The following is a 56789-nucleotide window of genomic DNA, read 5'->3' as shown; positions in this document are numbered from 1 at the left end:
CTCCAGGCCCTGGAGTCGAAAGCGATCGCGGAGAGAGAGACCGCATTTCTGCGCGACGAAGAATCCCGCGTGAAGGCCTTGCTAATGGACGAGCTGTCCCCGTTCGAGATAGAACCCAAAACACTCTCGGAAAAGCCGCTGCGTGTCGTTGTCGAGCTGGCAGCCGATATCCAGCGGCAGCACATTGCCAAAGCCGACGCCCGGCGAAAATTGGAAGACGCGCTTAAGAAGGCCACCTCGGATGCAGCGCGCAAGCGCAAAGGCCTCCAGGAATCCGAGCAGTCTCTTTCCGGTTGGAGGGAGCAATGGTCGGAGGCCATCGCCGCGCTTGGCTTGGACGCTAAAGCGACCGTTGAAACGCTTGAGACCCAGATCGATGTCATCGAAAGGATGCGCGACATGGCTGGCCATATCGCCAAACTCAAGCGTGAACGTATCGAGAAGATTGAACGTGACATTGCGCGCTTCGAAAAAGAAGCATCGGAAATCGTAGCGGCGATTTATCCGCAACTCGCCGAAAATAACGCCGATAGCGCGGCACTGGAACTCGAACGCCTCCTGAAGGAGGCCACACAGGCGCAGGAAACCGCCGCTCAAATAGATGCACGGATTACGGCTGAACAGAAAAAGGCTGATGAATGCGAGCAAGCGCGAAGGGAATCGAAGGAAGCCATCGCGCGCTTGCAGGCACTTGCCGGCGTCACCTCCACGGAAGAACTTCGCATCGCAATCCATCGCTCCGATGAATCCCGCACGCTCCGTTCCGAGATGCAAATCGTTGCGACGACCCTTTCTCAGGACGGTGATGGTTTGTCCCTGTCCGAATTGGCCGCCGAATGCAAAGGCGCCGATATCGACCAAGTCACGGCGCGTGAAGAGACGGTCAATCGGGAGCTGGCCGACCTCCGTAACCGTCAGTTGGAAGCGACTGAAACCCGATCGGTTGCGCGGCGTGCCTTTGAAGCTGTTGGCGGTGATGACCGCGCGGCACGCGCTGCCGCCGATAGGCAGGCAGCACTTGCAGAAATGAAAGCCATAGCTGAAGAGTACATGCGCCTGCGTTCAGCCGAACTTCTGTTGCAATGGGCGATCGAGCGCTATCGTCGCGAGAAACAAGCCCCGCTTCTCAAGCGTGCAGGAGAGTTATTCGCGATTCTAACCGGCGGCTCCTTCGTTGATTTGCAGCTCGACTTTGATGACAGCGACAAAGCGCAGCTTGCCGGCGCCGACAGGACGGAAACAAGGGTGACGGTTTCAGGCATGAGCACTGGCAGTGCCGACCAGCTCTACCTCGCATTGCGCGTGGCCGCCGTAGAGGACTTCCTGGAGCATGCACCATCATTGCCTTTCATCGCCGACGACCTATTTATCAATTTCGACGACGAACGGGCGAGCGCCGGAATCAAGGTTCTGGCTCAGTTGGCAAAAAGGACCCAGGTTCTTTTCTTCACCCATCATCAGCATCTTCTCGACATTGCGCGCGCCGCCATTGGCGTCAATGTCTCGATCATCTCCCTGCCGTCCAGGACCGTTCCGTCGACGGCCGGCACGGCTCCCCTCGCAACGGCATGACTTTTTTGATGCCCCTGGGGCAATGCCCAGCCCAGACGCTTTCATGTAGAATGCCTTAGCACGCACCGGGGTTTTCAGGCAGCTTTGGCGGTCTGGTCGTGGCCGGAAAGTCCACACCGGAGACGTAAAACGACACCTTGTCGCCATCGACGAAGATGAAGTCCGCTTCGTTGGAAATCATGCCCCGCGGATCGTATGCACCCCGAATGCGCCCGTGCGCCGTGTTGAACGCGATTCTCTCGCCGATGAGATAGCCGTAGCGGTCAATGCCGGTGCCGTACAGGCCGTCGGATCCTTTCGGATAATTGCCGTACTTGATGATGTTATATTGTGGCTTCAGCAAGCTCACGAATGCCTTCTCGACATCCGCCAGCACGCGCTTCTCGTCCGGCTGTCTCATGAAATCTTCTTCTGTGAAATCATGGTCCGGATCGAAGGTTTGCAGCAAGAGCGGCTCGACGCGGAAGGCGAAGAGGAAGGTTTCATCAGTCACGCGCGCGCCGGGATAGCGCTGAGGCTCGTGTGCTAGGATGCTCACGCGAGCCTTATGGCCGCGCTTGAAGAGTCTTTCGAACGTATCATTTTTCTTCGCGATTCCGACGTACAGCAAGTCGTACGTCATTAAATCGCTCACGCGGTCGAGACCTTCAATGCCGGGAAGACCCCGGCTCTTGTCCCAGAGTAGCTTGTCGGTCGTGAACCAGTTTAGAACGTTTGAGCCATCGGCACGGACGGGCCCGTCCCATGCCCGGAACATCTTCTCGCCCGCTTCCAAATAATACTCGTCATGCCCCCTGATTCCGGGAATGTCCGAAAGACGCAGTGCAGCAGGTTCGCTCTGGAGATCTCCCACGCACACATTGAACCGAACGGTGTGCGTTTCGTCGTCCAGTTCGATGTCTGTGAACCTTGCCTCGGGTCGCCCGCCAATCATGTAGAGGTTGCTAGCGCGCAGTCTTTCCTGGACCTCGGGATCGTCTTCTAACCACACCGCCTCTTGGTTGGAGATCGGCGGATAGACGAGATCCAGGCGTGAGACCTGACCACGGGAAACTGTTTTTTTGCGCATAACTCTTACCCCTGCGCGCCTAATCCGTCACTGAGAAGTGGTTCCGCAGGCGTGCCGGCTTTGCTGTCAGGCTCTACTTGCTTACGCTCTCTGAGCCGCGTGAGTCCCTCCGTGCGATCGAGTTCGCTGACAGATCATCAAGGTTCGCGCGAGACGTTTGCCGAAATTTGGAATGAGCATTCCGGTAACCAATCTTCGCGCCAAAGACGCGCTTTGTCGAAATGCTTTTCCATCGGTGAGCTGCGGATCCGAGCGGTAGCTATATGGTAGCTATCCACTCAATGTTCTCATTAGGTTTCGCGAGTCAAAATTCATAAGTATTTGATTTTATTGGTGACCCCGGCAGGATTCGAACCTGCGACCCTCAGATTAGGAATCTGATGCTCTATCCTGCTGAGCTACGGGGCCGTTGATCTTCACTTGCTACACCGCGGCCTCGGTTTTCGCCACCCTGTTGGGGACGAAACCGGCCGATCCGGAAGACAACATGACGCGGTTCGCGGCTGCGCGTGCGGCATGGAAATGTCCGTCGCGCGCGCGTAGGCTGTCCCTTAGATCACTGATAACATTGGAAATATTCTAATGAAAAGGCACGGTGAGATCGATCGCCGGACGTTTCTCGGACTGGCTGGCGGCGGCGCTGCCGGCCTTGCCATGCCCACGGGCTTCGCCGCGCTTGCCAAGTCCGCCGGAGCCGAGCCATCCGAACTGCGCATCCAGTCAGCACGGTACCGTCTGCGCGATGCGGTCACGGAAGACATGGTCAGCGTGTTTCCCGATGGGCCGCCTCCGGTCTTGCGCATGAGGCAAGGTGTCCCGTTTTCCATCGACGTCACCAATCTGCTCGACGAGGCGACCACGATGCATTGGCATGGCTTGCGCGTGCCGAACAAGATGGACGGCGTTCCCTATCTCACCCAGTTTCCGATCCAGAAGGACGAGACGTGGCACTACAGCTACACGCCCGAAGACGCGGGCGTCTATTGGTACCATCCGCATTGCCGGACCATGGACCAGATCGCGCGCGGCCTGACCGGCATCATCGTCGTCGCCGAGAAGGACGACCCGGGCTTCGACGCGAGACGGTTCTGAACCTGCACGATTTCCGGATCGGCAAGGACGACCAGTTCATGAAGCTGTACTCGGCGCGGGCGGCGGCGCGGGCAGGAACGCTCGGCACGGTGATGACCGCGAACTGGCGGCAAAATCCGGTCTACGAGCACCGGGCCGGCTCGCTCGTCCGTCTTCGCCTCGGCGCGACGGACACGACGCGATTCTACAGGCTGACCTTCGACGGGGTGGAAAAAGACGGCGCGGCAGGACGCATCATCGGGGCCGACGGCCATCCTTTGCGCGAGGCGCTGCCCTGGCCGACGCCGGACGCGCCCATCACGGTTGCGCCGGGGCAAAGGCTCGACATCGCGATCAGGATGCCGGACACGGAAGGTAGCGACGTGGTGGTGACGTATAGAACGGCCCAGCGGATCCGCCCCTTGGCAACGCTCCGCGCCACCGGATCGAGCCTCGGCCGGTCGCTCGCCGAGCTCTCGCCGCTACCGCCCAACGACGTGCCGGATTTCGATCCGAATGGTCTCGAGGTGGTGGAGATGGTCTTCGGCTGGTCGCCCGACGGCTTGAAGCCCGATAACGGCTTTTGCGGGTCGCTCGGCTATACGTTCTGGTCGATCGACCGGCAGCCCTGGCAAGGAGACGCGGCCAAGGGCATCGCGCCGGTCGCGGATCTGAAGCTGGGGCGTCCCTACGTGCTTCGCTTGCGCAACGAAAGTCCGAACGACCATCCGATCCACCTGCACGGGCAGGTGTTCCGCCCGCTCCGGTCCAACAAGCGGACGCTCCCCTCCAATTGGACCGACACGATCGTTCTGAACCGGCGGGAGACGATCGATATCGGTCTCGTCGCCGACAATCCTGGCGACTGGGCCTTTCATTGTCACGTGATCGAGCACCAGAAGACGGGGCTCGCCGGCTTCGTCCGCGTGAGCTGACGGCATCGCGGTCTGCGTTTGCCAACAAGTCTTTGGCATCTTGCAGCGTTGGCATCCTGCCGTACCGGCATCTTGCGGCGTCGCGGCGCGACGTACACACCACGTTAAGAGCTGTTCTGTCACTAGTTATGCGAGGCGCGATACACAATCAAAAAACCACGGCAAGATGTTCAAAGACGGCTCGTTTGTGTTTCAGATTGTCCTGCTGTGCGCACTGACGTTCGGTTTGGCGTACTGGCTCATGGATGGCGCGCCTGTCCCGACGATCGGCGTGAGGCCGCTGCAGCCCGACCCGGACGCCCAGCCACTGTTCGAACGGATTGCGAAGCGCATCGAGGCTAGCCGGTCGGGCAATCTCTCGCCGGAAGAGGCGGCGCGCGAGCGCTTTGCCAAGGCATGGTCAACGCTCACCGTGGAAGCCAGGTGGTATGAAGACCGCGAGTGCGATGGCGAGCAGCGGACCAAGGTGGTCACCGAGATCGTCACGTACAGAACAGAATTCCTTCCGATGCATGCGAACTATACGGGGGAGCCGCGGCGCTACCTCGATGGCACGCTGAAGAAGATCGTCGGAGGTCTCTTTCAAAAGGGCCTGCTGACGCCGAAAGACTTCCCCTCCGAAACCCGAGCCTGGCTCGCGACCTTCGTGCACCCCGCCGACGAGAAGACGGTGCGCGATCTGAAGCGCTGTCAGATCTGGGGACACAAATAGGAGCGCGGGACGTGCTTAGACACACGCCGTTCGCCTTGCAGGTCGTCCTGATCTTCGCGCTGACGTTTCTTGTCGCGACCTGGGTCATGACCCGAACCCAAGCGCCGACAAAGAATTCGGGACCCGCGCCTCGGGCCCTGGGGGCGCACGCCCTGAGATGCGGGACACGACGGATGCGTCCCCTCGCGAGGTCGGTACGGAGGATAAGATCGGGGGCGTTTCCCCTGAGGACCGGCGGCGGCGCTATGGCTCGCACATGCTGAAAATGACGGCGGATTCGATCGTATTTTCAAGTCGCGGCTATCGGCGGAATGAGTGCGGGGCTAGTGGCCGCAGGCAAATGATTCACACCATTGGGCTGTATGATCGGGACCGCCGGCGCTTTCCAGACGCCAAGTTGCCGAACGCCTATTCCCATGAGCTCAAGGGTCCTTTGACCGAGTACGCGTTGAAGGCTGAAATCAGCGCGCTCTTCGCCGAAGGTCTCCTCACGCTCGATGATTTCAAGCAAGCGCCGCGTGCGTGGCTGGAGACGTTCGTCCGTCCCGGCGGCAGCGCCAGAGCAAGGCAGCTCAAACAATGCCAGGCCGAAGGCTAGACTCTCCGGACGACATCCCGATTGGACCGCGTCGGCCAGGGTATGACGGCTTTCGCCTGGCATTGATCGTTCTGACCGTCATCGCTCTCGTCTACAGGGTCTTCGCTCTCAGCCCAAGCCTTACGGCCGCGCCCCAGAAGCTGACGCCAGACTTCGTCGGGCTCTCCATCATCGCCTTGCCGGTGGTCGCCGTATTGGTCGCCGTCTTCAGTCAGCTCTGCTTCGCGACGTTTTGGGCGCGGGTCGGAGCGACGTTCTTTGGCTTGCTTGCGGTTCTGTACGTCCTCGCTCTTCCCGAACTCGCGGTCGTGGTCAACATGTCCAGCGCGCTCTGCGCCGAGAAGGTCGCGGCCGGTGAGACTGTGCCCATGGCCTGCGAGGCCCCGGTGCGATCGTTGGTGGAGGTGCTGGCCTTATGGCTGTTCGCCTGGAGTGTCGGGATCGTGGTGCCGATTGTCGCCGCGGTGACGTTTGTCCACGCGTGGGTGCTCCTGCTCGGCGCCGTCGTCCATGGCTTCATCCAGAGACTTCACCGCGCACGGGCCGGCTGAACGGCGGCGCGAAAGAGATGCGGTGCCCGCCGCCGGCAGGGAGGCGCACTGAGTGCGGTGAGCCGGTGCCGTCCCGTCAGAAGATCTTCGGGACGTACAGCTCCGGCGGCAGCGTCTTGCGATCGTAGTCCGGGTTGAAGACCCGGTCCGGGAGCTCGATCTTTTCGTAGGGCTCCTCCTGATAGGGAATCTTCGACAGGATGTGCTCGATGCAATTGAGCCGTTCGCGCTTCTTGTCGTTCCCTTCGACGATGTACCAAGGCGCTTCGGAAATGCTCGTGCGCGCGAACATCTCCTCCTTGGCCTTCGTGTACTGCTCCCAGCGGACGCGCGACTGCAGGTCCATCGGCGAGAGCTTCCACTGTTTCATGGGATCGTGGATGCGGATCATGAAACGGAGCTGCTGTTCCTCGTCGGTGATGGAGAGCCAGTACTTCAGGACAATGATGCCGTTCCGGACGAGCATGCGTTCGAATTCCGGGACGTCCTGGAAGAACCGCTCCACTTGGCCCTCGTTGGCAAAGCCCATGACGCGTTCGACGCCGGCCCGGTTGTACCAGGACCGGTCGAACAGCACGATTTCGCCGCCGGAAGGCAAGTGCGGGACATAGCGCTGGAAATACCACTGGGTCCGTTCCTTTTCCGACGGCTTCTGCAGGGCGACGACCCGGGCCGTGCGCGGATTGAGCCGCTGCGTGATGCGCTTGATCACGCCGCCCTTGCCGGCGGAGTCGCGGCCCTCGAAGATGATCAGGACTTTCGCGCCGGTCGCCTCGACCCAGCTCTGCATCTTGATGAGCTCGGCCTGAAGCCGGAGGAGGTTGGTGAGATAGACGCGCCGGTCGAGCGAGTCCGGATGCGCTTCCTTGTAGATCTGGCGCAGTTCCTCGCTCAGCATGGGTTCGGAAAGTTCGGCCTCGAGCGTTTCGTCGAGAGTCTCTTCGAGTTCGGCTTCCAGCCACGCCTTCATGTCTTTTCTGCCAGTCTCGTTGGTGTCGTCGGTCATCGGAGATCTCTCATCGTTCGTCAGTGCAAAAACGCCGCCACGCAACGCGCCAGGACCGGCGCCAGGTCGGCACCGAGTCTCGCGAGGGACAATAAAAGTTTTGTGTCGGTCGTGACACTTTCCAGGAACAAGAACCCGATAAAGACAACCGTCCGATGACACCGCGAGGAGACAGATCGTGGACGTTGCCCGGGCTTGGGCGCGAGCCGCCGGCGCGCGGCTTGTTTCGCGACGGGCCGCGTTCCTAGAATGGCCGGATGCGCAACTGGGCACTTCGAATAAGCGTCGGCCTTGTTCTTTGCGGGGGCGCACCTGTCGCGTCCGCCGAGATTTGCGCCCTGCCGCCGGGAGAGCGCGCGGTCGTGTCCTCGGCCGTCGATGGCGAAACGCTGGCGCTTGACGACGGACGGGAGGTGCGGCTGCTCGGGGTCCAGGCACCTGCGCCGCCGCCGGACTGGGAAGGGCCGGACCCGTGGCCGTTCGCGGCTCAGGCCAAGCAGGCGCTTGCCGCGCAGGTAGAGGGCGCAACGGTGGAACTGCGGTTCGACACCCGCAGGCAAGACCGGCACGGCCACGTGCTCGCGCACGTCTTTCTCGACCGGGACGGCAAGCAGGTCTGGGTTCAGGAGGCGCTCGTCGCCAAGGGGCTGGCGCGGGTTGCGGCGCTGCCGGACCTTGGTGCGTGTCTCGGCCACCTGCTTGCGGTCGAGGCGCGCGCACGGACGGACCGGCGCGGGCTCTGGCACTCCCTGACGTATCAAGTGCGCGATGCCCACGACCCCAAGCGGCTCGGTCATCTGCGCCACACCTACCAGCTCGTCGAAGGAACCGTGCATGGCATCGGCGAGGGGCGGAAGCTGGTCTACGTCAATTTCGCGGAGGATTGGCGCAGCGACTTCACGGTGACAATCACGCGCAAGCGGCTGCCCGTCATGGAGGCGGCGGGGCTCGATCTTGCGAGCTTGCCGGGGAAGCGCATCCGCGTGCGCGGCTGGGTCGAGTGGTGGAACGGCCCCATGATCGCGATCTCGCACCCCGAGGAGATCGAGGTCCTGGATGCGCCCTCCAGCTCGTCGCTGGACGCAGGCTGAGGCCCGTTCTGCGCTGCGCACAAAGAAAAGGCCGGGCATGACGCCCGGCCTTTCGAAACATAGCCGCGTGGCGATCCGATCCTAGGCCGCGGCGGCCTTTCCGGCTGCCTCGGCGGCTTCCGCGGCAGCTTGGTGCTGCGGGCCGACTTGGCAAGGATGTCGTCGATCTTGGCGATCGCGCTGTCCTCGTCCAGTTTCTCCACGGCGGCCAACTCACGCGCCATGCGGTCGAGCGCGGCTTCGTAGAGCTGGCGCTCCGAGTACGACTGCTCGGGCTGTGCCTCGGACCGGTACAGGTCGCGGACCACCTCGGCGATGGAAATCAGGTCGCCGGAGTTGATCTTGGCTTCGTATTCCTGGGCACGGCGCGACCACATGGTCCGCTTCACACGGGCCTTGCCCTTCAGCGTGGTCAGGGCCTTCTTCACGATCTTGTCCTCGGACAGCTTGCGCATGCCGACGCTTTCGAGCTTCGTGGTCGGCACCCGAAGGGTCATCTTGTCCTTGTCGAAATTGATTACGAACAGCTCGAGTTTCGCACCGGCGATCTCCTGCTCTTCGATGCACATGATGCGGCCCACGCCGTGCGCGGGGTACACGATGTACTCATTCGTCCGAAAACCGTTTCTCTGCTGGGGTCTCTTCTTTTCCGCCATATGCTCCGCCTCGCTGTTGATCGTCATGGGGCGCATCAGGGCCAAGGGCGCGTGAACTTGTCTGCGTCGAAACCGGTCAGCGATGGGATCGCTGGTGCCGCCCGGCGGGGCGGCGAACGCTGACAATAAAGATGTGTTCGATCAGGGGGCCTGATCGCCAACTTCTCCTAGAAGCTCAGAAAAAAAGCGCGCCAATCGGCTCGCCTCTCTTGGTGCCTCACGCGCGGGCAGTCTGCGCCATTTCAAAGAGACCATATCACAAAAATCGTAAATTCGGAAGCCGGGCGCCTTGAAGGCATGGCCGTTTTTGGGGCAGCACCTGTGGCATTTTGACCAAAAGGTTAACAGGCGGACCGTTTTTCCGGTGTTTCCCGCGCCAAATCCGCCCTTAGTCGCCTTCGCCGGGCTCCGCCGAGAAGTACTTCTCGAACTTGTCTGGCTCGGCCTGAAAGTTATCGGCATCCTCGGGCGCGGGCTTCTTGACCGTGATGTTCGGCCACACTTCCGAATATTCCCGGTTCACGTCGAGCCATTTGTCCAGGTCCGGCTCGGTGTCCGGCTTGATGGCGTCCGCAGGGCATTCCGGCTCGCAGACGCCGCAGTCGATGCACTCGTCCGGATGAATGACGAGCATATTCTCACCCTCGTAGAAACAATCCACGGGGCACACCTCGACGCAGTCGGTGTACTTGCACTTAATGCATAATTCAGTGACGACGTATGTCATCGATTCCACATGCCATGGGGCTGTCCCAGCCCGGTTGTCAAAGCCCAGTTCGGGCTCTCAGCCAAACCCGGGACGAAGGAGCCCTGCCTATAACAATAGCGTCGGCAGCACAAGGCGTGCGGCCTCCCGGCAAACCCCGATCTTTAGGATGGTTTTGCGGCGTAGCGCCCCACGGTGGGGCGGAATTTCCGCGGTGGGCGCGCGCGCGGGGCGCACGCCCATGTCTAGCTCCAGAGGGCCCGGAATGTGTCGATGCGCCGCCGGTCGCGCTTCGTGGGCCGTTTGCCGACACGCGCCTCGCTTCCGGCATCGCCTTCCGTTTCGTCGAGGGGCGGCGTCAGGTCGTCATAGAGGGTTTGGGCCAGGGGCGCCGGACCGCGCCGCTCGGCGGCGTCGAGGACGCGCCAAACCACCAGCCTCCCGGGCGGCGTTGCGGTGACGACGTCGCCATGCTGCACCAGCCGGCTGGGTTTGCGCACCCGCTCGCCGTTGATCCGCACCTTGCCGTCCGCGATCAGGCGTGTGGCGGCCGAGCGGGTCTTCGCCAGACGGGCGCACCAGAGCCATTTATCGAGACGCTGGCCCGTCACGCGTCGCGGCCCTAGCTCCGTCCGGAGCGCCCACGCGCCGCCAGACTGTCGCGCAAGTCCTTGAGGGCTGCAAAGGGCGAGTTCTCGGGATTCACCGGCTCCCGCTTGGGCTGGCGATTGCCGTCCGGATTGCGGTCCTTGCCCTTGCCGCCGTAACGGTCGCCCTTACCCGCCTTCCGGTGGGCCTTCCCTTGCGGATGGTCCTTCTTGGGCCGTTTGGCGTGCTGTTCGTCGGGCCGCCGCTTGTGCTCGGTCTCGCCGACGGCCTGATTACCATGGGCCCGGCTTGCGGTCCGGCCGCGGCCGCGCTGCTGCTGCCGTGGCGGGGCGGCGCTTGGCCGGCCGCCAAATCTCGTCGAGACCGGCGCGGGCTCCGCCGACGCTCGGTGACAGCGCCGTCTGCCACATGGCCGGGCGCCGGTGCATCGCCGGCTGTGGCGCTTGCCTCCGCCGCGACCGGCGTCGCTTCGGAGGGCGTTTCCGGCTTGGTTGGCTCTGCCGACGATTGCGGCTCTGCCGGCGTGTCGATCTTCCGCCGCTCCAGGCGGAAGCCGAGCCCGCGCAGGATCGAGGCGAACTCCTCGCCCGAGCAGCCGACCATCGACATGAGTTCCGGCACGACGCGGAAGCCACCGTCGCCCGTGGCGCCCGATGGCGGTTTGGGCGCATCGGCCGCTGGCGCGGCCTCGCGGGTTTCTGCCGACGGTGCGGCCGCGCGCGCAGTTCCGGTCTCCGCCGCCAGCGTCTCGCCCGCCTCTTGGGTCTCGACGACCGGTGTTTCCGTCGCGGTCGCCTCGGCCACCGTTGGCGTCTCGGCCGCCGTCTCCTCGACAGTCATCGCTTCGACCGGCTTGGCCGCTTTTTCCGGGCGCCAGGTTACGCGGGCGCGGATCAAGTCCGACAGCCGTTCCAGCATGTCGATGCGGACCGCGCGACTGCCCGCCACATGGAAGCCCGCTGCGCGCCAATAGGGCTCGGGCAGCGCCGCATCCGCCGGCACGGAGGTCAGGCCCTGTTGGGGGCGTTCCGGCATGGCGTCGATATCAATGCCGTAGTCCTGGCCCCCGTGCAGTGCCCAGAGTTGCAGCAGGAGTTCCGCCGCGGCGGGTTTCAGGAGTGCGGGGAAGTACAGATTGAACGCGCCGAACCGGACGCCGTATTTGCGCAGCTGTCCGCGATCGGACTGGTCCAGCGCCTTGATGTCATCGGCGGCCCCTTCGCGCCGAAGGACGCCGAGATTTTCGGTCAGGCGGAAACCGAGCCCGCGCGCGAGCCCCGTCAGGTCCTCGGCGTTGCTGAGGGCCATGAGCGGCTTCAGCTTCGCGTCGAGATAGGCGGCCAGCCAGGCATCGAGGCGGGCGGTGACGCGCTCCCGGTCGGGCCCGCTCAGATATTCGTCCGCGAACACCTCGATACGGGGCTTCAGCGCCGTTTCGCCCCGAACCAGCCGGCCGATCTCGCAGCCCTGCCACAGGATCCGGCCATTGCTCGACAGCGTGATGGCATCGTCGGCGGCGGCGGCAAGGGCGTCGGCGCGGGCGGCCAGCTCGCTCGCCAGAACCTGTGTCGCCGCGTTGCGTGCGGCCTTGCCGTGAATGCCGTCGCCCGACGAATCCGGCGTGAAGCGGAATCCGTCGAGCCGGCCCACGAAATGGTCTTCGACCAGGATCTGTCCGTCGTCGCCGATCTCGGCCATCATCTCCTCCTTGTCGCGCAGCCGCCGCATCAGCACGCTTGTCCGCCGGTCGACGAAGCGTTGCGTGAGGCGTTCGTGAAGCGCGTCGGACAGTTTGTCCTCAATCGATCGGGTGCGCTCTTGCCAGTGCTCCGGATCGTGCAGCCATTGAGCGCGGTGGGACACAAATGTCCAGGTGCGAATTTGGGCCAGGCGATTGGAAAGCGTATCGAGGTCGCCTTCGGTGCGGTCGGCCTGCGCCACCTGACGGGCAAACCAGTCCTCGGGGATCTTGCCCTCGTCGCTCATGACGTAGCCGAACAGCGTCCCGACCAGGTCCGCGTGATCGGCCGGAGAAACGCGCTGATAGTCGGGGATCTGGCACATGTCCCAGAGCAGGCCCACCGCGGCCGGCGACTTGGCCATGGCGCAGATGGTCTCGTCGCGCGTCACGTTCTCCAGCGCGATGACATCGTCGACCATGCGAGAGCGGGTGAGGCGCGGATGGACCGGCATCTCTCGCAGGCTTTCCTTCAGGGACTCGATCGAGGCGATGTCCAGCGTCCGGCTGCGCCATTGCAGGACGCCCACCTGATCGAAGGCGTGGGTCTCGAGCCGCTCGATCTGTTCGGCGTCGAAGGGCTGAGCCTGGCCCGTCACGCCGAAGGTGCCGTCGTTCATGTGCCGCCCGGCGCGCCCGGCGATCTGTCCGATCTCGGACGGCGTCAGGTTCCGGTGGGTATGCCCGTCGAATTTGCGGACGCCGGCGAAGGCGACATGATCGAGGTCGAGATTGAGCCCCATGCCGATGGCGTCGGTCGCCACCAGAAAATCGACGTCGCCATTCTGATAGAGCGCGACCTGCGCATTGCGGGTGCGGGGAGAGAGCGCGCCGAGCACCACGGCCGCCCCGCCGCGCTGGCGGCGGACGAGTTCGGCGATGGCGTAGACGTCGTTGGCGGAGAAGGCGACGATCGCGGACCTGCGGGGCAGGCGCGTGATCTTCTTCTCGCCTGCGTAAGTGAGGTTCGACATGCGCGGCCTCGAGACGAGATTTGCGCCGGGCAGAAGCTCCCGGATCGCATCGCGCATGGTCGCCGCGCGAGAAGCAAGGTCTCGGACGTGCCCCGGGCATGGAACAGGCGGTTGGTGAACACATGCCCGCGCTCCCCGTCGGCGGCGATTTGGATTTCGTCGACGGCGACGAAATCGGCCTCCAGCTCGCGCGGCATGGCCTCCACCGTGCAGACGAAGAAGCGCGCGCGCGGCGGCTTGATCTTCTCCTCGCCCGTGATGAGCGCAACCTCGCCCGGTCCGGCTTTGGCGACGACCTTCTCGTAGACCTCGCGCGCGAGCAGCCGCAACGGCAGACCGATGACCCCCACCTCGTGGGCAAGCATGCGCTCGATGGCGAGATGCGTCTTGCCGGTATTGGTGGGGCCGAGCACGGCCGTCACGCCACGCCCGCGATTGGGCGGGCCATGTGCCCCGGTTGTTTGCGCACCGATCGTCCGGGTGCCTGTGGATTGTGTGGATAAGACTTTGGGCATTGAGAGAAATTCTTAACGCGATCCGGTGTGAGCCGCGAACGGGGGGAGAACGAATCCCGTCCGAATCGCTGACTCCAGCGTATTCGACTTATGTTCCGTTCCAAACTGGAACAAGGACGCAGGCTTTTCCCCTGCGCACGACATGTAAGCGGCTTCGGGGGCGCGCGCTACATCTAGCATTCCCGTCGTGCACGGGTTCCCCTGGCGCAAGATCGCAAGGGGAACAGAGCAGGGGCGAATCAGGGGTTCGTAAATCTTCCGCGCCTGTTCCCTACGACATGTTGTGGTTTGGGGCTGCCGCGTTAACCAAGATCTCTAGGCGCCGGCGCACCATCCCATTTCTCCGGGTCATCGCCGGGCTTGACTTGAGCCTGCGCCCGGGCCGGCAAGGCCGGACCCGGGTGGCCATCCATGTCTTTGCGCGGCTCCCTTAGATTTGTGGATGCCCGGATCAAGTCCGGGCATGACGAGGTTGGACGTGCGGTGCCTACGGGATGTCTACCTTCGCGGGCATGACACCGTCTAGATCTTGTCCTTGAGCCGTCGCCAGGCCGCGCCCAGCCAAGCCCACACCGTGAACAGACCGGCGACGAATCAGGGGTTCGTAAATTTTCGCAGGCCGTTCCCTACGACATGTTGTGGTTTGGGGTTGCCGCGTTAACTAAGGTCGGAGGCTGATGCCTCCGCCGTCGTTCTTCTTGCGTCATCGCCCGGCTTGACCGGGCGATCCAGTAACCAACGCCGTTCCGATTCACGACGGGCGGTGAATACGGGATGCCCGCCTTCGCGGGCACGACGAATTTAGGTTGGGGAGAAGGCGTGCCCTAGCGCGCCTCGGCCCGGCCCGCGCGGCCTGCGCGCATGGACGTGGCCACGGCGACCGCGGTGTAGCCCCCGAAGGCCGGGATCACGATCTGGTAGGGCACATACATCCCCGTGCCCCGCAAGGGCACGAGCCAGGCTTCGATGCCGTTCGCCTGCTGCAACTCCGCAATGCCCGGGTCGCCGCGCGGGTAGCCGGAGATGGGAACGAATTTCACCTTGCAGACGGCTGCGGGCCCCGAGTAGTTGCCGTTGCCCCGGTTCTGCACCATCACGCGCCTTTTCGGCTTCAAGACGAGATCGTAGCGGGAGCGTCCATCGAACACCGGGATCACCTGGTTGCAGACGCTGAGATCGGCGTGGAGGCTGTCGGAGCGCGCGGTGAGGAAGGCGCCGCTCAACGGATCCACCACGTTCTGGACCTGCTCCTTCGTGACCTTGATCTCGCCGGGATAGGGCTGGGGCCTCGGCCAGATGGTGACCGACTTCACGAACCCATCGCCAAAGTCGATCTTGAGGCGCTCGTTGTATTTTCCGTCCGACTGGCTGAAGGAATAGGATTTCGGGTTCGGGCCGTCCGTGGTCGCTTTTCCCGCCCCGCCAATCGAGCCCTGCCAGTTGAAGACCCAGCCCTTCAGCACCGAAAACGTGCCATTGCCACGCAAGGCGTATTGGCCGTTCTGCACCGTGCCGGAAATGCTGAAATTGCCCAGGTTGAACCGGCCGAGACTGATGTTGTAGACCGCGACGAACCGGGCCGAGGTGTCGACGGGAGAGGCTACTGGCGGGGCCGGATCGGCCGTTGGCGGCGCCTCGCTCGCGCCCTGCTCGTCTTTATCGCCGTAAAGGCCTTCGATCGGGAAAGGCGCGCGGTCGTCTAGGATCGGGCCGCGCGTGCTACCGTCGAGTTCGGCGTCGTCCCCCGCCATGTCGGGCCGGCTCTCGGCGTGCGCTTGCCCCGCGTCGCGTGCAGGCGAAAAGTCTAGCGAAATCAATGCCAAGCCTGTCAGGCCCAGCACCGCCACCGCCATGGCCGCAAAGCTCAAGAGATTTCGCGCGACCCGCATCTATCGCAGCCCCTCCCGGGTACCCCCAAAGTCCGTGTCCTGCTTGGCCACTGAGCAGGATTAGTCGGATTCGTCAATTGGGCCAACCTAGGCCGAATTTCCTGTCCTATCTTGACCGAATTCGGTCATCCCCGTATATGTCCCGGCCTTGAGCCTCGCGCTTGTGATGCGTCACGAGCTGCGTCAGGTAATCACACGATTTTCGCAAGAAGGATATGGACCATGGCCCGTCGCTGCGAGCTGTCCGGCAAAGCCGTGCTCACCGGCAACAATGTGAGCCATGCAAAGCGCCGCACGCGGCGCCGTTTCCTGCCCAATCTGAGCAATGTCACCCTTCAGAGCGACGTTCTGAAGAAGGCTGTCCGCCTCACCGTGTCCGCGAGCGCGCTTCGCTCGGTGGAGCACCGGGGTGGGCTGGACGCCTATCTGCTCAAGGCCGGCAATGACGAGCTCTCCTTGAAGGCGCCGCGCTTGAAGCGGGAGATCGCCAAGGCGTCCGAGGCGCAGGCGTCCGAGGCGCAAGCAGCGTCCTAGAGTTGCCCGCCACGCGCCTTAAGGCAGCGTGAACTGCATGATCAGCGTGCGCTGAAAAGCGCTGAAATTGTCGTCCGACATGAGCGTCAGGACGGTTTGTCCGTCGCGCGCGCTGTGCACCGCGATCGCTTCCATATTGTCGATGTTCAAGATGTCGGAGGCCTCGAGCAGGACTTCGCCGGCGATGAGCTTGCCGCGCCGCAAGTCCGACGCCTTGATCCGGCGGATGCGCATCTTGACGCCCTCGCTATAGCGGAAGCGGCGCTCCAAAAGCAGAAGCCCGCCATCGGGCAGCCCCGCCGCGCCCGTGAGATCGAACCCGCCGAGCCGCCGGACCGTGACGGTGCCGGGCGCCGGGCCGCCGATCAGAAAACCCATCAGATTGCCGTTGCGGTCCTTGAGCCGTTCGGGGAAGGCGACGATCGTTCCTTCCATCCGGCCGGCCCGGATGGTGGCGAGCGCCTCCAGTCCCAGATTGTCGCTCATGCCGCGTGCCGCCTTCGGCAAGGAGACCTCCCCGGTCGGAGGGCCGAAGCGCTCGGGCGTGAAGGGGTAGCGCATGATGCGGTGATCCCGCTCGAACGAGACGAGGGCGGTGCCGCTCCGCGTGTCGCCGGACAGGAGCGTCATGCCCTCCGCGTCCTGCCGCGCCACGGACCGCAACGGTTTGCCGTCCCGGTCGAGGATTGGGCCGAGCGTCACGTCGGACAGGCCTTTCAGCCGCCGCCCGTCATAGTCGAGGCTCGCCCGCATCCACGAGCCCGCGTCGGAGAGGGCGAGCAGGCTCGTGCCCGACGCGTTCAGGGCGAGCGCGGAATAGCCGCCGAAATGCGCCGACCGCGCGAAGACGTTGAGGCCGCCGCGAAAGGTGAGTTTGCCGAATTTCGTCTTCTGCGCCTGATCGCGGTCGAACGCGATCGGGATGACGGAGACGCGGGTCGCCACCGGCCCCGGCAGGGGCGCCGCGGGTTTGGCGATGAGCGCTGACGCACTCAGGTAGAGAGCAACGCCGGCGCGCCGCGAGCACGGCCATGCCCTTGCGAGAGACCATGCCCCGGCGCGGTGCCAGGCGCACCTAGTGCAGCACCTTGCGTTTGGCACGCGCGGCGGCAGGATTGGCGCGCATGAGGGCGCGGGCGGCCGCGTCCTCGTCGAACAGCTCGGCAAGCTTGTCGGTCATTGCGCCGGCAAGTTCCTCCGCGTCGGTGATCGTGACGGCGCGGCGGTAGTAGCGCGTCACGTCGTGGCCGATGCCGATGGCCAGGAGTTCGACCGGCGAGCGCGTCTCGATCTCGTGGATCACCTGGCGCAGATGTTTTTCCAGATAGGCTCCGGAGTTGACCGACAACGTGGAATCGTCCACCGGCGCGCCGTCGGAGATCATCATCAGGATGCGCCGCTGCTCGGGCCGGCCCAAGAGCCGGTTGTGGGCCCAGGCCAGCGCCTCGCCGTCGATATTCTCCTTCAAAAGGCCCTCGCGCATCATCAGGCCGAGATTGCGCCGGGCCCGCCGCCAGGGCATGTCCGCGGCCTTGTAGACGATATGGCGCAAATCGTTGAGCCGCCCGGGGAAGGGGGGCTTCATGGCGTTGAGCCAGGCCTCGCGTGCGTGGCCGCCCTTCCAGGCCCGCGTTGTGAACCCCAGGATCTCCACCTTCACGCCGCAGCGCTCCAAGGTGCGCGCCAGAATGTCCGCGCAGCAGGCGGCGACCATGATGGGCCGTCCGCGCATGGAGCCGGAATTGTCGAGCAGCAGGGTTACCACCGTGTCGCGGAATTCGGTGTCGCGTTCCTGCTTGAAGGTCAGCGGATGCATGGGGTCGATGATGATCCGCGTCAGCCGGCCCGCATCGAGCGTGCCCTCGTCGAGGTCGAAGTCCCAGCCGCGATCCTGTTGCGCGAGCAGGCGGCGCTGCAGCCGGTTGGCCAGGCGCGCGACCGCGCCCTGAAGCGAAACGAGCTGCTTGTCGAGGAACGACCGGAGCCGGTCGAGTTCCTCGGGGTCGCACAGATCCTCTGCCGTGACGATCTCGTCGAACGCTTCGGTGAAGATCTTGTAGCCGAAGGCCGACGGGTCATCGAGAACAGAGACGTTGGGACGCCAAGGATCGGAGCGCCGCGGCAGGTCGGCGGAGTCCGCGTCCTCGTCGAGCTGATCCGTAGCCCCGTCCTCCTGGTCCTCCATCGTCTCTTCGGAGGTGTCGTCGGGCTCGGCCTGCGCGTCCTGGGCGAGTTCGGTTCCCTCTTGGCTCTGCGCCTCGTCGCCTTGATCGTCGGCCGCATCGGACTCGGATTTGCCGTCGTCGGAGGCCTCGTCATCCTCTTCGCCCTGGTCGAGCTGATCGGCCATGTTCAGGGCGGCCAGGAGATCGCGTGCGAGCTCGCCGAAGGCCTCCTGGTCGAACAAGGTGCCCTGCATCCGGTCGAGCTGGACCTTGGCGCGTTCCTCGACCCAGGGGCGCCACAGATTGACGAGCGGCCGCGCGCGGGCCGGCGGCGCTTCGCCCGTGAGCCGTTCGCGGACCATCAAGGCCAGCGCGTCGGGGAGCGGCGCCTCGGAGCGTTCCGTCTCCTCGGTGATGCGGCTGCGCGCGTAGCGCTCCTCCGTGCGTGCGGTCAGGTTCTGGGCGACGCCCTCCATGCGCGTCGCGCCGATGGCCTCGACGCGGGCTTGTTCGAGCGCTTCGAAGACGGCCCGGGCTTCGCCGCCCGATGGCGCCAGGCGCCGATGAAGGGCTTCGTCCCGGCATGAGACCGTGAGCGCGGCCGCGTCCGCATGGCCGCGAATGGCCGCCAGCTCTTCGCGCGTGGGAACGCGCGGCGGCTCGGGGATGCGCGCCGTTTTGCCGGCAAGGCCGGGCGGTTCGTTGGAAAACACGACCTCGACGCCGCTATCGGCGGCAATGGCCCGTGTCGCCAGCGTCACCGCGCGCTTGAACGGATCGAGGGGCGCCTCTTTCCGTTTCGGTCCAGCCATGGGGATATCCTTGGACGGGGTGATCGCGCGTTGCGCCTGCAGGCGTCGCGTCAGCTCAACGCGACATTGGCGGTGGAGTCGGGCAAGTCCTCGCCGAAGCAGCGCTGATAGAACTCGGCGATCAGGCCACGCTCCAGCTCGTCGCACTTGTTGAGGAACGACAGGGAGAAGGCGGTTCCGACGTCGCCGAAGATCTCCGCGTTCTCGGCCCAGGTGATCACCGTGCGCGGGCTCATGACCGTGGACAGATCGCCGTTCATGAAGGCGTTGCGGGTCAGCTCGGCCACGCGGACCATGTTCGAGACGATCTTGCGGCCCTCTTCGGTGTTGTAGGACTTCACCTTCGCCACCACGATTTCGAGTTCGTCGTCATGAGGCAGATAGTTCAAGGTGGCGACGATCGACCAGCGGTCCATCTGCCCCTGGTTGATCTGCTGCGTGCCGTGATAGAGGCCACTGGTGTCGCCGAGGCCGATCGTGTTCGTGGTCGCGAACAGGCGGAAGGCGGGATGCGGCCGGATGACCTTCGACTGGTCGAGCAGTGTCAGCTTGCCGGAGACCTCCAGCACGCGCTGGATCACGAACATCACGTCGGGACGGCCCGCGTCGTACTCATCGAAGCAGAGCGCCGTATTGGTCTGCAGCGCGTAAGGCAGGATGCCCTCTCGGAACTCGGTCACCTGCTGACCGTCCTTGATGACGATCGCGTCCTTGCCCACGAGGTCGATCCGGCTCACATGGCTATCGAGATTGATACGGATGCACGGCCAGTTGAGCCGCGCGGCCACCTGCTCGATATGCGTCGATTTGCCCGTGCCGTGATACCCCTGGATCATCACGCGGCGGTTGTGTTTGAACCCGGCGAGGATCGCCAGGGTCACGTCGCGGTTGAAGAGATAGTCCGGGTCGACATCGGGCACGTGCTCGTCGGCCTGGGAATAGGCCGGCACCTCGAGATCGGTATCGATTCCGAAGACCTGGCGCACGGAAACGGACATATCCGGGACACCGGCGTCGTTCGTCGCTGTATCAAATGTCATGGTCGATGATGAGCCTTTATCGGTGATGGGCGCGCATCACGTCTCAACGACGGCGCCGGAATCCTCTGCAAAACAGCGATTTTGCGAGAATATGGCGGCGCGGGTTATGCGAGCCCCGCTTGCCTTAGATAGTTATAGGCTTGGATGACTTCACGCAACTTGTCCTCGGAGGACCGGTCGCCGTTGTTGTGGTCGGGATGGAGCCGCTTCACCAGTTCCTTGAACCGCGTCTTGATGTCCTGCTTGGTCGCGTCGTCGTCCAGGTTGAGCTGGCGGAGCGCCTTGCGCTCGAGACGCTTGACCGGCCGGCGGGGCTTTCCCGGGGCCTCGCCCGCGGGCCCCTTCTCGCCGAAGAGGCCGAACGGGTCGGCGGTCTCGAACCGGTATCCATAGCCGCTGCGCCGCCCCCGGCCGCGCCCTTTCGTCTTCCCATAGGCGTTGACGCCGACGAACCATGTGGGACGGTTGCCGGTCTGGTCCGCCTTCTGCTGGGCGACCACTTCTTCGTCCGGCACGCCGGAGAAGTAGTTGTAGCCCTTGTTGTATTCGCGCACGTGATCGAGGCAGTAGCGGTGGTACTGCCCTTCCAGCCCACGGCCCTTCGGGGCCGGGTAGAGCCCCGGCTGGTCGCACCCCTCCCACTCGCATTTGGGCGCGGAATCGCGCAACAAGCGGTTCTCGTCGGGTTTGACGCGCAGGTGGTCGAAAATTTTCGAGTCGAGTTTCATATGATCCGCATTATGGGAATCGTTATTGGGCACAACAAGGATGGCTCGACGGTGACAATGGCGATACTCTGAACGATTATGCGCGTTTGCCAGCGCCGCCGCGTGCCGCGTAGCCCATCCTCCCACGGGATTGCTTCCGTGCCCTTAAGAGTGTCGAGTCGAATGAGCGTCGAAGAGAGCATCCGAGAAAAACTGACCGCGGCCTTTTCGCCCGAGGCGCTGCAGGTCGTCAACGAATCCCATCTCCATGCGAGCCATGCCGGCTCGCCCGGCACGGGCGAAAGCCATTTCTCCGTCCGTGTGGTGTCGCCCGCCTTCGCGGGCAAGTCGCGGCTGGAGCGTCACCGCATGGTCAATGCTGTCCTGGCCGCGGAACTGTCGGGCAAGATTCACGCGCTCGCGGTCACCGCGCTCACGCCTGCCGATGCGGAAAAGAAGTCCGCCTAGGAGTCTTTCGAACCCGTCTTCGCGGCCGGTTTGTCGGCCGGTGCGTGCGCCGTCTCCGCCTTGCCCGCCGGTTCGTTCAGCGGCACGACGCGCAGCCGCGTGATGCGGTTGCGGTGGCGCCGGAGCACCTCGAAGCGGAAGCCGTGGAAGTTGAAGGTCTGGCCCGGATTGGGGATGGTCTGGGCCTCGTGAATGACGAGCCCCGCCACCGTGGTCGCTTCCTCGTCCGGAAGGTCCCAATCCATGAGCCGGTTCACGTCGCGGACCGGCACGAGGCCTTCGACCAGAAGCGAGCCATCGGGCTGCGGCTGGGCGTCCGTGGCGGCCACGTCCGTCTCGTCGGTGATGTCGCCGACGATCTCCTCGATAATGTCCTCCAGCGTAAGCAGGCCCATCACCTCGCCGTACTCGTCCACGACGATGGAGAAGTGGTTCTTCCGTTTCAGGAACGCGGCAAGCTGTGCCTTGAGCGTCGTCGTGTCGGGAACGAACCAGGGCGGGGTCGCGAGCGCCATGACGTCGATCTTGCTGACGTCCCCCCGGGAATCGCGCAGGGCCTGCAGCAGCGTTCTCGCGTGCAAAATGCCGACGATCTCCTCGCGTTCGCCCTTCCAGAGCGGCAGGCGCGTGTGCGAGCTCTGGAGCGCCTGATCGATGATGTCCGCCGACGGCAGGTCGGCATCGATGGTCACCATTTTGGTCCGGTGCACCATGATGTCGGAGACGTCGAGCTCGCGGAGATCGAGGACGCCGCCCAGCATGTCGCGGTCGCCCTTCACCACGCCGCCTTCCTTGTGGTGCAGCTCGATGGCGCCGCGGATCTCTTCATGGGCCGAGAGGACCTCGGCGTCGTCGTCGATATTCGAACCGAACAGCCGCAACGTATGGCGGACGAGGAATTGGAGCGCGGCCGTCACCGGCGCAAGCAGGGCCACCAGCACCTCGAGTGCCGGCGCCACGGCAAGCGCCATGCGGTCCGCGTTCAGGATCGCGTAGGTCTTCGGCAGCACCTCGGCGAAGACGACCACCAGCGCGGTCATGACGAGCGTGGCATAGGCCACCCCGGCCTCTCCGAAGACGGAGAGGAACAGGCTCGTGGTCAGCGCCGATGCGGCGATGTTGACGAGATTGTTCCCGAGCAGCAGCGCACCGATCAGGCGTTCGCGGGAGTCCAGCAGGCGGTTGACGAGGCCGGCGCGCGGATTGCCGTCGTCCTCGAGCGCATGCATGCGGGCCCGGCTGGCTGCCGTCAGCGCCGTCTCCGAGCCCGAGAAGAAGGCCGAGACGATCAGGAGGCCGAGAATCGCGCCGAGCGTCAGTCCAAGGGCCACGGTCATGAGCTCGCGCACTCCCGCTGCAGGAAGTCCGTCAGTTCGGTCATGGACACCTCGTCCTCGACGAAGGCTTCGCCAATGCCGCGCGCCAGCACGAGAACCATCTTGCCGCCTTTGACTTTCTTGTCTTGTGCCATGAGCCGCAGCATTTCGCCGGGCGTCGGCTTATCGCCCGGAATCGCGGGGATTGCCGTCGGCAGGCCCACGGCCCGGAAATGGGCCTCCGCCCGCGCGGCGTCCTCGGCGGGGCAGAGGCCTCGCTCGACCGAATAGGTGAAGGCCTGGCGCATGCCGATGGAAATCGCCTCGCCATGCAGTAACCGGTCCGAATAGCCGGCGAAGGCCTCCAGCGCATGACCGAAGGTGTGGCCGAGATTGAGGAGCGCGCGTTTGCCGCTGACCTCCAATTCGTCCTCCATGACGATGGTCGCCTTGGCGCGGGCGCTCGTCTCCACCGCATGACGGCGCTTGGGCGTGTCGCCGGCGAAAATGTCCTGCCAATTCTCCTCGAGCCAGGCGAAGAAGGGCGCATCCCCGAGCAGGCCGTATTTGGCGACCTCCGCGTAGCCGGCGCGGTATTCCCGTTCGCTCAAGGTGGAGAGCACGGAAATGTCGGACAGGACGAGGCTCGGCTGGTGGAACGTGCCGACCAGGTTCTTGCCTTGCTTGGTGTCGATGCCGGTCTTGCCGCCGATGGCGGAGTCGACCTGGGCCAGCAGCGTCGTCGGCATTTGCACCACCCGGACGCCACGCCGGAGGATCGATCCCGCGAAGCCGGCCAGGTCGCCCACGACGCCTCCGCCAAGCGCGATCACGCAGTCGCCGCGTTCGACACCCAGTTCGAGAAGCGTTTCGCTCAGCTTTGCGAGCACGGGGAAGCTCTTGCTCGCTTCGCCCGGCGCGACCACGGCGGAGCCAAGGAACAGATCTTCGGCTTCGAGGCTCGCCTTGAGCGGCGCAAGGTGCAGCGCCGCCACATTGGCATCGCTGACGACCGCAAAGCGCGCGCCCGGAAGCAAGGCCTTCAGGCGTTGCCCGGCACTCGCGATCAGACCCTCGCCGATCACGATCGGATAGCCCCTCGCGGCAAGAGCCACCGCGATCTCGGTCTCGCTGCCGGTCGGTCCGGCCGTCTTCGTCTGTGTTTGCGCCACGGTCGTTCCGTTCCTCACTGCGCCTTTGGGGCATCGCCGGCTTGTTCGCCCGGGCCGTCTACCCGGAGCCGGGCCGAAAGCGCATCGACAATATTGGCCACCATGATTTCGTGGGGCACGTCCCGGCTCTCCACGGTGATGTCCGCTCTTGCGTAGACGGGGTTCCGCTCCGCCATCAGCTTCTTCATCACGGTCTCGGGATTGTCGACCTGCAGCAACGGCCGATTGTCCCGGCGTCCTACACGTTTCATGAGGACGCGCAAGTTGGCTTTGAGCCAGATCGAAATTCCGTGTTCTTTGATCGCGGCCTGGGTTTCGGGGTCCATATAGGCGCCACCCCCCGTTGCAAGCACTTGCGGACCGTTTTCAAGGAGCCGCGCGATGACCTTCCGCTCGCCGGTCCGGAAATAGGCCTCGCCGTGCTCGGCGAAAATCTCGCCGATGGTCTGGCCCGCCGCCTCCTCGATTTCGCCGTCCGCGTCGGTGAACGGCAGGTTGAGGGAGGCCGCGAGCCGCCGTCCCACCGCCGACTTGCCCGCGCCCATCAGCCCGATCAAGACGAGGGAGTTCGTCCCGAGAGACCGGCGGATTTCCGCCAGTTTCCGGTCGCGGTCTCTATTTTGTTCGGCAATACGTTGAGTCATTGGCTGGAGAGGTTAATAAGGGGCCATGCTGACAGGGTGCCGTCGAATCGTCCATGATGGGATGCGCGAGGGGTTAAGGTGCTTCGGCGTTTTGAGTCATAATGCGGCCCTGTTCGATATTGGTCGATAATTAGGAACACGAGCGCCCCGATGCCAACATTGTTTCGTTTCCTCGCGGTCTTAGGGACGATTGCCGGTGTCGTCGCTGGAAGCCTTTATGTGCTTGCTGAATACTTTCAGCCAGAGCCAAAAGAAATCTCCAAGGCCTTGCGCGGCCTCAAGGCCGAGCCGCGTGCCGTGTCGCCCACGGCGGCCTCGGCCCAGGAGCCGTCCATCACCCTGCCTCCGAGCCATCGCGCCCAATAGGCGGTTGTCAGCGCTTGCCGGTCTGTGGCGGCCCCAGGTGAGGGGGTAACCGTGGCGCGTCCGACCCCGTCCTTGCGCCCGCGTCGGCCTCCGAACTTGCGCTTTTCGTTGAAATGCTTATGGCCGAGCGGGGTGCGGCGTCCCACACGATCGCCGCCTATTCGCGGGATTTGTCGGACTTTCTGACGTTTCTGGCCGCCAAAAAGACAGAGGCCGCCGCCGCGTCGGCGGACCACGTGCGGGCCTATCTCGAGGTCCTGTCCGCCGAAGGGCTTGCCCCGGCGTCCCGCGCCCGCAAGCTCTCCGCCATCCGGCAGTTCTTCCGGTTCCTGTTGGCCGAGGGGGTCCGCAAGGACGATCCGACCGCGGCGATCGACAGCCCCAAGCGGGGGCGCCCCTTGCCGAAGGTCCTATCGCTCGCCGAGGTCGAGACTCTGATCGGGACGGCGAAGGAAGCCTGCGCCTCGGCTCCTGAGGGGGCGCCGCGCCGGCGCGCCCATCGGCTCAACGCGCTGCTGGAAACGCTCTACGCCTCGGGCTTGCGGGTTTCCGAACTCGTGGCCCTGCCGCGCAACGTGCTCGCCGTGGACGACCGGGTCCTGACCATCAAGGGCAAGGGCGGGCGCGAGCGGCTGGTGCCGCTGAACGATGCGGCCCGGGAGGCGCTGGCGGCCTATCTCGCGGTGCTCGCCGAGGACCCCGCGCGCAAGGCCTCCCCGTTTCTATTCCCCACGGGGGACGGGGGACAGCACATGACCCGTCAGCGCTTCGGTCAGGAGCTCAAGAGCCTGGCGCTGGCGGCAGGGCTCGATCCCGCGCGCGTCTCGCCGCACGTGTTGCGGCACGCCTTCGCCAGCCATCTGCTCGAACGGGGCGCCGACTTGCGGACCGTGCAGCAATTGCTGGGACATGCGGATATTTCCACCACGCAAATCTACACCCACGTGATCGAGGAACGGCTGCGGCGGCTCGTGGAAGAGCACCATCCGCTGGCCAAGGCCGGGTTCGCGAAGGTGCGGTTAACGAAGGCGCGCTAGAGTCTTTGCCTCCGGGACGGCAATGGTCCCAGTTGACAGGACATGGCCGCGAGGCCACTTAGAGCCGGATTTCGGCCGGTTTCCCTTTTGTCGTATGGATGCCCGGCGACTGTCGTAAGGATGCCTTGAAGTAGAGCTGTTTTGTCTTTTCAACGGGTTTAGCCGGACTGCATGCGTACGTATCTCGATTTCGAAAAACCGATCGCGGAACTTGAAAGCAAGGTCGCCGAGTTGAAGGCCCTTGCCACGGACGACGATTCCGTTCTGATCGACGAAGAGCTGAGCCGCCTCGAGACCAAGGCGCGCGACGCTCTCGTGGAGACCTACGCCGCGCTGACGCCCTGGCAGAAAACCCAGGTGGCACGCCACCCCGAGCGGCCACATTTCACCCATTACGTCCAGGATCTGGTCCGCGATTTCACCCCTCTGGCCGGCGATCGCTATTTCGCGGAGGACGAGGCGATCATCGGCGGCATCGGCCGGCTTGCCGGCCGTTCCGTCATGGTGATCGGGCACGAAAAGGGGTCCGACACCGAGGGGCGTATCAAGCACAATTTCGGCATGGCCCGGCCCGAAGGCTATCGCAAGGCGGTGCGGCTGATGGAGATGGCCGACCGGTTCTCCTTGCCGGTCGTGAGCTTGGTGGATACGGCGGGCGCCTATCCCGGCATCGGGGCCGAAGAGCGCGGCCAGGCCGAGGCGATCGCCCGGAGCACGGAATGCTGTATGCGCCTCGGGGTGCCCATCGTTTCGCTGATCATCGGCGAGGGGGGGTCCGGGGGGGCTGTGGCGCTCGCCACCGCGAACCGCATCTTCATGCTGGAGCACTCGATCTACACGGTCGCTTCGCCTGAGGCCGCCGCGTCCATCCTGTGGCGGGATTCGGCGCGTGCCCAGGATGCCGCCACGAACATGAAGATCACGGCCCAGGACCTGAAGGCCCTCGGCATCGTCGACGGGATCATTCCCGAGCCGGTGGGCGGGGCGCACCGGGACCCGCAAAGCGTCCTGCAGGCGGCGGGCGATGTCATCGTCAATGCCATTGCCTGGTTCGACGACTACACGCCCGATCAGATCCGGAAAGAGCGCCGCGAAAAGTTCATGGCCATTGGGCGCGAGGCCTAGCAGGTCTGGAGGCCCAGCAAGTTTTGGGGCCTGGCGGGATGGGGCGCTTGCGGTCCGGGTTGCCACCAATCTGGTGCTCCCGTGCGCGGCCCTTTTGCCCCGACCCGTCTTCATCTGTCTCTTTTCGGCCCAAGTGCGACCAGATAAGCCTATAATTCGAATGGTCTTGGGCCGTGGGGACGGCCCAAGCGGGACATGGGTCAAGCGGGACTTGGGTCAAGCGGGACTTGGGTAACGTTCCGTTAACCATTGTGAACTGAAGTCGGCCGGGGGTGCAAAAGGGCTCGCCGAATGCGTCGATCAAGGATCGTCACGGCCATTTTGTGGGCGGGCGTGGTCGTGCTGGCGGCCGCGACGTCAGGCTGTTCGGCCTATTATCCCCCGCATATGCGGCCGCTGTCCGCGAAGACCCGCGCCCTGATGGCCGAAAAGGGCATGACCGAGTCCCAGCCCATCCTCATTCGCGTCTTCAAGGCCGAATCCGAGCTCGAGGTCTGGAAGCAGAAGGATGACGGGCATTTCTACCATTTGAAGACCTATCCGATCTGCAATTTCTCGGGCGGGTTGGGCCCCAAGCAAAAGCAGGGGGATTTGCAGGCGCCCGAAGGGTTCTACCTGGTCGACGAGAAGCGGCTGAACCCGAAGAGTCATTACCATCTGTCCTTCAACATCGGCTATCCGAACGCCTACGACCGTGCTCTGAAGCGCACCGGCGCCAACCTCATGGTTCATGGCGAGTGCAAGTCCCGCGGCTGCTACGCCATGACCGATGCGGTGATCGAGGAGATCTATGCGCTGGCCCTCGAAGCCTTTGCCGGCGGGCAAGAGAAGTTCCAGATCCACGCCTTTCCCTTCCGGATGACGACCGCCAACCTGGCGGCACACACCGACAGCCCTTGGTTCGATTTCTGGGTCAATCTGAAGGAAGGCTACGACTATTTCGAGGTTACCCGTCTCGAGCCGACCTTCGCGGTGTGCGGCAGGCGCTATGTCGTCAACGGCGACTTTCCGGGCGGGACGCTTCCCAACCCGAAACGGGCGTGCCCGCGCTACAGCAAGCTGCCCATGGTCGCCTTCAAGCCCAAAACGGAGCGGCGCGCCGTTGCCCAGTCCACGTTGGCCAAGCCGCTCGGCAGCGTCATGGATCTGCAGTTCGGCGAGATCACCCCGGTCTACAACGTGATGACGCTCGGGCCCGCCACGCCGGACCCGAAGGAGAAGGCGCAAAAAGAGGCGTCGGCCGATGGGAAAAAGAAGGTTGCGCAGCGGGGATCATACGCGGACTGACCGCCATGTTGCGCTCAACCGCGATGAGGCCCCCCGTCCCTTAACGCGCTTCCTTTCCCTCGCCTTCTTTCTTAGGCGACGTAGCGGCCGAAGCAGAGGGCCGGGTCACAGGTCCGGCCTAGAGGACAGACGATGGTGCGGTTTCTTTTCGTTTCGATCCTACTGACGGCGCTGGTTGCCGGCGCCTTGTACCTCTTCACGCCGGAAGGGCGGCAGTTGATCGACCGCGTCACCATCAACTGGGACCGCCAAGCGAACCACGCCCTGTTCCGCGCCGGCAGGCCCCTGCCGGGACGCCCGACCTCGACCGGTTCTCGGCGCGGCTGAACGCGGCGGGCGTCAAGCCCGGCATGCCCGTCCATTTGCGCATTTACAAGCTCGAGTCGGAGATCGAGCTGTGGGTGCAAAAGGGCGGCCGCTTCGTGCGCTTTGCCACCTATCCGATCTGCATGTGGTCGGGGCGCCTCGGACCCAAGTTGAAAGAAGGCGACCGTCAGGCCCCGGAAGGGTTCTATACGGTGGACAAGGACGGGCTCAATCCCAACAGCGTCGAGCACCTGTCATTCAATCTGGGCTTTCCGAATGCCTATGACCGGAGCAAGGGCCGCACCGGATCGTTCCTGATGGTCCATGGCGGCTGTGCGTCCATCGGCTGCTACGCCGTGACGGACCGTGTGGTGGACGAGCTCTGGGCGTTCGTCACCGCGGCGTTGGACAACGGTCAGACGCGCATTCCCGTCCATGCCTTTCCATTCCGGATGACCGAGAAGAACCTGCGACTGCGATCCGGAGACAAATGGGCGCCGTTCTGGGCCAATTTGAAAGCCGGCCACGATCTGTTTGCCAGCGACAAGGTCCCGCCGAAAGTCGGCGTCTGCGAGGGGCGTTACGCGTTCGAGCCGGGTACGCTCGCCACCGTGGACGGCCTCGTCGAGGAACGGTGCCCCGATGCTAGATCGGCCAGAAATACAGAATGAGCGGCGTGCCGGCGAGCAGCACGATCAGGGAAAGCGGCAGGCCGAGGCGCCAATAGTCGCCGAAGCGATAGCCGCCGGGTCCCATCACCAGCGTGTTGCATTGATGACCGATGGGCGTGAGGAAATCGCACGCAGCCCCAATGGCGACCGCCATCAGGAAGGCATCGGGCCTGTAGCCGAGATTGCCGGCGAAGCTCGCGGCGATGGGCGCCATGACGAGCACGGTGGCGGCGTTGTTGAGGAAGGGCGTCACCGCCATGGCCGCGGCCATCAGCAGGAGCAACGCGCCGTAGACCGGCAGTTGCGAGGCGGTCGCCGAGAGCCACCCGGCGATGAGATCGGTGCCGCCGGTGGTGCGGAGCGCGTCGCTGACCGGGATCAGCGCGCCCAGCATGACGAGAATGGGCCATTCGACAACGTCGTAGGCCTCGCGCAACGACAAGGCGCGGACCAGGAGCAGGATCACGGCGGCGCCGAAAAAGGCGATGGCGACGGGCACGATGCTGAAGGCGACGAGCCCCATGGCGAGGGCGAGTACGGCGATGGGCAGGAGACTGCCCCGCCGCCCGATGCGCAAGTCCCGCTCGGCAAGCGGCAGGAGATGCAGTTCCCCGAGCGTCTCGGGCATGGTGCTCAGATTGCCCTGGAGCACGACCACATCGCCGGCGCGCAGCTTCACCGCGCGCAGCCGGTTGGCGATACGCCGCCCTGTGCGGCTGACGGCCAAAAGGTCCATGCCATGACGTTCGGCTAGTTTGAGCTGGCCCACCGAATAGCCGACCAGTTCGGAATCCGGCGTGATCACCGCCTCCATGATGCCGATCTCGTCGCTCGGCGTGTCGGTGGTCGCCCGTCCGTTCTCGTGGCGCACAAGCGTGAGCTTTTCCAAGGCAACCAGGCGCTCCAGGGCGGAGGGTTCGCCGCGCAGGATCAAGACGTCGTCCGGCTTGATGACGCTGTTGCCTGCCGGATCGAAGCGGCGTTTGGTTCCCCGGATCAGGGTGATGACTTCCACATCGCCTTCGCTCAGGTCCTCGAGGGCCTTCACGGTGATATTGGCGGCCGGAGAGTCCTTGGGAACGGCGACCTCGGTCGTGTAGCCGTCCAGGGTGAAGGCGGCGTCCATGGACACGGTGCCCTTGCGGTCGGCGGGCAAAAACCGCCAGCCGAACAACAGAAAGAGGAAGCCGACGATCGAGAGGCAAGCGCCGACAGGGGCGAAGTCGAACATCTCGAAGGGCTGACCGAGGGTCTGCTCGCGCACGCGGCTGACGATGATATTGGGCGAGGTGCCAATCAGCGTCACCGTACCGCCAAGCAGCGCGCCGAACGACATGGGCATCAGCAGCGACGACGGCGAGGTTCCCGTCCGGCGCGAGACTTGAAACGCCACCGGCATCAGCATGGCCAGAGCCCCGATATTCTTCACGAAGCCGGACATGACCGTGACCGAGCCGACCAGGGCGCCGATCTGCCGGTAGACCGTGGTGAGGTAGGGGCCGAACCGGCGCACGATCCGCTCGATCACCCCGGACCGGCCGACGGCCGCGCTGACGATCAACGCGCTCGCCACGATGATGACGATGTCGTCGCTGAATCCGGAGAAGGCTTTTTCGGGCGGGACGATGCCGGCTGCGATGGCGGCCAGCAGAGACAGGAGCGCCACCACGTCGTAGCGCAAGCGTCCCCAGATGAAGAGCGCCATCATGGCGGCGACGATGGAGAAGGCGAGCGCCTGGTCGACCGTCATGGCGTTCGCGCCCCCCTCAAGACCTTCGCCGCACCAAAGCCTGGTGCGCCGGATTCAAGCCGGCATGCGCGCGCTAGAACGCGCCGTGGCAGTGCTTGTATTTCTTGCCCGACCCGCACGGGCAGGGCGCGTTGCGCTGAACCTTGCCCCAGGTCGACGGGTCCGCCGGATTGAGCGCCACCGCGGCGGCCTTGCGGGTTCGCACGGGCGCGGCGCCGCCGGAGGCCGAAGCGGCATCGGCGGTTTCCAGCGCGAATTCGTCCTGGCCCGTATTCGGGTCGAGGTGATGGACTTCCATGGGCGGCAGGTCGGCGATGTCCAAGGCCGGGGCGTCGGTTTCCTTGGCGAGTTCGGCATGCATGATCTGCCCGGTGACCGCCTCGCGCAGCGCGCGAGCATCTGCTCGAACAGGGTGAAGCTCTCGCTCTTGAATTCGTTCAGCGGATCGCGCTGGCCGTAGCCGCGCAGGCCGATGACCTGGCGCAGGTGCTCCAGGGTCACCAGATGCTCGCGCCACAGGCCGTCCAGGGTCTGCAGCAGAACCGCGCGCTCAAGCTGCCGCATCGTCTGCGCGCCGAACTGGGCCGCCTTCTTGGCGGCGGCTTCGTCCGTCGCCTTGACCAGGCGTTCATGGATCTCGGCCTCGGCGATGCCTTCCTCGTCCGCCCAGTCGGCGACGGGCAGGTCAAGCCCGAAGACGTTTTCGAGCTTCTCTTTCAGACCCTCAAGGTCCCACTGTTCGGGATAGGACTTCTCCGGAATGGCCTCGGCCACGAGATCGTCCACGACCTGACGGCGCATTTCCGCGATGGTTTCGTTGAGGTCCTCATCGGCCAGAAGCTCGCGGCGCTGCTCGAAGATCGCCTTGCGCTGATCGTTCATCACGTTGTCGAACTTCAGCAGGTTCTTGCGGATGTCGAAGTTGCGCGCCTCGACCTTGCCTTGCGCCTTTTCGAGGGCCTTGTTGATCCAGGGATGGACGATCGCCTCGCCTTCCTTGAGGCCGAGCGCCTGAAGCATGCCGTCCATGCGTTCGGACCCGAAGATGCGCATCAGGTCGTCTTCCAGCGACAGGAAGAAGCGGGACGCGCCCGGATCGCCCTGACGACCGGAGCGGCCACGCAACTGGTTGTCGATGCGGCGGCTTTCGTGGCGCTCCGTGCCCACCACGTAAAGACCGCCGGCCTTGAGGGCCTTCTTCTTCTTTGCCTCGATATCGGTCTCGATTTCGGCGCGCTTGGCCTCGATCTCCGCCGGCGTCGGCTCCTTGCCCTTTGCCGTCTGTTCGGCCAGCCAGTCCTCGAGACGCATCTCCGGGTTGCCGCCGAGCTGGATGTCCGTTCCGCGGCCCGCCATGTTGGTGGCGATGGTCACCGCACCGGGCACGCCGGCCTGGGCGACGATATGGGCCTCCTGCTCGTGATAGCGCGCGTTCAGCACGTTGTGCGGAACTTTGCGCTTCTTCAGCTGCTCGGAGAGGATTTCGGACTTTTCGATCGAGGTGGTGCCGACCAGCATGGGCTGGCCTCGCTGCTGGGCGTCGCGGATCAGCTCGATGATGGCGGCGTACTTTTCTTGCGCCGTGCGATAGACCTCATCGTCTTCGTCCGCCCGCGCCATCGGCCGGTTGGTCGGTACTTCGATGACGTCCAGGCCGTAAATGTCCATGAACTCGTCGGCTTCGGTCGCCGCCGTGCCGGTCATCCCGCCGAGCTTGTCGTAAAGCCGGAAGTAGTTCTGGAACGTGATCGTCGCGAAGGTCTGGTTCTCCGGCTGGATCTCGACATGCTCCTTGGCCTCGAGAGCCTGGTGCAGGGCCTCGGAAAAGCGGCGCCCGGACATCATGCGCCCGGTGAACTCGTCGATCAGCACGACTTCGCCGTTCTTCACGATGTAGTCGCGATCGCGTTGAAAGACCTTGTGTGCCCGCAAGGCCTGCTGCACGTGGTGCACCACGCTGACATTCTCGACGTCGTAGAGGGAGTCGCCCTTCAACAGGCCGGCTTCGATCAGAAGCTGCTCGATATGTTCGTTGCCCTCCTCGGTGAGCGTCGCGTGGCGAGTCTTCTCGTCGAGCTCGAAGTCCTCGTCCCGCAGCTTCGGAATGAACACGTCGATCGTGTTGTAAAAATCCGACCGGTCGTCGAGCGGACCGGAGATAATCAACGGCGTACGGGCCTCGTCGATCAAGATCGAGTCGACCTCGTCGACGATGGCATAGGCGTGTCCGCGCTGGACCATCTCGCTTTCGAGATATTTCATGTTGTCGCGCAGATAGTCGAAGCCGTACTCGTTGTTCGTGCCGTAGGTGACGTCGCAGGCATATTGCGCCTTGCGCTCCTCGTCGTTGAGATCGTGTTCGATCGTGCCGACGGTCAGCCCCAGGAATTTGTAGATCTGCCCCATCCAGGCCGCGTCGCGTTTGGCCAGATAGTCGTTCACGGTGACGACATGCACGCCCTTGCCGGTCAGCGCATTCAGATAGACAGGGAGAGTGGCGACCAGCGTCTTGCCTTCGCCGGTCTTCATCTCGGCGATGCGGCCCTCGTGAAGCACCATGCCGCCGACGAGTTGCACGTCGAAATGGCGCTGCCCGAGCGTACGCTTGGCGGCTTCGCGGACGGTGGCGAAGGCCTCGGGCAGAAGATCGTCGAGGTTTCCGCCGTCGGCAAGGCGTTTGCGGAACTCTTCGGTGCGCGCACGCAGGGCTTCGTCCGTGAGAGCGGAGACTTCGGGCTCGAGGGCGTTGATCGCCGCGACGGCGGGTTCGTACTTCTTGAGTTTGCGATCGTTGGATGAGCCGAAGACTTTGGTGGCAATTGTGCCGAGGGAAAGCATCGAACCGTTAGCCTCTTAGTGGCGTGAGCCGGGCCGCGCGGGGCTCTCGAAAGCCTGGAGGTCCTTGGCTGATGGAGTGTGGGACCCCCGGCTGAATTTCGCCGGTCTCACTCGGAAAACAGCGAAAAAGAGTGCCGGGGGTCAACGCCGGAGACATAAGTTGCGGCCCAAGCCTTGTCAACGCGGCTGCGGGGCAGCCGTGGCACGGTCAGGCTGGCTCTTTGGTGGCCGCGGCGCCGTGTTTGCCGATCTCGTCGAGCTGCTTCTGCAACGAGAGCTTGCTCAGGCTCGCGAGCGGGAGGTTGACGAAGATCGAAATGCGCTGGAACAACATCCGGTAGGTGTCATCGAAGGCCAGAGCGCGTTCCGCCTCGGTGCCTTCGACCGCCGCCGGGTCCGGCAGGCCCCAATGGGCGGACATGGGCTGACCGGGCCAGATCGGACAGACTTCCTGGGCCGCGTTGTCACAAACGGTGAAGACGAAATCGAGCTTGGGGGCATCGGGGCCGCTGAACTCCTCCCAGGACTTCGAACGCAAGCTGGACACGTCGTAGTTCAGCTTCCGCAACAGGTTGAGGGCAAAGGGGTTGACCTTGCCCGCCGGCATGCTGCCGGCACTGTAGGCTTGGAACTTTCCAAGGCCTTCGCGGTTCATGATGCACTCGGCCATGATCGACCGGGCGGAATTGCCAGTGCAGAGAAAAAGGACGTTCAAGGGGTCTTTGGCGTCGCCGGTTGTCATTTCGGTTTCCTCCGTTCAGTCCGAACAACACGTCGCAAGGGTCGTTTCGATCAACGGGCCGCAAACGGACGGGTCCCCTTGGCAGCAGTCCTCCATCAAGAAGGACAAGAGAGACCGGGTCCCTTCGAGATCTACGGCGTAAATCATGGACCGGCCTTCTTTTCGGGCCTGGACGAGATTGGCACGGGCAAGAATGGCAAGATGGGACGACAGCGTATTTTTGGGTACGCCCACCGCTTTGGCGATGTCGCCCGCAGCCATCCCATCGGCGCCAACCTGGACCAGCAACCGGAAAACCTTGAGGCGGCTCTCCTGCGCCAGCCCGCTGAATGCCCCGATGGCCTCGTTGATATCCATAATTCTAGAATTATTGAACAAAGCGAATGCTGTCAATTCCTTCGGCTTGGCAACGACCAAGGCCAACGCTAAGAAGGCATCCGGGGAAGCACCCAAACCCGCTCCGCCTGCCTGTCGAGGAATTGGCCGGAGCCGAAGACGAGGATCAATCCAGTGAAATTGTGGTCAGCCTTGCTGCTCCTGGCAGCGTCGATGTCTTTTGTGCCGCCAGCCCTTGCGGACGACCCCGTGGTGGCGCGCGTAAACGGGTTTGAGATCAAGCAATCCGATCTAGATTTTGCCGCTTCCGAAGTCGGACCGCGGCTCGGTTCCGTCCGACCGACCGACCGCCAGCGCATCCTGATGCAGTTCATGATCGAGAACGAGCTCTTTGCCGGTGCCGGCGAGCAGGAAGAGCTGGACGAGAGCGACACGTTCGAGAAGCGGGCGGCCTATCACCGACGCCGTGCGTTGCGCGATGCGTATTTCGACAAGAACATCAGAGACGCCGTCGACGAGGCGGAGGCGAGGAAGATCTTCGAAGAGAATATCTCCAAGGTGAAGCCGGAGCAGGAGATCAGTGCCCGGCATATTCTCGTCGATACGGAAGAGGAGGCGAAGGATGTCAAGGCCCAGCTCGAAGGGGGTGCCGATTTCGCCAAGCTCGCCACGGAAAAGTCGAAGGACAAGAACGCCGAGGGCGGCAGTCTTGGGTTCTTCTCGCGCGGACAGATGCTGAAGCCCTTCGAAGACGCGGCCTTTGCCCTCGATGTGGGTGAGATTTCGGAGCCCGTGAAGACGAGCTTCGGCTGGCACATCATCGAAGTTCAGGAAAAGCGGACTCAGGAACTGCCGAGCTTCGAGGACGTCAAAGACCCGATCATCAGCCAACTCGTGGTCCGCAAGGCACAAAGCGTCGTTGGCGATCTGCGGTCGAAAGCCAAGATCGAGATCCTCGATCCGGAGATCAAGCGGGCCATGGACGATGCCGCCATGCGCGGCGAGGCGCCGCCCTTGCCCGACGAAGAGTTCAACGAAGACCACTAGCGGGTCGGTTTTCGGCCATGGACAAGGTTTCGCCGTTTGCACCGACGCAGGTGCCGGTTCTGCCGGCCATCGATGGCGTGCGCCTGGCGGCGTGCGAAGCCGGCATCCGCTATGCGGGCCGCACGGACTTGCTCCTGGCCCTGTTCGAGCCATCGACGGCCGTGGCCGGCGTCTTCACCACGTCGAAGACGGCCTCGGCGGCGGTCGAGTGGTGCCGGGAGCATGTGCGCCACGGCATGGCCCGGGCGCTCGTCGTCAATTCCGGCAACGCGAATGCCTTCACGGGCCTGCGAGGGCGCGAGGCCGTGGCCGAAACGGTGCGGGCTGCGGCCCGCGTCGCCGAGTGCCTCGATGCGGACGTCTATGTGGCCTCCACGGGCGTGATTGGCGAGCCGCTCGATCCAGCCAAATTCGTCGGCTTTCTTGCGGGGCTCGCCGAGCGGGCCGAGCCTGACGCCTACGGCGTGGCGGCACGGGCGATCATGACGACGGACACGTTTCCGAAGCTTGCGACGCGGACGTGCGAGATCGATGGCGCACGCGTCACGATCAATGGCATCGCCAAGGGCGCGGGCATGATCGCGCCCGATATGGCGACGATGCTCTCCTTCCTCTTCACCGACGCGCCGATCGAGCCGGCCGCGCTTCAGGCCGTTCTGTCGCCCTTGGTCGAGGACAGCTTCAACGCCATCACGATCGATAGCGACACGTCCACGAGCGATACGGTGCTGCTGTTCGCGACGGGCGCGGCCGAACGGCGCGGTTGCCCCCGCATGGCAAACGGAGACGATCCGCGCCTTGCGGATTTTCGGGCGGCCCTTTTCGATCTCATGCGAGACCTCGCCCATCAGATCGTGAAGGACGGCGAGGGCCTCACCAAATTCGTCCAGGTGACGGTCACGGGCGCCGAGTCGAAGAGCGCTGCGAGGACAATTGCGAAAGCGATCTGCAACTCACCCCTGGTGAAGACGGCGTTCGCCGGCGCGGACCCCAATTGGGGACGGATCGTCATGGCCGTGGGCAAGGCCGGTGAAGCGGCCGACCGCGACCGGCTGGCAATCTGGTTCGGCGATATCGAGGTCGCGAAGGACGGCGAAGTGGCGCCCGGTTACACCGAGGCGGACGGCGCGGCCTATATGAAGGGGGCCGAACTCGCCGTTACCGTGGATGTCGGCGTCGGCGAGGGCCGCGATACGATGTGGACCTGCGATCTCACCAAGGAGTACATCGCCATCAACGCCGACTACCGCTCGTGACGGGTTCGGAGGGCTCAAAGCCGCTTGTGCTCGTGGCTGCTGTGCGCTGATCGACGGCCAGGGCCGCGTCCTTATTACTCAACGTCCCGAGGGAAAGCCGCTCGCGGGTCTGTGGGAGTTTCCCGGCGGCAAGCTGGAAGACGGTGAGACGCCGGAACATGGGCTTGTGCGTGAGCTGCAAGAAGAGCTCGGGATCGTGATAGGGATACCCGATCTGATACCGCTAACATTTTCGAGTTTTTCTTACCCAGGATTTCATTTGTTTATGGCCATATATGCCTGCTGGCGGTGGCTGGGCGAGGCTGTTGCCAAGGAGAGCCAGGCATTGGCCTGGGTCGACCCGGCGGGCTTGTGCGACTATGCGATGCCGCCGGCCGATGAGCCATTGAAGGGCCTGTTGCCCGGATTGCTGAGGTGTTTGCGTGAACGAGAAGCTTGCAGATGAAGGCTGGAGTTGCACCGCGCGGCTTGTCCCCGTGCTCACACGCCTCAAGCGCTTCACTGCGGACAACTCGGGTGTCAGCGCCATCGAGTATGGGCTGATCATCGCCATCATCGGCAGTGCCATTCTCGCGCTGTCCTCGGGCATCCAGTCCGGCTTCGACAATGTCGGCAAGATCCTCGCCGGCGCCTTCTCGCGCTAGAGGCGCCCCTATTCCTCCAAGTCCTGCGAATGCGGCTTTGGGAACGACGCCTTTGCGCCGCCGGCGTGTTCGGTCGTGCCCAGCGCATCGGCGAGGCGCGTGCGCGCCGAGCCCGGCTTCAACGGCTTCTGCTGGCTTGGGTCCGGCCCCCAGCCGCTCATGAACACGAACTGAAACGTCGCCACGATCTTGCCGTCCGGAGTTCCGTAGCGCGCCCGGTAAAGGTCCTCGGCCCGCTCGAGCGTCCGCCGCGACAGCGGTTTCTTGCTCCGGGCCATGAGGACATTGCCGCCCCCGAGCGCCCGGATTTCCTGCATCAACGCGCGCGGTGACGGATAGATCACTTCGATCTCCTCGGCATCGGTCACGGGCAGCGCGAAGCCCGCGCGCTGCAGCAGCGCACCATAGGCCCGCACGTCGCCAAAGGGGGCCACGCGCGGGGAGACGCCGCCGTCGACCTCCTCTTCGGCCGCAAGGAGGCATTCCCGCAGCTCGGCGAGGGCGTCCGCTCCCAGCGCGGCGGCCATGAACAGACCGTCCGGGGCGAGCGCCCGCCGGATTTGGATGAGGCTGCCGGGCAGGTCGTTGACCCGATGAAGCGCGAGGCCCGACACGATGAGGTTGAAGGCGCCGTCCTTGAAGGGCAGGAGGTCTTCGTCACAGACGACCGCGGGCGCCGGGCAGCGCCGGGCGAAGGCGAGCACGCTCTCCGCATAGACCACCTCCTCCACGGAGGGCAGCTTGGCGATGGTCCGTCCCAGAAGGCCGCGATAGGCGCCGAGATCCAGGGCGCGCGGAAATGCGCGCAGCATGATTTCGACCCGCTCGGCGATCTCGCGGGCCACATGGGCCAGCAGGACTTCGCGCTCTTCGATCTCGTCGGCGAAGCGGGCCCGCCGCTGCCGCAGCAGGCGCCGGTCGAAAAGTAGCGGGGGCTCGCTCATAGAGCCTCCTCAGGCTCGCATGGACATTCTATGATGGACGCCATGTGGATGGGCGTTACAGAGCCGATGGCGGACCCTAAGCCCGCGCCGGGTGCGACCTGGCGCGCGATGCTCCGCGCGGCGGCCGATGTGGTTCTGCCGCCGGTCTGTGTGGTCTGCCGGACTCCGGTGGCGTCCCACGGGTTGCTCTGCGGTCCGTGTTTCGCCGGCATCGACTTCATCGCGCCTCCTCTTTGCGCGCGTCTCGGCGTGCCGCTGCCGTACGACGCGGGCGAACCCAGCCTGTCGGCGGCGGCGATCGCCGCGCCGCCGGCCTACGATCGGGCGCGGGCCGTGGCGCGCTATACTCAGACCATGCGCGATCTGATCCAAGGCTTCAAATATCGCGACCGGCAGGAGGGGTTGCGCCTGTTCTCCCGCTGGCTGGCGCGGGCGGGGTCCGAACTCCTGGAAGGCGCGCGTCTTTCTTCCGTGCCCGTGCCGCTATACCGGTCGCGGCTGTGGTCGCGGCGCTTCAATCAATCGGCCCTGCTCGCCCAGGGGCTCGAAAGGCTCACGCGCCGACGCGCCGACTGCTTCGTGCTGCGCCGGGTCCGCCGCACGGCGAGCCAGGTGGGCTTGTCGGCGGCCCAGCGCAAGCGCAACGTGGCCGGAGCCTTCAAAGTGTCGCCGGCGCGCGCCGGGGACGTTGCCGGGAAAGCCATCGTGGTCGTGGACGACGTCATCACCACGGGCGCGACCGTGGAGGCCTGCGCGCGCGTCTGAAGCGCGCTGGCGCGGCCCGCGTGGATGTGCTGGCCCTGGCGCGCGCCATTGAACCGGCGGCTTTCGTGCTTTAGCTAGCGCAGTGTGCCGCACGAGGGCAAAGACAGCTGCGATTTTCAAGCGGGAACGATCCAAGCCGGATCGGCAACGGAGATGAAAACCGGGATGAAGTCCGAGAACGGTAGACGGTTTCGCGCGGCGCTCGTGCAATTGCGGGCGAGCCGTGTCGTTGCGGACAATCTCGTCGCCGCGGAGGCGCTGATCCGGGCGGCCGCGAAAGGCGGTGCCGATTATATTCAGACGCCTGAGAATACCGCGTTGATGGAGCTGGACCCCGAACGCGTCCTGGCGCAGGTGGCCCCGGAGTCCGAGAGCCGGCCACTGGCTCTTTTCCGCGATCTTGCGCGCGAGCTCGGCGTTTGGCTCCATATCGGCTCGCTCGGCGTCAAGGTGGCGGAGAGGCGGGTCGCCAACCGGTCCTACCTGCTGGCGCCGGATGGCGGAATCGCCGCGCGCTACGACAAGCTGCATATGTTCGATGTGGATCTGCCCGGCGGGGAGTCCTACCGGGAGTCCGATTACTACAACCCGGGAGGCACGGCCGTGCTGGCGGATTTGCGCCCGGGTGGCGTCCCCGCACGGCTCGGCCTGACCATCTGCTACGATTTGCGCTTTCCCGCGCTCTACCGCGCGCTCGCGACGGCAGGCGCGAATCTGATCGCCATCCCGGCGGCCTTCACCAAGCAGACCGGCGAAGCGCATTGGCATGTGCTCTTGCGGGCCCGCGCGATTGAGACCGGCGCGTATGTGTTGGCTGCCGCGCAAGGCGGGTTTCACGAGAACGGCCGGTCCACCTTCGGACACTCCATGATCGTTTCGCCCTGGGGCGAAATCCTGGCGGAAGCGGGAACCGAACCGTGCGTCGTCTTCGCCGAGATCGATCTTGCCCAGGTGGACGAAGCGCGGGCGCGGATTCCCGCGCTCGGCCACGGCCGGGACTTCGACATCGAAATTGCAACGTCGACGGACGAATCGGCGAGGCGGCAGGCGTCATGATCCGCTTTTCGCTCACCTGCGGTGCCGGGCACCAGTTCGACGCGTGGTTTTCGTCCGGAGACTCGTATGACGAGCAGTCCGAGGCCGAAGCGATTCGGTGTCCCGAATGCGGCAGCGCGGATGTGCGCAAGGCCCCCATGGCGCCCGCCGTGCTAGGCGGACGGCGGAAATCCTCGGACAGCGAGGCGGCGCAAACGCCCGCCGGCCCTGAGTCGCTCGCGCCCGAACGTCAAACTTATGCCTTCCTGAAGGGGCTGCGGGACCATCTGAAGGCCAATGCCGACGATGTCGGGACCAAGTTCGCCGAAGAAGCGCGAAAGATGCATGAGGGCGAGACCGAGGAGCGCAACATTTACGGCAAGGCGACGGTCGAGGAAGCCAAGTCCTTGTATGAGGACGGAATTCCGGCCCTTCCCTTGCCAAAGCTGCCCGAAGACCACAACTGACAAATTGACCGTTTTGGGACGGCGTTGTCGCGCGGGTAACCACTTGTTTGGCCCTCTTCGCGTATATCTGGACAACATTTCGCGAAGTGCCGTGGAAAAGTCGGCTTGCCTTTGCAAAGATAGGGCTGCCGGACGGTTGGATCGCGCATAACCGGGGAACGAATCATGCGCCAATTTTTTCATCAGCAATTGCGGATTCCGACGCTGCCGGCCTTTGTCCGTTCGGCTTTGGCTGTTTGCTTTGCCGTGTTGCTGTTCGTGCAGCCCGCGAGCGCCGAGACCGGCACCCATGCGACGTCGCCGGATCTCGATCTGAGCATGCCGCAAGGCCTTGCCGCGCAGCCGAAGCCGGTCTACCCGAACGGACGGCTCGATCCGGACGAGTCCGCGCCGAAAGCCGCGAGCCCTAAGACCGATACGACGGACACGGACGGGACGGATACGAGCGAGCCTGCCACGACGGCCTCGCGCCCCTCCGCCGGGCAGCGCGAATCGTCCCTGAGCAGCGATCCGGACATCGAGACCTTGAAGAGCGACGATGCGGCCGAGGCTGACGGCGCGGCGGAGATCGACGAGCCGCAGACCCCGGTCGTCATCGCCAGTATCGACAAGACGACGCAGGAGATGACGGTCTTCGTCGACGGCGTCGAGACATACCGGTGGCCGGTATCGACCGGTTTACCCGGTTACGCGACTCCCGGCGGCACGTATACCGCAAGTTCGATGAACAAGATTTGGTACAGCCGGCAGTGGGACAACGCGCCCATGCCGCACGCGGTGTTCTTCACCAAGAAGGGCCATGCGATCCACGCGACCAACGATACCAAGAAGCTGGGCCGTCCCGCGTCCCACGGCTGTGTCCGGCTGTCGCCGAAGAATGCCGAGACGTTCTTCAACCTGGTCAAGGAGCGCGGGTTGAAACGCACGGAAGTCGTCCTGACGGGCGCGACGCCGGGTGGCGACTACAAGGTCGCGCATCCCGATCGCCGCTACGATCCGTATAGCGACTATGGCCGGCCCGTGTATCCGCGCTATGCGCCGAACAGGAATTATCGCCGCTACGGCTATAACGAGATCCAGCCGCGCGCGCAGCGCCGCCGCCGGGCGTTCCAGCCGCGTTACCAGGAGGCGCCGCGCTATCGCCGCCAGGCCCCGCGCCGCGGCAATTGGTTCCGCGCGCCCGGCTACTGAGCGAACGGCTTTGCGCCGCGATGATCTATGATCGTCGTGTCTGGGTCTTGCGCGGTCAGTAAGCGACCGAGCGGCTTCCTGGCCGCGTCTTCGCGCGGGCGAGAGAGGTAGAACTCCGCCAGGAGATAGCCTTCGGTTTCCTTGCCCGTGGGATCGATGCCCTGGTCGATCAGCTGCTCCAAGACGCTTTCCCGTTCTTGCGCGGATGCGAACGCACGCTGGACGAACGTTGTCTCGTCGAGTTTCTCGGTGACGAATCCGGCTTCGTCGAGAGTGTCCGCGATCGCGTCGAACGGAAACATGCGCAGGACGAAGTTGGCGAACCAGGGCCCGTGTCCCTCCGTCAAGGCAGGTAGCAGCTCCTTGAAGCTCTTTTCGGTCACGTAGCCGACACATCCGGTGGACGTCACCAGATCGACTGGAGCCAAATCCTCGCGGGCAGCCTCGGGCAATGGCGAGCTCTCAAGATCGAGGGTAAGGCCGAGATCCAGTAGGCCCGCCTGCTCGGCAAAGGCGACAGCGTTCTCGGCGACGTCGAGGCCAATGACCTCGATATTTTCGACGGGCTCGAGCCCGGCAAAGAAGTCCTTGTCCTGTGCAATGATTTCCGCGGTCGTCGCGCGGTTCAATTCGGGCAGTCCCCAATGATCGTAAAGGTCGTCGATGGTCAGGTCGTGTTTGAGCAGGGCTGCATTGATTCCATACGAACAGCCGAGGTCCAAAACGCGGACCGTATCGTCGGGCTTGGTTCGTAATTCGGGGATCAGTTGCTGGAGGATTGGTTTCGCGGCAGTTGGAATCGCGTACCCAACACTCCCTAACTCACGAACGTAGGCTCGTGGATCGGCCTGATCGTAGATGTGATCCATGTTGGCCTTGGCGTCGTTGATCTCATCGAATGTGGGTTCATCAAGCATTGGTCCTCCCGGTTTTTTGCTTCCCAAGCCGTCACCCAAGACGCGCAAAGCATTCTCAGACGTACGAAATATCCGTTGCCCGATTGCCGGTTTTGAACGGGCAAGCGTGCATGACGGCGGCGCGAGACGTGCCGCGATGTGAAAAATCGACGTATTGGCTTAGGTGCGCGAACCTAACATGGCCGGGCGGCAAGTCTCAAGCTGAGGGCCGGGTCGCCGTGAGAAAATAGTTCACGGCCGTATCGCGTGAGAGGTTCCAAGAATCCGCAAGCGGGTCGTAGACCATGCCTGTGAGGCCGGCCGGCTGGAGCCCGGCGCCGGTCAGAGAGGCCTCCAGTTCCTCCGGCGTCACGAACCGGTCCCATTGATGGGTGCCGGCGGGCACCCAGCGCAGCACGTATTCGGCACCGACAATGGCAAGGGCATAGGATTTGAGCGTCCGATTCAGCGTGGACAGGATCATGATGCCTCCTTCGGCTACGAGCGGTGCGAGCCGCTTGAGGAAGGCCGGAACGTCAGGCACGTGTTCCACAACTTCGAGCAGCAGGACGGCGTCGTAGCGCCGCCCCTGGTCCACGAGGGCCTCGGCGGTCGCTGTCTCGTACCGGATCGTCAGACCGGCGCCGGCCGCATGGGCCTTGGCCGCCGCGATGGTCTCGGGCCCGGGGTCGATGCCCGTGACCGTGGCCCCAAGACGCGTCAGAGGCTCGGCCACGAGACCGCCGCCGCAGCCGATATCCAGCACTTCGAGGCCTTCGAGGCAGGGCGGTTCTTTGGGATCCCGTCCAAACTGCGCGCAAAGCCGGTCGCGAATATAGGTGAGCCGCGTCGGATTGAGGTGATGGAGCGGCCGGAACGGGCCCGTCTCGTCCCACCAGTCTTCGGCCAGGCGCGCGAACTGGGCGACTTCGCCCGCGTCGAGGGTCGGAGAGGCGTCGTGAGCGGGGCTGTCGGCCGATGCGGTCATGGGCGCATTGGCGGGCCGCGGCGGCGGGCTGTCAAGGCCGTCGCAGGACAGGGCGAGCCCTGTTGCAGGCCACAACCCTTATCAGTAGAAAGACCCGGAGTTTCCGGCCGGCCCGATCAGTGGGCCGGCCCTCTTCTTGTGAGCCGTTATGTCTTTGCTTGTTTTGAAATTTGGCGGCACGTCGGTGGCCGATCTCGACCGGATCCGCAACGTGGCCGCGCATGTGAAGCGCGAATACGATGCCGGGCACGCCTGCGCCGTCGTGGTCTCCGCCATGGCGGGCCAAACGAACCAGCTCGTCTCCTGGGTCGAAGAGGCTTGGGGCCTTCAAGGCGCGCAGCGAAGCGGGCGCGACGCGTCGGCGGCCTATGACTGCCGGGAATACGATGCGGTCGTGTCGTCGGGCGAGCAGGTGACCTCGGGGCTCCTGGCCTTGGTCCTTCAGTCCATGGGGGTGCGCGCGCGCTCTTGGCAGGGCTGGCAGATTCCGGTGCGCACGGACGAGGCCCATCAAAAGGCGCGTATCACCGGAATCGAGGTCGACGAGATCAAGGCCGCGATGCTGGGTGGCGAAGTCGCGGTCTGCGCCGGATTCCAGGGCATTGCCCCGAACAACCGGATCGCGACGCTGGGCCGGGGCGGGTCGGATACGAGCGCGGTGGCGCTTGCCGCGGCGCTCCAGGCCGATCGTTGCGACATCTACACGGACGTGGACGGGGTCTATACGACCGACCCCAGGGTGGTGGCGAAGGCGCACCGCCTGGACCGCATCTCCTACGAGGAGATGCTAGAAATGGCCTCCCAAGGGGCCAAGGTCCTGCAGACCCGTTCGGTGGAGCTTGCCATGCAGTGGGGCGTGCCCGTGCTCGTGCGCTCCAGCTTCGATGCGCCGGACATGCCCGGCAACCCCGACACCGGCGAGGGGATTGGTACACTTGTTTGCCATGAGGATGAAATCGTGGAGCAGAATGTCGTCAGTGGAATTGCTTACGCGCGGGACGAAGCCAAGGTGACGCTGCTGAAGGTCGCCGACAAGCCCGGCGTCGCCGCGCGGGTCTTCGGCCCTCTCTCGGACGCTCATATTAATGTCGATATGATCGTGCAGAACGTGTCCGAGGACGGGCGCTCGACGGATCTGACCTTTACCGTGCAGAGCGCGGACCTGGACCGGGCACTCGAAGTGCTCAAGTCGGCCAAGGACGACATCGGCTACGGCGATCTGCGCGGGGCAACCGACATCGCCAAGGTCTCGGCAATCGGCGTCGGCATGCGCAGTCATGCGGGCGTTGCAGCGCAAATGTTCAGTGCACTTGCTGAAAAGGGCATCAATATCGAGGCAATTTCGACGTCCGAGATCAAGATTAGCGTATTGATCGACGCAGCCTACGCTGAGCTCGCGGTGCGAACCTTGCATACCCTTTTTGGGTTGGACGGCGCTTAGACGCAAGAATAGGGCTACTCTAGCCGTTCATATTGGGGAAGCTCGAGAATCCGCCCGTTGCGGATGGTCCGGGACCGATCGTTATGTCTGCATCCGTTGGCGCTCCAAGGCAGATGCTCCGCCGCCTCCGCGAGGTCATGGCGGAACATGAGAGCGCGCAGGCGCGTCTGGACAAGGTGGTCATGCTGATCGCCTCGAATATCGTGGCCGAGGTGTGTTCGCTCTACTTGCGCCGCCGTGACGGCTCGCTCGAACTGGTCGCCACCGAGGGGCTCAACAGGAGCGCCGTTCACAACACGCATTTGAAGCCCGGCGAAGGCCTTGTCGGTCTCGTCGCCGAGCAGGGCGAGCCGAAACAATATGCGGACGCCCAGCATCATCCGGCCTTCTCGTTCCGCCCCGAGACCGGGGAGGAGATCTACCACTCCTTCGTCGGCGTGCCGATCCTGCGCGGCGGGGACACGATCGGCGTCCTTACGGTGCAGAACCGCACCATGCGCCAATACAGCGACGAAGAGGTCGAGGCGCTGCAGACCACCGCCATGGTGATCGCCGAAACCTTGGCGTCGGGCGGGATCCTCTCCGAGGACGTAACGGCCGAGAGAGGGCGCGACTCGAGCATCCGGTTCGTCGGGCAGTCCATCTCGGAGAGCGTGGCGCTCGGGCATATCGTGCTCCACGAGCCGCGGATCGTGGTCACCAAACTCATCGCCGAGGATGCGGAGCTCGAGCGGAGCCGGCTGCAGCAGGCCATCGAGGAACTGACGGGACAGATCGACGAGATGATGGAGCGGGGCGATCTGGCGCGCGCGGGCGAACATCACGAGGTGCTCGAAGCCTTCGTAATGTTCGCCCACGACCACGGCTGGCGCCGGCGTTTGGACGAAGCCCTGGCCACGGGGCTGACCGCCGAAGCCGCCGTCCAGCGCGTCCGCAACGATACGCGGGCGCGGATGATGCGCATGCCGGACCCCCGCTTCCGCGACCGACTTCACGACATCGAGGATCTTTCGAACCGGTTGCTCCGCTTTCTGTCGGGCGAAACGGCGACGGCGTCGACCGGTGTGCTGCCGGACGACGCGATCGTCGTGGCGCGGACCATGGGGCCGGCCGAGCTGCTGGACTACGACCGTCAGCGCTTGCGCGGTGTCGTGTTGGAGGAGGCGGGCACCAACAGCCACGTGGCCATCGTGGCGCGCGCGCTCGGCATTGCAGCCATCACTCAGTGCAAGGGCGTGGTCGAGATGGTGGAGCCGGGCGATGCGGCGATCCTCGACGGCCGGGGCGGCGAGATGCATTTGCGTCCGACCCAGGAAGTCGTCCACGCCTATTCCGACAAGGTGCGTTTCCAGGCGCGCAAGCAGGCCCAGTACGCGGCCTTGCGCGAGGTGCCTGCGGTCACGCTCGACGATCAGCGGGTGGGTCTGCATATCAACGCGGGCCTGTTGTTCGACCTCCCCCATCTCAAACAGTCCGGCGCGGACGGGATCGGGCTGTTCCGGACGGAGCTTCAGTTCATGATCTCCGAGACGTTCCCGCGGCTCGAGCAGCAGACCAAGCTCTACAAGTCGATCCTCGATCAGGCGGCCGGCCGGCCTGTCGTGTTTCGCTCCTTGGATGTGGGGGGCGACAAGGTCATTCCTTATTTTCGCGGGGGCGCGGAGGAGAATCCGGCTCTTGGCTGGCGAGCGATCCGCATGGCCCTCGACAGGCCCGCGCTGTTTCGCACCCAGATCCGCGCCCTGTTGCGCGCGGCCCATGGACGGGAATTGCGGCTCCTCCTGCCGATGATCTCGGACGTTTCGGAGTTCAAGGCCGCTCGCGGGCTAATCGACCACGAAGTCACGCTGCTGAAGACCCACGGCCGCCCGGAGCCGTCGACGCTGATGGTCGGCGCCATGGTCGAGGTGCCGTCGCTGTTGTGGCAGTTCGACCACCTCCTGCCCCTGACGGACTTCATCTCGGTCGGGTCGAACGACCTCATCCAGTTCCTGTTCGCGGCCGATCGGGGCAACGAGCGCGTGTCGGGCCGGTTCGATTCGCTCAATCCGGCGGCGTTGCGGGCCTTGCGGCATATCGTGTGGGAGGCGGAGCGGTTCGGAACGCCGCTCGCGCTCTGTGGCGAAATGGCCGGAAAACCCCTCGAGGCCATGGCATTGATCGGACTGGGTTTCCGCTCCATCTCCATGGCGCCGGCCTCGGTCGGGCCGGTCAAGGCGATGGTGCTGTCCCTCGACGCGAGTGCTCTGAGCGCCCGGCTCGAGGAGTGGCTCGCGTGCCGGACGACGTCTTTGCGCGAAGAATTGAAGAAATTCGCGGCCGAAACAGGGGTCCAGATTTAGGCTGGCCCACGGTTCCGTTGGTTCGCGGGCGTTTCGCGTTTCCGGCACAAGTCCGCCAAAGCTTGCAAACTCCTGGCCATTGGGCTTGTGTTAGTTTGCTATTGGGGAGACTGTCCGGGTTTGGGGGAATTTGCGGCCCGGACAGCAGCGAATGGGGTAGGCTCCCTCGCTTGAGGCCGGGGCAGTTGCGGCTATGCATTCACGGGATTGGAAGTAATGTCTGCCGGCTATGACGCGGAAGTGGCCGATCTTTTTCGGGACCTCAGAGCCGCGAGCAATTTGACCGAGGCGGACTTGGCCGCGCGTATTGCCACGCCGGTCGAGGTCGTGCAGGCGCTGGAGCAGGGCGCCATCTACGCTCTGCCGCCATGGCCCGAGACGTGCCGGGTGGTCAGCGCCTATGGCACGCTCCTCAATCTCGACACCCGCCCCTTGCTCCGCCGCATCTATGCGCAACTGGAAGCGGGCGTCGTCGAGCTCGGACCCAAGCCGGTTCAGGACGTCCCTGTGATGGTGCCGCGGGCAGGCGCCAATCTGGCCACTGCACCCGCGCAAGCCTCACCGCAAGGCCAGCCCTTCCCGCAGGCTGCACCGCAGGCCCCCGGCTGGTCCAACGGCACGCCGCAGCCGCAGGCCGCGCCTCAAGCCGGCCCGCAGGCCCCAGCCTGGCCGAACGGGCCGGCTGTCGGAACGCACGCCGGGCAGCCTCTCGCTCCGCAACCCCAAACCATGCAGCCTCAAGCGCCGCGGCCGCAGGCGCCGCAGCCGCAGGCGCCCAAATCCCCGGCGGCGCCATTCCAGGCACAACAGCCGCAGGCCCCGCAGCCTCCTCAACCGCGGCCGGCCCAAGCGCCGATGCCGCAGCCTCAGGGCGCACCGGCCGCGGCCTGGCCGGGCGCGGCCCCCGGGCCCCAAGGGGTGCCTAACGCTTTCGATGCGGCTTGGCCCGGTGGCGCGCCGGCGGGCCCGGCACCGCAATCGGCGCCTTCCCAGCCCCAGGCGGACGCGGGCTTTCCCGATGCCAGCTTTCCGGGCGAGCCGCAGGCCTATCCTCAGCAAGGCTACCCACCCGATCCCAACGCCGCGCCCGAACCGGAGATGGCCGGAGCGGCGATGCCAGGCGAGGACGCAAGTTTCCCCGGCGAAGCCGAGCTGGAATTCGTCGAGGAGGAGGAAGAGAAGTCCTCCAGATCGCCGCTTCTCAAATGGGGCATTATCGGCCTGCTTGCAGTGGTGGTGCTGCTTGGCCTATGGATGGCGCTCGGCGGCTCTTCGGGCGATTCCGGCCTTTCGTCGGGCTTCGATACGTCGGATCCGGTTCTTGATCCCGACGACCCGCGCAGCCGCAAGGCCGACCGGCTGCCCAGCAAATTCTAAGCTCCAATTCTCAATCCAGGCCATGACCACGATTCCCGCTGAGAAGCTCGACAAGCTCGTTGCCCGTTGGCAAGCCATCCAAGGCGAACTCGCCTCCGGCGCCGACGCGGAGAGCTATGCGCAGCTCTCGAAGGAGTTCTCGGACCTCGATCCGATCGTCGGCACGATCAACGCGCTGCGCGAGGCGCAGGACGAATATGCGGGGCTGCAGGAAATCCTGGAGGATCGCGAGGCCGACGCCGAGATGAAGCTCCTGGCCGAAGAGGAAGTCGGCGGCCTCGGGACGAAAATAGAAGGCCTGGAACACGCACTCAAGATTCAGCTACTGCCGAAGGACGACGCGGACGACAAGAGCGCGATCCTGGAAGTGCGCGCGGGCACGGGCGCGGACGAGGCGGCGCTCTTCGCGGGCGACCTCTACCGCATGTATCAGCGCTTCGCGGACCGGCACGGCTGGAAGGTCAACGTCATCTCCGCGAGCGAAGGGGCCACGGGCGGCTACAAGGAAATCATCGCCAATATCACCGGCAAGGGCGTGTTCGCGCGGATGAAATACGAGTCCGGCGTACACCGCGTTCAGCGCGTGCCGGAGACCGAAGCGCAAGGGCGTATCCATACCTCGGCGGCGACCGTGGCGGTGTTGCCGGAGGCCGAGGACGTGGACGTGCAGATCGACGAGAAGGATTTGCGCATCGACGTCTTCCGCGCCAGCGGTCCGGGCGGGCAATCGGTGAACACCACGGATAGCGCCGTGCGCATCACCCATCTTCCCACCGGGCTCGTGGTGAGCCAGCAGGACGAGAAGTCGCAGCATAAGAACCGGGCCAAGGCCATGAAGGTCTTGCGGGCCCGCCTGTACGACCTTGAGCGCGAGAAGCTGGACGCGGAGCGGGCGCAGGACCGGCGCAGCCAGATCGGATCGGGCGACCGGTCGCAGCGCATCCGCACCTATAACTTTCCGCAAGGCCGCGTAACGGACCATCGCATCGGCCTCACGACGCATCAGCTTCCGATGGTACTGGAAGGCGAGGCGGCGCTCGATGAGATCATCGATGCTCTGACCACGGAGGATCAGGCCAGCCAGCTTGCGGCCATGGAGGAGTCTGGAACGTGAGCCTGAGCCTTCAGTCCGCGCAGGCGCGTGCCGCGCAGGCCCTGCGGCGCAGCGGCGTCGAAACGGCCGCGCTCGATGCGCGCGCGCTTCTGAAATCCGCAACAGGCTTGCCGTTGGAGGCCCTGATCGCGAACGGCCGCGAGCCGATCGGGCCCGACAGCGAACGGCGCTTCGAAGATCATGTCGCGCGCCGGCTGGCAGGGGAGCCCGTCTCCCGTATTCGCGGGACGCGCGAGTTCTATGGGCGCGATTTCCGGATCGATCCCCATACGCTCGACCCCCGTCCCGATACGGAGACGCTCGTTGCCGCCGTTCTGGATCTCGTGGAGCGGGAGGATCTGTCCGGGCGGCCGCTGCGCCTCTTGGATTTGGGGACCGGTTCCGGGTGCATCCTTCTTACGCTTCTTGCCGAGTTGCCCGAAGCAACGGGGGTCGGGGTCGATCGGTGCCCCGGCGCCTGCCGTGTTGCCCAAGACAACGCCGAGGCGCTGGGCGTCGCGGACCGCACGCGGTTCGTGGCTGCCAACTGGTTCGAGGGGCTGGCGGGCCGTTACGACATCGTCGTCTCGAATCCGCCCTATATCGCTAGCGCCGAGATCGAGGGGCTCGCACCCGAGGTTGCCCGGTACGACCCGAAGGCCGCGCTCGATGGCGGTGCGGACGGGCTCGATGCCTATCGGCGGATCGCGGACCGTGCGGCGCAGTTTCTCGAGCCTGGAGGGTCGCTGCTGGTGGAGATCGGGTGGACCCAGGCGCAGGCCGTGACGGCGCTCTTTCGCAAGGCGCGGCTTTTGGTCGCTGAGGATGGCGTTCTGACGGATCTTGCGGGACGAGCCCGTTGTATCTGCGCCAAGTCTTCGTAAACCAACGGGCCAGGAGGCGCCGGGCAACCCAAAAATATGCTTGGAAAATCGGGATGTTCAGGCTAGGTTCTTAGCAAGAAGTCAGACTATATGGCGAGCCGCAGCAGGGATTTGGCCTCGCCGGTTGCGTAGCAACAACGCGGATATCCTTTCAGAACCTCGATTGATAGGCGCATGCGCATCTCGAGCCGTTCAGGAGCCGTCGAATAGCAAAATAGATTTGGTTGGCTGGCGCTAAGTCAGAACGCATTTCGCTTCGCGCCCGGGACCGACTGAGACAAGGCAGCAAGAAAAAGAACCGCTGAAAAAACTAGCAAGGCCGAGCCGGCTTTCCGGGCGCTTCGCATGCTCGGCTTGGCTTGGCCGAAGACCACAGAACAGGGAGCGATGAGTGCGGCGTATCCGCCGCCAATCAGGTAAATAAGGCACATGAGGCAAGGACAGCAGAATCGCAGGGGCCGCGGCCGTGGCCGCAAGCCCCAGAACCCACTGGCACGGAACTATGAGTCGAACGGACCGGACGTGAAGATCCGGGGCACCGCAGCGCACGTGGCCGAGAAGTATATGTCGCTCGCGCGCGATGCGCTGGCTTCGGGCGATACGATCGCAGCGGAGAGCTATCTCCAGCACGCCGAGCACTATAACCGCATTATCATGGCGGCCCACTCGCAGGCCGCCGCGCCCCAGGCCGGAGACCAGCAGCAGGCCAATGGCGGCTCGGGCCGCAGCCGGCAGAGCGTGGACGAGAACCCCGACGCCGAGGAGACGGCAGAGGCCGCCTCCGGGGAGGCCGAGGCGCCCTCCGAAGGCCGCAGCCGCGGTCGCGGCCGGCAGCGGCGCAACGGAGGTCAGGGTGCTTCGGAGGCCGATGCGACGTCCGAGGCCATGCGGCGGCAGAGGGCCATGCCACCAATGAAGCCAACGGCGCCGAGCAGCCGGTCGATGTGAGTGCCGCGGAAGAGACCGAAACCGCTTCCGGCGCTGTCAGTTAAGCCGTTCCGTCTTCTCACAGCTTTCGCGAATGGGCCGGGGGCCGGCTCCGCCTGATCTCCGTGAGAGGCGAGCAGGTTCGATAGGCCCAGGCCCGAGACGCGTAGGTTCGAGACGCGTAGGTTCGATGGCCCGGGTTCGAGATTCCGAGGTCTGATCCGCCCATGCCCGATGCGCCAGACGCCAAACCGGTTTCGACATGGCGGAAGGTTTTGGCCGCCATCTTCGATCTCATCACGATCTTTTTCGCCGGGGGCTATGCGGTCGCTTCTCTCACCGGCAGTCTGACCCCGGACGGATTTGCGCTTCAAGGCGGCCTGCCCTGGTCCTCTTCGCCGTGATCGTCGCGTATTTCGTCGTATTCCCCAAATATCTCGGCGGTACGCTGTGGCAGCGGATCTTGAAGACGCGATAGACCCGCGGCTTGGGCTTTTTGTTCCGGCTCAAGGCCAGGGGCCCCTTTTTCTGAGGAAATCGGCTCGCTATATGTCCGTTAACACGCCGCTGGTATGACCCATCCTCAGCGGTGCCCGCCACCCATCCAATATTCCCGGCCGACCCTCATTCCTGGCCGCCTAAAGAGGGAAACACATGGATTTTGAGAAACTCTCCGACCGTTTGAAGGGTTTTTTGCAGGCCGCGCAGACGATCGCGCTGCGCGACGGCAACCCGCAAGTCACGCCCGAGCATTTCCTCAAGGCGCTCCTGGACGATGAGCAGGGGCTTGCGGCCGGGCTGATCGCCCGCGCCGGCGGCGATGCGAAGACCGCGCTGACCCGCACCGATGCGGCGCTCGCCAAGCTGCCCAAGGTCTCCGGTTCCGGCGCGCAGTCGCCGCAGATGACGCCCGCTCTGGGGCGGGCGCTCGACCAGGCCGAGCAAATGGCGACCAAGGCCGGCGACAGCTATGTCACCGTGGAGCGCGCGCTGCAGGCACTCGCCATGACGAGTGAAGGCGAGACCGCCGCGATCCTGAAAGAGTCCGGCATCACCCCGCAGAGCCTGAACGAGGCGATCAACGATTTGCGCAAAGGGCGCACCGCCGATTCCGCCGGTGCCGAGCAGCAATACGACGCGCTGAAGAAGTACACGCGCGACTTCACCGAAGCCGCCGAAAAGGGCGAGATGGACCCCGTCATCGGCCGCGACGAGGAGATCCGCCGTACCATTCAGGTTCTGTCGCGCCGCACGAAGAACAATCCCGTGCTGATCGGCGAGCCGGGCGTCGGCAAGACCGCCATCGTCGAAGGGCTGGCGCAGCGCATCGTCAAGGGCGATGTGCCCGAAAGCCTCAAGGACAAGAAGGTGCTCTCGCTCGACATGGGCGCGCTGATCGCGGGCGCGAAATATCGCGGCGAGTTCGAGGAGCGGCTGAAGGCCGTCCTGTCCGAGATCGAGGCCGCGGAAGGCCAGATCGTCCTCTTCATCGACGAGATGCATACGCTGGTGGGCGCAGGGAAAACGGACGGGGCCATGGACGCCTCCAACCTGCTCAAGCCGGCGCTCGCGCGCGGCGAGCTCCATTGCGTCGGCGCCACCACACTCGAGGAATACCGCAAGCATGTGGAGAAGGACGCGGCACTGGCGCGGCGCTTCCAGCCCGTGTTCGTGGGCGAGCCCACCGTGGAGGATACGATCTCGATCCTCCGTGGGCTGAAGGAAAAATACGAGCTGCATCACGGCGTGCGCATTTCGGATGCGGCGCTCGTGACCGCGGCCACGCTCTCTAACCGCTACATCACCGACCGGTTCCTGCCCGACAAGGCGATCGACCTTGTGGACGAGGCGTCCTCGCGCTGCCGTATGCAGGTGGACTCCAAGCCCGAGGAGCTGGACGAGATGGACCGGCGCCTGATGCAGCTCAAGATCGAGCGCGAGGCGCTGAAGAAGGAAACCGACACCGCCTCCAAGGACCGGCTGGAGCGGCTCGAGAAGGAGATCGTCAATCTCGAGGAGAGTGCCAACGCGCTTGCCCAGCGCTGGCAGGAAGAGAAGGACAAGCTCGCCGGCGCACAGAAACTCAAAGAGGATCTGGACACGGCCCGCATTGCTCTGGACAAGGCGCAGCGCGACGGCGACCTCGCCAAGGCGGGCGAGCTCGCCTATGGCGTAATCCCCGATCTGGAGGCGAAGCTCAAGAGCCAAGAAGAAAACGAAACCGCCACCGGCGGGCTGGCCCAGGAAGTGGTCGAGCCCGACATGATCGCGGCCGTGGTCTCGCGCTGGACCGGCATCCCCGTCGACAAGATGCTGGAAGGCGAGCGCGAGAAGCTGCTGGCCATGGAGACCGAGATCGCCAAGCGCGTGGTCGGCCAGGAAGAGGCCGTCAGGGCCGTGTCCACCGCCGTGCGCCGCAGCCGCGCCGGCCTCCAGGATCCGAACCGGCCGTTGGGCTCGTTCATGTTCCTAGGGCCCACCGGCGTCGGCAAGACCGAGCTCTCCCGCGCGCTCGCCGAATTCCTGTTCGACGACGAACACGCGATCCTGCGCGTCGACATGTCCGAATACATGGAGAAGCACGCGGTGGCCCGGCTCATCGGCGCGCCCCCCGGCTATGTGGGCTATGAGGAAGGCGGGGCGCTCACCGAAGCCGTCCGTAGGCGGCCCTATCAGGTCATCCTGTTCGACGAGATCGAGAAGGCGCACCCGGACGTGTTCAACGTGCTGCTGCAGGTGCTGGACGACGGGCGCCTCACGGACGGGCAGGGGCGCACGGTCGATTTCCGCAACACCCTGATCATCATGACCTCCAATCTCGGCTCTGAATATCTGGTGAACCAGGCCGAGGGCGAGGATTCCGCAGCCGTCGAGGATCAGGTCATGGAAGTCGTGCGCGGGCACTTCCGGCCCGAGTTCCTGAACCGGGTGGACGAGATCATCCTGTTCCATCGCCTGCGCCGCGAGCATATGGCCAACATCGTCGACATCCAGATGGAACGCCTCCAGAAGCTGTTGGCCGATCGCAAGATCACGTTGAAGCTCGACGACACGGCCAAGACCTGGCTCGGCAACAAGGGCTACGACCCGGCCTATGGCGCACGGCCCCTGAAGCGCGTGATCCAGAAATACGTGCAGGACCCGATGGCCGAGATGATCCTGGAAGGCAAGGTCCACGACGGCGAGAGCGTCGACGTCTCCGTCCGCGACGGCGAACTGACCTTCAACGGCGAAACGGCGGCGTCTCGGAGGATGGAAGCGGCTGACGCTTACTGAACCTGGGCCTGGGCGACGCGGTTGGTGACGGGATCCAGTTCCATCAGGCGTCGATGCGGCGGCGTTCCTTCTGGAAGGCCGCGAGGTTGCGGCCCTCGAGCTTCAGGCCGCGGGGCACGGCGATGGTCATCGGGTTGACGAACTTGTTGTTGACCAGGACTTCGTAGTGCAGGTGGGCCCGGTGGAGCGGCCGGTCGAGCCCACATAGCCGATGATCTGGCCTTGCTTGACGCGGGCGCCGGGCTTGGAGCCTGAGGCGAAGCGCGTCATGTGCCCATAGGCGGTGGCGAAGCCGTTGGCGTGGCGGATGCGGACATAGTTGCCATAGCCGCCATGGCGCTCGGCCATCTCGATGGTGCCGTCGCCCGCGGCCAGGATCGGCGTGCCGCGCGGGGCGGCCCAGTCGACACCGGTGTGCATGCGGATGCGGCGGAGCAGGGGATGGCGGCGGTTGCCGAAGCCGCTCGTGAAGCGGCCGCCTTTCACGGGATTACGCATCAGGAACTTCTTCGCGCTGGACCCGTTCTCGTCGTAGAAGTCGATCGTGTTGTCCGGGGTGCGGAAGCGGTAGAACTTGCGTGTCTCGCCGGCCACCGTCATCGAGGTATAGAGCAGTTCGCCGGCCTGATCGCCGCTGGTGCCTTCGCCGTCGAAGAAGACCTCGAACGTATCTCCCGAATGGACCTTCTGCTTGAAGTCCACATCGTAGGAATGGACGCGCAGCAGCTTGAGGATGACGTCCGGCGGCAGCTTCTGGTCGAGGGCCGACTTGTAGAAGCTCTGATAGAGCGAGGCGCGGTTGGACGCGGTCACCACGACTTCGTCGGCCGGCACGGTGGTGGAGGCGAGATAGTCGCCGTCGCGGTTCCGCGCCGTGGTCACGATGTGTTTGCCGTCCGTGCCGAAAATGCTGACGCGAACCGGCTCCTTGAGCTCGGAGTCCGCCACGGACTCGACGAGCCGGAAGTCGATCTTCTGTTTGGGCTTCAGATCTTCGGGGCCGAAGACGGCGTCGAGGCTGTCGATCAGCTCCGTGGCGAGGTCCTTGCTCGCCCCAACCTTCAGCATCACGCCGAGAAGCGTGTCGTTCTTGCCGACCGTCATAACTTTGGTCTCGGCGTTGGCGACCTGGCTCTCCTGGAAGACCTCGTCCTCGTCGGCGACCTTCTCGATCACGGTGGTGTTGGGCAGGAAGCGCGGACGCTCCA

General features: G+C 64.5%; 48 protein-coding genes, 1 tRNA gene and 5 pseudogenes (2 of these 54 cut by a window edge). 31 read left to right on the top strand and 23 right to left on the bottom strand.

Annotated features, from left to right (window positions below; all coding sequences use genetic code 11):
• Positions 1 to 1572, top strand: partial view of an ATP-binding protein gene (locus AUC68_RS08955; RefSeq protein WP_069437301.1) — the 3' end only. Its footprint begins 1995 nt before the window's first position; the window shows 1572 of its 3567 coding nt (coding positions 1996-3567); the start codon falls outside the window, past its left edge; it ends in the stop codon at positions 1570 to 1572.
• 55 nt (positions 1573 to 1627) lie between these two features.
• Here the strand turns inward: AUC68_RS08955 and AUC68_RS08950 are convergent, their stop codons facing one another.
• Together AUC68_RS08950 and AUC68_RS08945 are read right to left on the bottom strand one after the other, a co-directional pair.
• A complete protein-coding gene (locus AUC68_RS08950) occupies positions 1628 to 2641 on the bottom strand; it encodes a hypothetical protein (RefSeq protein WP_069437300.1) in 1014 nt (337 codons plus the stop codon).
• A 331-nt stretch (positions 2642 to 2972) separates the two neighbouring features.
• Positions 2973 to 3049: transfer RNA gene (locus tag AUC68_RS08945), tRNA-Arg, on the bottom strand.
• Positions 3050 to 3223: 174 nt separating this feature from the next.
• On the opposite strand from AUC68_RS08945, the gene AUC68_RS17150 reads away from it, so the two are divergent.
• The 5 genes from AUC68_RS17150 (at position 3224) to AUC68_RS08925 (ending at position 6508) form a co-directional block, all read left to right on the top strand.
• Entirely contained in the window at positions 3224 to 3733 is a 510-nt protein-coding gene (locus tag AUC68_RS17150) for a multicopper oxidase domain-containing protein (RefSeq protein WP_204376997.1), read from the top strand.
• A gap of 38 nt (positions 3734 to 3771) precedes the next feature.
• Complete coding sequence (locus AUC68_RS17145; RefSeq protein WP_204376995.1) at positions 3772 to 4647, top strand: multicopper oxidase family protein; 876 nt, start codon at positions 3772 to 3774, stop codon at positions 4645 to 4647.
• A gap of 187 nt (positions 4648 to 4834) precedes the next feature.
• Positions 4835 to 5359 carry a hypothetical protein gene (locus tag AUC68_RS08935; RefSeq protein WP_141701175.1) on the top strand — a complete coding sequence of 175 codons (525 nt, stop codon included), beginning with the start codon at positions 4835 to 4837 and terminating at the stop codon, positions 5357 to 5359.
• Positions 5360 to 5615: 256 nt separating this feature from the next.
• Positions 5616 to 5957, top strand: a complete 342-nt coding sequence (locus AUC68_RS08930) for a hypothetical protein (protein ID WP_141701174.1) — start codon at positions 5616 to 5618, stop codon at positions 5955 to 5957.
• A gap of 62 nt (positions 5958 to 6019) precedes the next feature.
• Positions 6020 to 6508 carry a hypothetical protein gene (locus AUC68_RS08925; protein WP_069437297.1) on the top strand — a complete coding sequence of 163 codons (489 nt, stop codon included), beginning with the start codon at positions 6020 to 6022 and terminating at the stop codon, positions 6506 to 6508.
• A 76-nt stretch (positions 6509 to 6584) separates the two neighbouring features.
• On the opposite strand, the gene ppk2 is transcribed toward AUC68_RS08925, so the two are convergent.
• Positions 6585 to 7514: a polyphosphate kinase 2 gene (gene ppk2, locus AUC68_RS08920; RefSeq protein WP_069437296.1), complete on the bottom strand. Its 930-nt coding sequence runs from the start codon at positions 7512 to 7514 to the stop codon at positions 6585 to 6587.
• A gap of 257 nt (positions 7515 to 7771) precedes the next feature.
• Between ppk2 and AUC68_RS15900 the strand changes: the two genes are divergently transcribed.
• A complete protein-coding gene (locus AUC68_RS15900) occupies positions 7772 to 8605 on the top strand; it encodes a thermonuclease family protein (protein ID WP_083240572.1) in 834 nt (277 codons plus the stop codon).
• Positions 8606 to 8686: 81 nt separating this feature from the next.
• Here AUC68_RS15900 and AUC68_RS08910 read toward each other — a convergent pair.
• The 5 genes and pseudogenes from AUC68_RS08910 to AUC68_RS08885 all read right to left on the bottom strand — a co-directional run.
• Positions 8687 to 9261, bottom strand: a pseudogene (locus AUC68_RS08910) (CarD family transcriptional regulator); the annotation flags it as partial.
• Between the two features lie 388 nt (positions 9262 to 9649).
• Positions 9650 to 9988 carry a ferredoxin FdxA gene (gene fdxA, locus AUC68_RS08905; RefSeq protein ID WP_069437463.1) on the bottom strand — a complete coding sequence of 113 codons (339 nt, stop codon included), beginning with the start codon at positions 9986 to 9988 and terminating at the stop codon, positions 9650 to 9652.
• Positions 9989 to 10212: 224 nt separating this feature from the next.
• Positions 10213 to 10578, bottom strand: coding sequence for an RNA-binding S4 domain-containing protein (locus tag AUC68_RS08900; protein ID WP_069437294.1), 366 nt, complete (start codon positions 10576 to 10578; stop codon positions 10213 to 10215).
• 1069 nt (positions 10579 to 11647) lie between these two features.
• Positions 11648 to 13803, bottom strand: a pseudogene (locus AUC68_RS08895) (helicase-related protein); the annotation flags it as partial.
• 824 nt (positions 13804 to 14627) lie between these two features.
• Positions 14628 to 15692, bottom strand: a complete 1065-nt coding sequence (locus AUC68_RS08885) for a DUF3108 domain-containing protein (protein ID WP_069437291.1) — start codon at positions 15690 to 15692, stop codon at positions 14628 to 14630.
• A gap of 222 nt (positions 15693 to 15914) precedes the next feature.
• Here AUC68_RS08885 and rpmB point away from each other — a divergent pair, with 222 nt between their 5' ends.
• Positions 15915 to 16226: a 50S ribosomal protein L28 gene (rpmB, locus tag AUC68_RS08880; protein ID WP_069437290.1), complete on the top strand. Its 312-nt coding sequence runs from the start codon at positions 15915 to 15917 to the stop codon at positions 16224 to 16226.
• Positions 16227 to 16244: 18 nt separating this feature from the next.
• On the opposite strand, the gene AUC68_RS08875 is transcribed toward rpmB, so the two are convergent.
• From AUC68_RS08875 to AUC68_RS08860, 4 genes are all read right to left on the bottom strand, one after another.
• Positions 16245 to 17171: an esterase-like activity of phytase family protein gene (locus AUC68_RS08875; protein ID WP_158008284.1), complete on the bottom strand. Its 927-nt coding sequence runs from the start codon at positions 17169 to 17171 to the stop codon at positions 16245 to 16247.
• Positions 17172 to 17301: 130 nt separating this feature from the next.
• Entirely contained in the window at positions 17302 to 19203 is a 1902-nt protein-coding gene (gene cobT, locus AUC68_RS08870) for a cobaltochelatase subunit CobT (protein ID WP_069437289.1), read from the bottom strand.
• 50 nt (positions 19204 to 19253) lie between these two features.
• Positions 19254 to 20243: a cobaltochelatase subunit CobS gene (gene cobS, locus AUC68_RS08865; RefSeq protein WP_069437288.1), complete on the bottom strand. Its 990-nt coding sequence runs from the start codon at positions 20241 to 20243 to the stop codon at positions 19254 to 19256.
• Between the two features lie 104 nt (positions 20244 to 20347).
• Complete coding sequence (locus tag AUC68_RS08860) at positions 20348 to 20971, bottom strand: J domain-containing protein (protein ID WP_069437287.1); 624 nt, start codon at positions 20969 to 20971, stop codon at positions 20348 to 20350.
• Positions 20972 to 21133: 162 nt separating this feature from the next.
• On the opposite strand from AUC68_RS08860, the gene AUC68_RS08855 reads away from it, so the two are divergent.
• Positions 21134 to 21418 (top strand): BolA family protein, encoded by a 285-nt coding sequence (locus tag AUC68_RS08855; RefSeq protein WP_069437286.1) that lies wholly within the window; start codon positions 21134 to 21136, stop codon positions 21416 to 21418.
• Here the strand turns inward: AUC68_RS08855 and AUC68_RS08850 are convergent.
• Genes AUC68_RS08850 through AUC68_RS17760 form a run of 3 tightly spaced genes read right to left on the bottom strand, consistent with a single transcriptional unit; the run spans position 21415 to position 24550 of the window.
• Complete coding sequence (locus tag AUC68_RS08850) at positions 21415 to 22755, bottom strand: HlyC/CorC family transporter (protein WP_069437461.1); 1341 nt, start codon at positions 22753 to 22755, stop codon at positions 21415 to 21417. The genes AUC68_RS08855 and AUC68_RS08850 overlap by 4 nt on opposite strands.
• The gene (gene aroB, locus AUC68_RS17765; RefSeq protein ID WP_069437460.1) at positions 22752 to 23906 is read right to left on the bottom strand and encodes a 3-dehydroquinate synthase; all 1155 of its coding nucleotides are present in this window, start codon (positions 23904 to 23906) and stop codon (positions 22752 to 22754) included. The genes AUC68_RS08850 and aroB overlap by 4 nt, the downstream gene beginning before the upstream one ends.
• Positions 23907 to 23920: 14 nt before the next feature.
• A complete protein-coding gene (locus tag AUC68_RS17760; protein WP_069437285.1) occupies positions 23921 to 24550 on the bottom strand; it encodes a shikimate kinase in 630 nt (209 codons plus the stop codon).
• A gap of 150 nt (positions 24551 to 24700) precedes the next feature.
• Between AUC68_RS17760 and AUC68_RS17755 the strand changes: the two genes are divergently transcribed.
• The 6 genes and pseudogenes from AUC68_RS17755 (at position 24701) to AUC68_RS08815 (ending at position 29342) form a co-directional block, all read left to right on the top strand.
• Positions 24701 to 24916, top strand: coding sequence for a hypothetical protein (locus AUC68_RS17755; protein WP_244500461.1), 216 nt, complete (start codon positions 24701 to 24703; stop codon positions 24914 to 24916).
• Positions 24917 to 25014: 98 nt separating this feature from the next.
• Positions 25015 to 25953 (top strand): annotated as a pseudogene (gene xerD, locus AUC68_RS08835) (site-specific tyrosine recombinase XerD); the annotation flags it as partial.
• Positions 25954 to 26124: 171 nt separating this feature from the next.
• Positions 26125 to 27078: an acetyl-CoA carboxylase carboxyltransferase subunit alpha gene (locus AUC68_RS08830; RefSeq protein ID WP_069437283.1), complete on the top strand. Its 954-nt coding sequence runs from the start codon at positions 26125 to 26127 to the stop codon at positions 27076 to 27078.
• Between the two features lie 291 nt (positions 27079 to 27369).
• Entirely contained in the window at positions 27370 to 28365 is a 996-nt protein-coding gene (locus AUC68_RS08825; RefSeq protein WP_141701173.1) for a L,D-transpeptidase family protein, read from the top strand.
• 132 nt (positions 28366 to 28497) lie between these two features.
• Complete coding sequence (locus AUC68_RS08820; protein WP_069437281.1) at positions 28498 to 28692, top strand: hypothetical protein; 195 nt, start codon at positions 28498 to 28500, stop codon at positions 28690 to 28692.
• Positions 28693 to 28715: 23 nt separating this feature from the next.
• The gene (locus tag AUC68_RS08815) at positions 28716 to 29342 is read left to right on the top strand and encodes a L,D-transpeptidase family protein (RefSeq protein WP_069437280.1); all 627 of its coding nucleotides are present in this window, start codon (positions 28716 to 28718) and stop codon (positions 29340 to 29342) included.
• Here AUC68_RS08815 and AUC68_RS08810 read toward each other — a convergent pair.
• From AUC68_RS08810 to AUC68_RS08795, 4 genes and pseudogenes are all read right to left on the bottom strand, one after another.
• Entirely contained in the window at positions 29317 to 31092 is a 1776-nt protein-coding gene (locus AUC68_RS08810; RefSeq protein ID WP_069437279.1) for an SLC13 family permease, read from the bottom strand. The two genes, AUC68_RS08815 and AUC68_RS08810, sit on opposite strands and share 26 nt — an antisense overlap.
• Before the next feature lie 73 nt (positions 31093 to 31165).
• A pseudogene (secA, locus tag AUC68_RS08805) lies at positions 31166 to 33930 on the bottom strand (preprotein translocase subunit SecA).
• A 208-nt stretch (positions 33931 to 34138) separates the two neighbouring features.
• The gene (locus AUC68_RS08800; RefSeq protein ID WP_069437278.1) at positions 34139 to 34672 is read right to left on the bottom strand and encodes an arsenate reductase ArsC; all 534 of its coding nucleotides are present in this window, start codon (positions 34670 to 34672) and stop codon (positions 34139 to 34141) included.
• 15 nt (positions 34673 to 34687) lie between these two features.
• The gene (locus AUC68_RS08795) at positions 34688 to 35029 is read right to left on the bottom strand and encodes an ArsR/SmtB family transcription factor (RefSeq protein WP_069437277.1); all 342 of its coding nucleotides are present in this window, start codon (positions 35027 to 35029) and stop codon (positions 34688 to 34690) included.
• Between the two features lie 153 nt (positions 35030 to 35182).
• Here AUC68_RS08795 and AUC68_RS08790 point away from each other — a divergent pair, with 153 nt between their 5' ends.
• From AUC68_RS08790 to AUC68_RS08775, 4 genes are read left to right on the top strand one after another with little or no spacing between them, the layout of a single operon-like run.
• Positions 35183 to 36055 carry a peptidylprolyl isomerase gene (locus AUC68_RS08790; RefSeq protein WP_141701172.1) on the top strand — a complete coding sequence of 291 codons (873 nt, stop codon included), beginning with the start codon at positions 35183 to 35185 and terminating at the stop codon, positions 36053 to 36055.
• Positions 36056 to 36072: 17 nt separating this feature from the next.
• Positions 36073 to 37311 carry a bifunctional glutamate N-acetyltransferase/amino-acid acetyltransferase ArgJ gene (gene argJ, locus AUC68_RS08785; protein WP_069437275.1) on the top strand — a complete coding sequence of 413 codons (1239 nt, stop codon included), beginning with the start codon at positions 36073 to 36075 and terminating at the stop codon, positions 37309 to 37311.
• A gap of 46 nt (positions 37312 to 37357) precedes the next feature.
• Positions 37358 to 37756: a (deoxy)nucleoside triphosphate pyrophosphohydrolase gene (locus AUC68_RS15890; protein ID WP_244500473.1), complete on the top strand. Its 399-nt coding sequence runs from the start codon at positions 37358 to 37360 to the stop codon at positions 37754 to 37756.
• On the top strand, positions 37734 to 37955 hold the full coding sequence (locus AUC68_RS08775) for a Flp family type IVb pilin (RefSeq protein ID WP_069437273.1): 222 nt from the start codon (positions 37734 to 37736) through the stop codon (positions 37953 to 37955). The genes AUC68_RS15890 and AUC68_RS08775 overlap by 23 nt, the downstream gene beginning before the upstream one ends.
• Before the next feature lie 8 nt (positions 37956 to 37963).
• Here the strand turns inward: AUC68_RS08775 and AUC68_RS08770 are convergent, their stop codons facing one another.
• Positions 37964 to 38899, bottom strand: a complete 936-nt coding sequence (locus AUC68_RS08770; RefSeq protein ID WP_069437272.1) for a class I SAM-dependent methyltransferase — start codon at positions 38897 to 38899, stop codon at positions 37964 to 37966.
• 30 nt (positions 38900 to 38929) lie between these two features.
• Here AUC68_RS08770 and AUC68_RS08765 point away from each other — a divergent pair, with 30 nt between their 5' ends.
• The 4 genes from AUC68_RS08765 to AUC68_RS08750 all read left to right on the top strand — a co-directional run bounded on the left by AUC68_RS08765 (position 38930) and on the right by AUC68_RS08750 (position 42357).
• On the top strand, positions 38930 to 39664 hold the full coding sequence (locus AUC68_RS08765; RefSeq protein WP_244500459.1) for a ComFC family protein: 735 nt from the start codon (positions 38930 to 38932) through the stop codon (positions 39662 to 39664).
• A gap of 165 nt (positions 39665 to 39829) precedes the next feature.
• The gene (locus AUC68_RS08760; RefSeq protein ID WP_083240602.1) at positions 39830 to 40720 is read left to right on the top strand and encodes a carbon-nitrogen hydrolase family protein; all 891 of its coding nucleotides are present in this window, start codon (positions 39830 to 39832) and stop codon (positions 40718 to 40720) included.
• Positions 40717 to 41166, top strand: coding sequence for a DUF1178 family protein (locus AUC68_RS08755; RefSeq protein WP_069437271.1), 450 nt, complete (start codon positions 40717 to 40719; stop codon positions 41164 to 41166). The genes AUC68_RS08760 and AUC68_RS08755 overlap by 4 nt, the downstream gene beginning before the upstream one ends.
• A 165-nt stretch (positions 41167 to 41331) precedes the next feature.
• Positions 41332 to 42357: a L,D-transpeptidase gene (locus tag AUC68_RS08750; RefSeq protein WP_069437270.1), complete on the top strand. Its 1026-nt coding sequence runs from the start codon at positions 41332 to 41334 to the stop codon at positions 42355 to 42357.
• Here AUC68_RS08750 and AUC68_RS08745 read toward each other — a convergent pair.
• Entirely contained in the window at positions 42351 to 43274 is a 924-nt protein-coding gene (locus AUC68_RS08745; protein WP_069437269.1) for a hypothetical protein, read from the bottom strand. The genes AUC68_RS08750 and AUC68_RS08745 overlap by 7 nt on opposite strands.
• Before the next feature lie 196 nt (positions 43275 to 43470).
• Complete coding sequence (gene ubiG / locus AUC68_RS08740; RefSeq protein WP_069437268.1) at positions 43471 to 44241, bottom strand: bifunctional 2-polyprenyl-6-hydroxyphenol methylase/3-demethylubiquinol 3-O-methyltransferase UbiG; 771 nt, start codon at positions 44239 to 44241, stop codon at positions 43471 to 43473.
• 148 nt (positions 44242 to 44389) lie between these two features.
• Between ubiG and AUC68_RS08735 the strand changes: the two genes are divergently transcribed.
• The 8 genes and pseudogenes from AUC68_RS08735 to clpB all read left to right on the top strand — a co-directional run bounded on the left by AUC68_RS08735 (position 44390) and on the right by clpB (position 55581).
• On the top strand, positions 44390 to 45682 hold the full coding sequence (locus AUC68_RS08735; protein ID WP_069437267.1) for an aspartate kinase: 1293 nt from the start codon (positions 44390 to 44392) through the stop codon (positions 45680 to 45682).
• A gap of 83 nt (positions 45683 to 45765) precedes the next feature.
• Positions 45766 to 48024 carry a phosphoenolpyruvate--protein phosphotransferase gene (ptsP, locus tag AUC68_RS08730; protein ID WP_069437458.1) on the top strand — a complete coding sequence of 753 codons (2259 nt, stop codon included), beginning with the start codon at positions 45766 to 45768 and terminating at the stop codon, positions 48022 to 48024.
• A gap of 216 nt (positions 48025 to 48240) precedes the next feature.
• Positions 48241 to 49401 carry a transcriptional regulator gene (locus AUC68_RS08725; RefSeq protein ID WP_069437266.1) on the top strand — a complete coding sequence of 387 codons (1161 nt, stop codon included), beginning with the start codon at positions 48241 to 48243 and terminating at the stop codon, positions 49399 to 49401.
• 22 nt (positions 49402 to 49423) lie between these two features.
• Positions 49424 to 50515: a peptide chain release factor 1 gene (prfA, locus tag AUC68_RS08720; protein ID WP_069437265.1), complete on the top strand. Its 1092-nt coding sequence runs from the start codon at positions 49424 to 49426 to the stop codon at positions 50513 to 50515.
• Complete coding sequence (prmC, locus tag AUC68_RS08715) at positions 50512 to 51378, top strand: peptide chain release factor N(5)-glutamine methyltransferase (protein WP_069437264.1); 867 nt, start codon at positions 50512 to 50514, stop codon at positions 51376 to 51378. The genes prfA and prmC overlap by 4 nt, the downstream gene beginning before the upstream one ends.
• A 429-nt stretch (positions 51379 to 51807) precedes the next feature.
• Positions 51808 to 52224: pseudogene (locus AUC68_RS18700) on the top strand (DUF4167 domain-containing protein); the annotation flags it as partial.
• A gap of 308 nt (positions 52225 to 52532) precedes the next feature.
• Positions 52533 to 52709 (top strand): hypothetical protein, encoded by a 177-nt coding sequence (locus AUC68_RS08705; RefSeq protein ID WP_244500457.1) that lies wholly within the window; start codon positions 52533 to 52535, stop codon positions 52707 to 52709.
• A gap of 250 nt (positions 52710 to 52959) precedes the next feature.
• Positions 52960 to 55581, top strand: coding sequence for an ATP-dependent chaperone ClpB (clpB, locus tag AUC68_RS08700; protein ID WP_069437263.1), 2622 nt, complete (start codon positions 52960 to 52962; stop codon positions 55579 to 55581).
• A 126-nt stretch (positions 55582 to 55707) separates the two neighbouring features.
• On the opposite strand, the gene AUC68_RS08695 is transcribed toward clpB, so the two are convergent.
• Positions 55708 to 56789, bottom strand: partial view of a M23 family metallopeptidase gene (locus tag AUC68_RS08695; protein ID WP_069437262.1) — the 3' portion only. The gene runs 181 nt beyond the window's last position; 1082 of the gene's 1263 nt are visible here — the last part of the coding sequence; the start codon falls outside the window, past its right edge — the gene reads right to left on this strand; it ends in the stop codon at positions 55708 to 55710.

Source organism: Methyloceanibacter methanicus, assembly GCF_001723285.1.
Taxonomy (GTDB): Bacteria; Pseudomonadota; Alphaproteobacteria; order Rhizobiales; family Methyloligellaceae; genus Methyloceanibacter; species Methyloceanibacter methanicus.
Note: the sequence above shows the minus strand (reverse complement) of the source record. Positions and strands in the feature narration are given on the sequence as shown.

Excerpts from the sequence above, each read along its gene's own strand:
- prfA (WP_069437265.1), top strand. The coding sequence starts at position 49,424 with ATGACCACGATTCCCGCTGAGAAGCTCGACAAGCTCGTTGCCCGTTGG.
- fdxA (WP_069437463.1), bottom strand. The coding sequence starts at position 9,988 with ATGACATACGTCGTCACTGAATTATGCATTAAGTGCAAGTACACCGAC.
- cobS (WP_069437288.1), bottom strand. The coding sequence starts at position 20,243 with ATGACATTTGATACAGCGACGAACGACGCCGGTGTCCCGGATATGTCC.
- AUC68_RS08820 (WP_069437281.1), top strand. The coding sequence starts at position 28,498 with ATGGTGCGGTTTCTTTTCGTTTCGATCCTACTGACGGCGCTGGTTGCC.
- AUC68_RS08860 (WP_069437287.1), bottom strand. The coding sequence starts at position 20,971 with ATGAAACTCGACTCGAAAATTTTCGACCACCTGCGCGTCAAACCCGAC.
- AUC68_RS08760 (WP_083240602.1), top strand. The coding sequence starts at position 39,830 with ATGAAGTCCGAGAACGGTAGACGGTTTCGCGCGGCGCTCGTGCAATTG.
- rpmB (WP_069437290.1), top strand. The coding sequence starts at position 15,915 with ATGGCCCGTCGCTGCGAGCTGTCCGGCAAAGCCGTGCTCACCGGCAAC.
- AUC68_RS08745 (WP_069437269.1), bottom strand. The coding sequence starts at position 43,274 with ATGCTTGATGAACCCACATTCGATGAGATCAACGACGCCAAGGCCAAC.
- AUC68_RS08930 (WP_141701174.1), top strand. The coding sequence starts at position 5,616 with ATGCTGAAAATGACGGCGGATTCGATCGTATTTTCAAGTCGCGGCTAT.
- AUC68_RS08755 (WP_069437271.1), top strand. The coding sequence starts at position 40,717 with ATGATCCGCTTTTCGCTCACCTGCGGTGCCGGGCACCAGTTCGACGCG.
- AUC68_RS08830 (WP_069437283.1), top strand. The coding sequence starts at position 26,125 with ATGCGTACGTATCTCGATTTCGAAAAACCGATCGCGGAACTTGAAAGC.
- AUC68_RS17150 (WP_204376997.1), top strand. The coding sequence starts at position 3,224 with ATGAAAAGGCACGGTGAGATCGATCGCCGGACGTTTCTCGGACTGGCT.
- clpB (WP_069437263.1), top strand. The coding sequence starts at position 52,960 with ATGGATTTTGAGAAACTCTCCGACCGTTTGAAGGGTTTTTTGCAGGCC.
- AUC68_RS17755 (WP_244500461.1), top strand. The coding sequence starts at position 24,701 with ATGCCAACATTGTTTCGTTTCCTCGCGGTCTTAGGGACGATTGCCGGT.
- argJ (WP_069437275.1), top strand. The coding sequence starts at position 36,073 with ATGGACAAGGTTTCGCCGTTTGCACCGACGCAGGTGCCGGTTCTGCCG.
- AUC68_RS08735 (WP_069437267.1), top strand. The coding sequence starts at position 44,390 with ATGTCTTTGCTTGTTTTGAAATTTGGCGGCACGTCGGTGGCCGATCTC.
- AUC68_RS17760 (WP_069437285.1), bottom strand. The coding sequence starts at position 24,550 with ATGACTCAACGTATTGCCGAACAAAATAGAGACCGCGACCGGAAACTG.
- AUC68_RS08800 (WP_069437278.1), bottom strand. The coding sequence starts at position 34,672 with ATGACAACCGGCGACGCCAAAGACCCCTTGAACGTCCTTTTTCTCTGC.
- cobT (WP_069437289.1), bottom strand. The coding sequence starts at position 19,203 with ATGGCTGGACCGAAACGGAAAGAGGCGCCCCTCGATCCGTTCAAGCGC.
- ppk2 (WP_069437296.1), bottom strand. The coding sequence starts at position 7,514 with ATGACCGACGACACCAACGAGACTGGCAGAAAAGACATGAAGGCGTGG.
- AUC68_RS08815 (WP_069437280.1), top strand. The coding sequence starts at position 28,716 with ATGCCCGTCCATTTGCGCATTTACAAGCTCGAGTCGGAGATCGAGCTG.
- AUC68_RS08770 (WP_069437272.1), bottom strand. The coding sequence starts at position 38,899 with ATGAGCGAGCCCCCGCTACTTTTCGACCGGCGCCTGCTGCGGCAGCGG.
- AUC68_RS08825 (WP_141701173.1), top strand. The coding sequence starts at position 27,370 with ATGCGTCGATCAAGGATCGTCACGGCCATTTTGTGGGCGGGCGTGGTC.
- AUC68_RS08765 (WP_244500459.1), top strand. The coding sequence starts at position 38,930 with ATGATGGACGCCATGTGGATGGGCGTTACAGAGCCGATGGCGGACCCT.
- AUC68_RS08750 (WP_069437270.1), top strand. The coding sequence starts at position 41,332 with ATGCGCCAATTTTTTCATCAGCAATTGCGGATTCCGACGCTGCCGGCC.
- AUC68_RS08855 (WP_069437286.1), top strand. The coding sequence starts at position 21,134 with ATGAGCGTCGAAGAGAGCATCCGAGAAAAACTGACCGCGGCCTTTTCG.
- AUC68_RS08795 (WP_069437277.1), bottom strand. The coding sequence starts at position 35,029 with ATGGATATCAACGAGGCCATCGGGGCATTCAGCGGGCTGGCGCAGGAG.
- AUC68_RS17145 (WP_204376995.1), top strand. The coding sequence starts at position 3,772 with ATGAAGCTGTACTCGGCGCGGGCGGCGGCGCGGGCAGGAACGCTCGGC.
- AUC68_RS08725 (WP_069437266.1), top strand. The coding sequence starts at position 48,241 with ATGTCTGCCGGCTATGACGCGGAAGTGGCCGATCTTTTTCGGGACCTC.
- AUC68_RS08810 (WP_069437279.1), bottom strand. The coding sequence starts at position 31,092 with ATGACGGTCGACCAGGCGCTCGCCTTCTCCATCGTCGCCGCCATGATG.
- AUC68_RS08850 (WP_069437461.1), bottom strand. The coding sequence starts at position 22,755 with ATGACCGTGGCCCTTGGACTGACGCTCGGCGCGATTCTCGGCCTCCTG.
- ubiG (WP_069437268.1), bottom strand. The coding sequence starts at position 44,241 with ATGACCGCATCGGCCGACAGCCCCGCTCACGACGCCTCTCCGACCCTC.
- AUC68_RS08950 (WP_069437300.1), bottom strand. The coding sequence starts at position 2,641 with ATGCGCAAAAAAACAGTTTCCCGTGGTCAGGTCTCACGCCTGGATCTC.
- AUC68_RS15900 (WP_083240572.1), top strand. The coding sequence starts at position 7,772 with ATGCGCAACTGGGCACTTCGAATAAGCGTCGGCCTTGTTCTTTGCGGG.
- AUC68_RS08705 (WP_244500457.1), top strand. The coding sequence starts at position 52,533 with ATGCCCGATGCGCCAGACGCCAAACCGGTTTCGACATGGCGGAAGGTT.
- ptsP (WP_069437458.1), top strand. The coding sequence starts at position 45,766 with ATGTCTGCATCCGTTGGCGCTCCAAGGCAGATGCTCCGCCGCCTCCGC.
- AUC68_RS08885 (WP_069437291.1), bottom strand. The coding sequence starts at position 15,692 with ATGCGGGTCGCGCGAAATCTCTTGAGCTTTGCGGCCATGGCGGTGGCG.